Raw genomic sequence first — 57,671 nt, 5'->3', positions numbered from 1 at the left:
ACAGTCACCGTAGCCCCGCTGAGCCGCACCTCCAGCGACGCGGTGGCGGCGAAATCCGGACCCGGCTCGGTGAGCCTGGCCAGGTTTGCCACCGACGCCTCCAGGGCGCTCAGGTCCGCGCCGTCCACACCGATCAGCTTGGCCGACACCTTCTGCTTGTCGCCGAGGCCCTGATCGCTGCGGAACCTCCTGATCTCGGTGATCAACCGTTGTGTGTCCGAAATGCGTTGGGCGGCAGTCTGATCAGCGGGAACGCCGGAGGTCTTCGGCCACGGCGCGACCACCACGGACTCGCCGCCGGTCAGCGCCTGCCAGAGCGCCTCGGTGACGAACGGGATGACCGGGTGCAGCAGACGAAGAATCGCGTCGAGCACGGCGCCGAGCACCAGCTGGGTGGCCTCGGCGCGCGCGCCGTCGGCGGCGAACTGCACCTTGGCCAACTCCAGGTACCAGTCGCACAGTTCGTCCCACGCGAAGTGGTACAGCGCCTCGCACGCCTTGCCGAACTCGTAGCCATCGAACGCCGAATCCACTTCGGCGCGAACCTCTTCCAGCCGATCGAGGATCCAGCGATCGGCGTCGGTGAGCTGCGCGCGGTCCGGTAGGTCGCCGACCCGCGCACCGTTCATCAGCGCGAACTTGGTGGCGTTGAACAGCTTGGTCACGAAGCTGCGCGCGGCGAGCGCGTGCGGCTCGCCGACCGACAGGTCGCCGCCCGGCTGCGCGCCCCGCGCGAGAGTGAAGCGCAGGGCGTCGGCGCCGTAGGCGTTGATCCAGTCCAGCGGGTCGATGCCGTTGCCGCGCGACTTGGACATCTTCTTGCCGAACTGGTCGCGGATCAGACCGTGTAGGAACACGTCCTTGAACGGCACTTGGCGTGCGCCGGCCTTGCCCGCCGTCAGCACGGCGTCGTCGGCGACGTAGGTGCCGAACATCATCATCCGCGCCACCCAGAAGAACAGGATGTCGTAGCCGGTGACGAGAACGCTGGTGGGATAGAACTTCTCGAGTTCGTCGGTGGCGTCCGGCCAACCCATCGTGGAGAACGGCCACAAACCGGAGGAGAACCAGGTGTCGAGCACGTCCGGGTCCTGAACCCAGCCCTCGGGTGCCCGCTCGTCGGGGCCGACGCACACCACTTCGCCCTCGGGGCCGTACCAGATCGGGATACGGTGACCCCACCACAGCTGGCGCGAGATGCACCAATCATGCATGTCGTCGACCCACGCGAACCAGCGCGGCTCCTGACTTTTCGGGTGGATCACGGTGTCGCCGCCACGCACCGCGTCGCCGGCGGCCTTGGCCAGCGATTCCACCTTCACCCACCACTGCATGGACAGGCGGGGCTCGATCGGCTCGCCACTGCGTTCGGAATGCCCGACGCTGTGCACGTACGGACGCTTCTCGGCGACGACCCTGCCTTCTTTCGCGAGCCGCTCGCGTACCTTGTCGCGCGCCTCGAACCGGTCCATACCGTCGAACTCGGTTCCGGTGCCGGTGATCCGGCCGCGCTCGTCCATGATGGTCGGCATCGGCAGACCGTGGCGCAGGCCGATTTCGAAGTCGTTGGGGTCGTGCGCCGGTGTGATCTTCACCGCGCCCGAGCCGAATTCGGGATCGACATAGTCGTCGGCGACGATCGGGATCCGCCGCCCGGTGATCGGGTGTTCCAGGGTGGTGCCGATCAACGCCCGATAGCGTGGATCCTCCGGATGCACGGCCACCGCGGTGTCGCCGAGCATGGTCTCCACCCGGGTGGTGGCCACGATCACGTGCGGCTCGTCGTCGCCGAGCGAGCCGTAGCGCAGCGAGACCAGCTCGCCTTCGACGTCCTCGTACCTGACCTCGATATCGGAGATGGCGGTGCGCAGTTCCGGCGACCAGTTCACCAGCCGCTCCGCGCGGTAGATCAGGCCCGCGTCGTAGAGCCGCTTGAAGATGGTCTGCACGGCGCGCGAAAGGCCCTCATCCATGGTGAAGCGGTCGCGACTCCAGTCGACGCCGTCACCGAGCGCGCGCATCTGCCACTGGATGGCGCCGCCGGACTCGCGCTTCCAGTCCCACACCTTGTCGATGAACAGTTCGCGGCCGAAGTCTTCCTTCGTCTTGCCGTCCACCGCGAGCTGCTTCTCCACCACGGACTGGGTGGCGATGCCCGCGTGGTCCATGCCGGGCAGCCAGAGCACCTCGTAGCCCTGCATGCGCTTGCGGCGCGAGAGGGTGTCCATCAGGGTGTGGTCGAGCGCGTGACCCATATGCAGCGTGCCGGTGACGTTGGGCGGTGGCAGCACGATCGAGTACGCGGGTTTGCCGCTGGAGGTGTCGGCGGTGAAATAGCCAGCGGCTACCCAGCGCTCGTACAGCTCGGCCTCCACCTCGCTGGGGGTCCAGCTCTTGGGGAGGGCATCGGCACGATTACGCGTATTGTCAGGGGCTGCGCTGGTCACCCCGCGATTCTAAAGCGCGTCGATCCGCGCACTTCAGGTCGGTCGATCCCGCTCTGCTCGGGCGTCGTCCGTTCGGGCTGTGCGTGCGCGAGGGGACGTTGGTCGCGGCGTCGTTCGAAGCGGGCGCCGACGCCTTCCGCATTGGTCGAAGCGTTTTATCGGTGAGCGTCGGCGAGGGTTCCTTTTGCCGATCGACGTGCGACTTCCCGAGCTGGAGACAAAGAAAGGCGGAGCCTTCGGTGGATGAGGGACACCGAATACTCCGCCTATGACTGACACCTTACCGGCGTTCCGGAGGCGGCCCCGTAATCCATAACCAATTCTCAGTTTCCGGTACTTCTATCCCCCGGGGTTCCCTCATCGAACTGCCGAGAGCGCGGCGGTGTCCGCCAGCACCAGGTCACCGTTGATCGCGATCGCGGCGGTCGAACCGGCGCCCGCCGCGGAAATCACCTGAGCCGCCGGGTTGCTCACATTGCCCGCGGCCCACACGCCGGGGACGCTGGTGCGCCCGGACGGATCGGTGACCACCCACCCTGTGTCGTCGAGTGCGCAGCCCATGGCGACCAGCACGTCGTCGTTGGCGTGGAAGGTCGGCGCCACGAACATCACCGTCCGCGGCACCGCCCGCCCATCGGTCAGTTCCACGCCGCGCAGCCCGCCGTCGACGACGAACCGCGCGACCTCGCCCTCGAGCACGCGCACCCCGCGCGCGTCCAGGTGGGCACGATCGGTGTCGGACAGGGCCATCGTGTGCGGGAAGAAGACCACGTCGTGCGACCACTGCGGGAGCAGCAGCGCCAGGTGTACCGCGCGGGCGAGCGCGCCGGGCTCCCTCCCGCCCAGTACTCCGATCGGCTGGTCACGGACCTCGTAGCCGTGACAGTACGGGCAGTGCAGCACGTCGACGCCCCATCGTTCGCGCACACCAGGAAGGTCCGGCAGTTCATCGCGCAGTCCCGTCGCGACGAGCACGTGGCGGGCCTGCAGCGCCCCGCCACCGCCCAGCCGGATTGTGTATCCGTCGTGCGCCGACCCTTGCCCCGCACCGGTGACGACGTCATCGATCAGCTCGGCGCCGTAGCCCGCCACCTCGGCCGCACCCGCGGACAGCAGGTCCGCGGGTGGCATCCCGTCGCGGGACAGGAACCCGTGCGTGTGCTCGGCGGGCGCGTTGCGCGGCGCGCCGCCACGGACCACCGCGACCCGTCGTCGCGCCCTGGCAAGCACCAGCGCCGCGGACAGTCCCGCCGCGCCGCCACCCACGATTACCACGTCATATCTCTCGCTCATCGGCGATCACCTCCGCCGACAGCCTCCCCGCCGCCTCGCCGAAGCGGCAACAAATGTTGCCGATTCCGGGAATTCGAGGTGCACTGGAGACATGTCCACCCAACCCACCGTCGCCCAGGCACTCGCCGACATCGGCCCACGACTCAAAGCGCTGCGCACCCGCCGCGATGTCACGCTCACGGCGCTTGCGGAGACCACCGGAATCTCCAAGAGCACGCTGTCCCGACTGGAATCCGGCCAACGCAAGGCCAGCCTGGAGTTGCTGCTACCGATCGCCATGGCACACCAGGTGCCGCTGGACGAACTGGTTGCCGCGCCGAAGATCGCCGACCCGAGGGTGCACACCACGGCGCGCAAGATGAACGGGCTCACCGTCGTTCCGCTCACCAGACAACCAGGGCCACTGCAGGCGTTCAAGATGATCATCCCGGCCGACCGCACCGAACCCGACCCGAAGGTGCACGAGGGCTTCGAGTGGCTCTACGTCCTATCCGGGCGGCTTCGGATGGTCCTCGGCGCGCATGACCTGATCCTCGGCCCCGGCGAGGCCGCGGAATTCGATACCCGTCAACCACATTGGTTCGGCAGCGCCGGGCGGGGCACCGTGGAAATCCTGAGCCTTTTCGGCAGCCAGGGTGAACGTATGCATCTTCGCGCACGCTCGGCAGGCCGAAAACGCCCGTGAGCCAAAATATGTCCGAAAGGCCCGATATTGCCGGATAGCGCAAAACTGGGGACCCTGGAAAGGTGGATACTCCAGGCGCTCCCGCTCCGCTGAATCTCAGTGAAATTTCAGGGTTTTCCCTGTTGCCCAAGGAATCTCGACTCGGGACGCTGGACGGGGTGAAGCCCTCGCTCGAAGCCCCGCCGATACACGCCCCTGAACCGCTGGTATCCACCCTTGCTCCGGACTCCGTCCACGATCTGCGCGGCGGCCTGATCGAGGAGCTGCGGTACCCGAACTCGGCGGCGCTGGTCGTCGCCGGCGTCCCGGGCGCGGGCAAAAGCACCACACTGCGCAGGTTCTTCGGCGCCACCTCGAACATCGAGACGCCGCGGCACGGCCCGGACGGTGCGATCGTGCTCGACTCGCACCAGGCGCGCATCAGCTTGCGACGCAGGCTGTGGTGGTTGCCTTATCCGCTGTGGCGCCCGGTGGTCCACACCGTGCACTTCCTAGCGATACATGCCGCATTGCGTGACACCACAGGCCCGGTCGTGATCCACGACTGCGCCACCTTCCGCTGGACGCGCGTGCTGATCGCACACTGGGCGGCGCTCTATGGCCGGGACCTACACCTGATCATGCTCGACGTGCCCCCGACCGTGGCGCGGGCCGGTCAGTACGCCCGCGGGCGTCGGGTCAACGGAGTGGCCTTCACGCTGCATGTCCGACGCTGGCGGCGGCTGATGCGGACGATCACGATCGAGCGACGCCGGCCGACAGACGGGTCACGCTCGGTCGTCATCGTCGACCGCGCGACCGTCAACCGGATGCGCCGCGTGAAATTCGTGGCCTGACCGTGCTTAGAATCGGACCATGATCAATCGTGGAAAGGGCGGTTTCCGCCCGGGCAGATGAGCCGCTCGCAGGCCGAAGTGCCTGCGTCACGAAATTCCGGGTGGCAGCGATGACCGTATTCGCCTGTGCCCACTGCGGTCGCCGTCTGACTCCGAATCTCCGCCAGGTTTCAGTTCCCTGCCGGGCCATCCGGGATCCTTCCTCGACATACGGCTACTGTCCGCTCATGCGGCCCGGCACGTTCGCCGTCGACCCCGAACCTTTCGGGCCGTCGGATATCCGTGCTGCCGCGACCCGCGGCACTATCATCGTGAACCCGAGCGACATCCGCGGTGTCGAACCGCACGCCGACTATGTCCGGCGGTCCGGGTGCTGCCGACCAGCAGGCACGCACGGCCCGAATCTGGTGTGCACGTTCTGCGGTCTCGAAGTGGCGACGGAACAAACCGATTGCTGGACCGTTCCAGCCGTCCACTTCGAGCCAGGATCGGTGGTGGTGCGCGGCGGCCGCGCGGTCTCGGCTTCACCGGACTCCGGCCGCACCGGCCTACGGCGGCAACGCCGGTTCGATCCGTGACACGATCGCGGACGTGCAGGCCCGCCCCGTGATCAAGGCACCAACACGGTCAGCGCCCCGGGCACCGCCCGGATGGTGATGGGCAAGGTGCCGGCGGGCTCGCCGTCCGCGGTCGCGGGCGCGCCCGGCGCGGTGAGCGTGACCGCCGCGGCCCGGAACTGCTTGACCTCCGGATGATTCCGGCGCTTGCCCGCGGACAGAGCGGGAAGCAGGCGCAGCATTTCCACCCTGGACAGCGCGCCGACCACGGTCAGGTCGAGCAGTCCGTCGTCCAGCACCGCATCCGGGCAGATCAGCATGCCACCGCCGTAGGTGCGGGTGTTGCCGACCGCGACCATGACCGCCTCGGTCTCCAGCAGGGAACCCACACCCGGGTTGGTCAGCCCCTCGGTGACCGCACCGATCAGCTCGACGCGGTAGGGCACGGTGAAGCGGCCGGAGACCTCGGCCAGCGCCGCGACCGTGTAGCGCAGCCGCCCCCTCGGCCAGTACATGTGGTTGGCGCGCAGGGTGACCCGTGCGTCGAAGCCGGTGCCGGTCACCGTCGCGAACCACATCGGCGTCGCGCCGGGCCCGGGAAACTCGATGCGGCCGAGGTCGATAGTCCTGGTCCGTCCGTCGAGCACGAGATCGGCCGCGGCGATCGGGTCGTCCGTCGGCACACCGAGTTCCCTGGCCAGATCGTTGCCGGTGCCCGCGGGAACCATACCGAGCGGGACGCCGGTCTCGGCGACCGCCGCGAGGATCACGTTGATCAGACCGTCCCCACCGATACAGACCACCGCGTCGGGCTTCTGCCCCGGACCCGCGATCGAATCTCGCACCTGCCGAACCGATTCGGCGGGCGTCGGGGCACACACCTCGGTGACCTCGGCGCCACGCGCACGGAGCCGGGCGATCGCGGCGCTCGCCATTTCGCTGCCCTTGCCGAGCCCGGACTGCGGATTGGTCACCATGGTGACTGCCCGCACGAGTGAACTCCTCCCGGTCACGGGAACAACTTCCCGGGATTCAAGATGCCCGCGGGGTCGACTTCGGCCTTCACCGCGCGCAAGACGCGCACACCCAGGTCGCCGACCTCGTCCGGTAGCCACGGCCGGTGGTCGGTACCGACCGCGTGGTGGTGGGTGATGGTGCCGCCCGCCGCCACGATGGCGTCACCGACTGCCCGCTTGGCGACTTGCCACTGGGCGATCGGATCGTCCAACTGCTTGGCGATGACGGTGAAGTACAGCGACGCGCCGGTCGGGTAGGTGTGCGAGATGTGGCACATAACCAGCGGCGGCGTACCTTGCCCACCGAGCGCGTCGGTCAGCGCGCCGGTCACTTTCGCCTTCAGCGCCATCACGTTCGACCAGGTGGTCGCGGTCTCGAGTGTTTCGCACAGCACGCCCACGTCCAGCAGCGCGTCGCGCAGGTACGGCGCGGCGAAACGTCCATGCTCCCACTCCTCGGCGGGCGTCTGCCCGAGCGCGGTGCCGCCCGCCGCGGTGAGCAAGGCGTTCGCCTCGGCGCTGCGTGCCGCGACGTGCGCCGCGCTCCCTTCAACGGTGGTGATGGCCAGACAGCCCGCTATCGGGTTGCCGCCGATGTCGCCGGAGCGGGCCAGGTTGATTCCGGTCTCCACCTCGTCGGACAGTCGAAGGACGGTGGGTGCCGCGCCGGCCTGCACGACCGAGCGCAGTGCCGCGGCGCCGGTTTCGAAGTCCGGAAACGACCATGCTTGGTAAGCAACGGCTTCCGGCACGGGATGCACCCGAAGCGTGACCTCGGTGATCACGCCGAGCGTCCCCTCGGAGCCGACGAACAGCTCGCGCAGATCCGGTCCCGCGGCCGAGGCAGGGGCGCGGCCGAGTTCGAGGGTGCCGCTGGGCGTGGCGATCTTCAGCCGCTGCACCATGTCGTCGAAGCGGCCGTAACCCGCTGACGCCTGGCCGGAGGACCGCGTCGCAGCGAAACCGCCGATACTGGCGAATTCGAAGCTCTGCGGGAAGTGGCCGAGCGAAAAGCCGTGCGCGCCGAGTAATTCCTCCGTGCGCGGACCGGTGAGTCCCGCGCCGAGGGTCGCGGTGCCGCTGACCGGATCGATCCGGGTGATGGTGTCGAGCCTGCGCAGATCCAGCGCGATCACGGCGTCGAAGCGGCCGCGCACGGGATCGAGGCCGCCGACGACGCTGGTGCCGCCGCCGAACGGAACAACGGCGACGGCGTTCTCGGCACAGTAGGCGAGGACGGCGAGCACCTGGTCGTGATCGGCGGGAAAGACGACCGCGTCGGGCGCGTCCTGCGGACCCTCGACGCGGCGGCGCAACAGATCCGGCGTGCTCTTGCCACCCGCGTGCAGCAACCGGTCGCGGTGCTCGGCCGACAGGTTGTCAGCGCCGACCACCTCCACCAACCCGGCTCGCTGCGCAGGAGTGAGCGCCGATTCGCGCAGTGGCACGTCGCCCTCATCGCGCCGCGCCACCGGGTCGCCCGACACCCCGAACACCTGCGTCAGAAGGCCCCGGATCCGCGCCGAGAGTGGTTTGTGTCCAGCAGGAATACCCCAGGCATCCCAGACCATACTCGCCGCGGACTCGCTGACAGCGGTGTCGGCCGGGCGGGCCGAGCCGACTACGGTGTGCTGCTGTGTCTCCACCATGCGTTACAGTCTGACATGTATTGTCAAGAAGTAACGAATGTCAGTCCCCTTCTCCCTTGTCGGCGGCCGAGCCTCCGGCGGACCGATTGACCAGTGGTGACACCTTGACCGCTCCCGATGAGACCACCGACGACGCCGAGAACACGCTCTCCGCCACCGACCTCGCGATCCTCGACGCGGCCCGCGCCTGCGTGCAGGAGTTCGGCGTGCGCCGCACCACGCTCACGGAGGTGGCGCGCCGGGCGGGCGTCAGCAGGCCCACCGTCTACCGCCGCTGGCCGGACACCGGCTCACTGGTGGCCGAACTGCTGGTGCGCGAGCTACGCGGCATCGTCGCGTCGACCATGCCGTCCGCGGGCACGGCGCGCGCCAGACTGGTCGAAGGCGTGGTCGCGGGCGCGGCGAAGATCCGGTCGAATCCGTTGTTCGGCAAGATCTTCCGCACCGACACCGATCTGATGCTCACCTATGTGTTCGGCAGGCTCGGCCGCAACCAGCGGGCGCTGATCGAGCTGTTCGCCGCGGGCATCCGCGAGGGCAGGCACGACGGCTCCATCCGCGAGGGCGATCCGGACAGGATGGCGACCATGGTGCTGCTGATCGCTCAGTCCGCGGTGCAGTCGGCGGGCACCGTCGCGCCGATCCTCGCGGGCGAGGACCTCGACACCGAGCTCCGTCTCGCGATCGACGGCTATCTGGGCGACGGCCGGAACCAGCCGCGATGAGCACCGCGGCACCCTACTCGATCGGAAAGGCATTGCTATGACCACGAATTGGGTGCGCACCGGAGACTCCGCGCTGAACGCCGACCGCCGCGCCGCGGATATGCGGCGGCTCGGCGACGGCGCCGAGATCGACATCCTGGTGATCGGCGGCGGCGCCACCGGCGCGGGCACCGCGCTCGACGCCGCGGCCCGCGGACTGCGGACCGTCCTGGTGGAACGCCACGATCTGGCCTTCGGCACCAGCCGCTGGAGTTCCAAGCTCATCCACGGCGGGCTGCGTTACCTGGCCGGCGGCCGGGTCGGCCTCGCCCACGAGAGCGCGGTGGAACGCGGCATCCTGATCGCCACCACGGCACCGCATCTGGTGCGTCCGTTACCGCAGCTGGTGCCGCTGATCCCCAGCTTCGGCCCCGCGCAGAGCGCGTTCGTGCGCGCGGGTTTCCTGGCCGGTGACGTGCTGCGGCGCGGCGCAGGAACGCCCGCCGCGATCCTGCCCCGATCACGCCGCGTCTCCGCCGCCGAGGTGTTGCGGCTCGCGCCGACCGTGCGCCGCGACGGGTTGCGCGGCGGGTTGCAGTCGTGGGACGGGCAGCTCGTCGATGACGCGCGCCTGGTGGTCGCCCTGGCGCGCACCGCCGCGGCGCAAGGCGCGACGGTGCTGACCCGCGCGGAAGCCCTCGACGTGACCGGAAAGTCGGCGACTCTGCGCGACACTCTGACCGGCGAGACCGTCGAGTTGCGGCCGCGCACCGTGGTGAACGCCACCGGCGTATGGGCCGACCAGGTCGATCCGAGCATCGAGTTGCGCCCGAGCCGCGGCACTCACCTGGTCTTCACCGCCGCGTCCTTCGGTGGCCTCAACGCCTCGCTGACCGTGCCGGTGCCCGGCAGCACCAGCCGGTTCGTCTTCGCCTTCCCCGCCGCGCACGACCGGGTCTACCTGGGCCTGACCGACGAGGACGCGCCGGGGCCCGTTCCCGACGAGCCCGAGCCTACCGACGCCGAAATCGACTTCCTGCTCGATACCATCAACCAGGTGCTGCGAGAACCGTTGACTCGCAGCGATATTCGCGGATCGTACGCGGGCCTGCGCCCGTTACTCCAGACCGCCGACGACAGCACGGCCGACATCTCCCGCAAGCACGCGGTGCTGCGCTCGCCCACCGGTGTCGTCACGATTGTCGGCGGCAAGCTCACCACCTATCGGCGGATGGCGCAGGACGCGGTCGACGCGGCGGTCGCGTACGGCGGACTCACTGCGAGGCCGTGCCACACTCGGCGAATTCCGCTGGTCGGCGCGGTCTCCGGAGCGGCGCGCGATCGTATCGGCGCCCCGCCGGTGCTGATCGAACGCTACGGCAGCGAGGCGGCCACTGTCCTGGCCGCGGCGCGCCGCGATCCCGCGCTTGCCGAACCGGTGGCACCCGGCATGGATGTGATCGGCGCCGAATTCGCGTTCGCGGTATCGCATGAGGGCGCGCTGGACGCCGATGATCTGTTGGATCGGCGCACCCGCATCGGTCTGGTCGCCGAGGACCGGGCAGCCGCCGCCCCGGCCGCGGCGGCGGCGCTCGCGCCGATCTCCTAGAGCCTGTTTTCGACGCACCCGCGCTCGGGTCGGTCCATCGACCATGTGGCGAGTTCCGCGCGCATGCACGCGCGCGGCCATCGGTCGAGGCCGTGGGCGCGTTCGGCCGCGCGCAGCGCCCGCAGGCCGGGCGTCTCCTCGTGCACCGGCAGGTAGCGGAAGCCGAGTCGCTCGTAATACGGCCCGTTCCAGGCGACCTCGGTGAACGTGGTCAGTGTGATCGCCACCATTCCCTCGGTTTCGGCCCACCGCACGGCCTGGTCGATGAGGCGCTTGCCGATCCGCTGCCCTGCGTAATCGGGGCGCACCGAGACCTGGTCGATGTGGGCGACGCCGTCGACCACGCCCACAATCAGGTAGCCGATCGGGTGGTCGGCGTCGTCGGCCCAGACCCAGGCGCGCCCGGCCCGCTGGAACTCACGCAGCATGTCCAGTGCGGGCGGCTCGTCGTCGGCCACGGCTGCCATTCCGACCTCCGCAAACGGCGCGCCGGCGGCGCGCTCGATGTCCTGGAGCGCTGGAAGGTCATGGGTCGTCGCTGGGCGGATCATCGGGCAATTGTGCGCCGGCGGTCGCGACCGGGCCAGCGAGTTTCCGCCCACTGCCCCGAGCCGACGAGGAACCGGGGCGCGCCCACTCCGGCCCGACGCGACACCTCCTTCGAGGGTTAGCCCCTCGCGACCCTTATCGATCGAGGCTACTTACTCACCAGGCGTCGATTCGCGATCCGGACGAGACAGTGCGCCGAGCGTGTCTGCTATCGCCCGGTAGCCCTTGTCCGCCGACTCCAGCACCAGTTGCTGCAGGGGTTCGTCGACAACGGCTTCATCCATCCGCGTGGCGAAGGCTGTCCAGCGTTGTCGGTCACCGCTGCTGTAGTAGGTGAGCCCACGACCGTCAACCAGTCCGAATGTCGCCCGGACATGTGGTGTGAGCTCCAGTCCGCCCATCGTGGAACCTTCCATGACGTACAGGAACCCCAGCAACGAGACGGGGGCCTTCGTCATGCGGTCGGAGATCACCCCCGCGAACCGGTCCGCCACGGTGATTGCCGTGGCCGCGATGTCATCGGCGGGCACGGTGTCGAAGAATGCCAGATCCTGGTCCAGCAGAGGCACTTTCGCGAGGTCGGCACGCCACACCGCGGTCACGATCGGGTCGTCCGAGCCGGCCAGCCGGGTCTCCAGGGCGTCGAGGATGATGCGGTAAGCCCTGAGCTGGCCCACATATCGGCCGAGTAACAATGTTCGGCTCAGAAGTTCCAGACTGAAGGGCGTTGCTTCCAGTGCGTCATGCCATGCCCGGGTTTCGGCGCGAAGCCGCTGCATGATCATGCGCGAACCGCGGCATACAGCCGGTCGATCACGTGACCCTTGCGATCGATCGTCATGTCGAAATACGTTGCGCTGTCCGTCGATCGGCACAGTTCGTGAATCCGGCTCTTGGCATCTTCCTTGAGGTCGACCGCCTGTGCGGCGAGTTCGATGATCGTCTCGCGGAGCGAAGAATGACCGAGCGTGAACGTCTTCAACCGGTCTCCGACCATGTCGGTGCCGAGTTCGGGCAACGCGGGTTCGGCCCCGAGCAGTTCGAGGCATACCCGATTGGTGAGACCGTCGAAATCCTCGTAGGTGTTGGCCCCGCCGAACTCGGGCACGAAGTCGGTGAGGTCGTTGAAGATCTGGCTCGCCAAGCCCAGCTGCCGCATCGCGTCGTCGAGAACCGTCAGTTCGTCCTCCGGCACCCGCAGCGCGGTCGCGGCCGCGTTCAGTGGCATCCGGAACAGCGTCGAAGTCTTCAGCGTCGCGACCGACTCCCAGAACTTCACCCGATCGTTCACCTCAGCCGCGACGATGTCGCGCCGGACCTCGGCCAGCCGGGTGGACATATCTATCGCCTGGCCGATGAAGCCGTTCTCGACGGTCCGCACGAGGTAGTTCACGACGGCGGGTGTTTCCACGTGGCGCAGCGCGGCGAGCACCATCCAGGCTCCGGTGTTGAGGGCAAGCGGAACCCCGTGGGTGGCATGCAGTGCGGGCTCGCCGTATCGCACGGCACTACCGTCCTCGATATCGTCGAGAACGACCGCGGCCTTCAACAGAATTCGGACCGCGACCGCCACCCGGCGGATGACCGCCAAGTCGGCAGCCGCCTCGCCGGTGCTCGCGAAACCCCGGTAGTTGCGGAAGACCCAGTACACGATCGATGGCCGGTAGCCGGGACCGCCTGCTGGTCGCAGGGCCTCCTGTCCCACCTTCGAGCCGAGAGCATCGGTGATCGGATCGTGAAACGAGTGCCGCAGTGCGGTGTCCAGCTCTCGCGGCCCGTAGGCCGCGCCAGCCACTTGCGAGGCCGAGACCGTCAGTTCGGAGAGAAATACCCGAAGATCCGTTTCCAGCCGTTCCGAGTCGCCGCGCACGAACTCGCTCACCTGTGTGTCATTCTCTACGGCAGTCATCTGTGCCTCTCCTATCGGGCCGACCCGAGAACTCCGGGGGCGGCCCACCTCCGGCCCCAGTCCTTCGGTGGAGGCCATGCATTGTGGAGGAGTGTATGGACGATGCGGACCGGATGGTTTCCCAATATGGGGAGGATCCGGCTCGGACGAACACCGGTGCGGTCCGCGGTCAGCGCAGGCCGGTTGACGAGTCCGCAACGGCGGCGGAAGCCGTGGCGGGCAGAGATGCCACCCCAGGTCAACGTCGCTTTTCCACGGTCGACAACAGGCTGCGGGGGATCAGGGTCGCTGCGACAACCGTCTCCAAGACCGTCGTCGCAGCCGGATCGGGGCGCAGCCGCCAGCGGGCGGCGATCGTCGATACCGCCAGGGTAGCCTCCACTATCGCGAACACGTCACCGATGCAACGCCGGGAACCGGCACCGAAGTGCAACATGGCTTTCTGCGGAATCTCTCCGGCCCGCTGCGGAGACCACCGGTCCGGATCGAACGTATCGGGGTCGGAGAAAATTCTCGGATCACGTTGCACCGCATACGTACAGAGCATGACCGACGATCCATTCGGGATCGTATGACCGCCGAGTTCGAGATCTTCGTTGGCCCGCCGGGTGAGTATCCACGCGGGCGGGTAGCACCGCAATGCCTCACTGATCACCTGCGCGGTATAGACAAGGTTCGGGACATCCGCATAGTCCGCGGGCCTGTCACCGAGCACCCGATCGACCTCCTCGTGCAGCCGCCGCTCCACTTCCGGATGCTTGCTCAACAGGTAGAACACCCAGGTCAGGGTGGCCGAGTTGGTCTCAGACCCGGCTACCATGATGGTGATGATCTGGTCGTGGATCTCCTGGTCGGACAGCCCGCCCGCGGTTTCGGAATCCCGCGCCTCGAGCAACAACGCCAGCAGGTCGTTACGGCTGTTACCGTCGGCTCGGTATTCGACGATCAGCTTGTCGATTATCGGATGCAGCCGGGCCAGGTACGACGCGTATTCCCGGTTGCGTGCCAACGGCAGCTTGTTCAACACAGGTAGCGGCGCGATCATCCGCTGATACAGCAGTTCGAAAATGCGCGGCATGTTCAGCCGCATCTCCTGCTCCAGCTCCTTGCCGTGATCGGAGCGCACCAATGTCTTGGCGGCCACCGCGAAACTCAACGCGGCCATCTCCTGCCGAACATCGAGAACCTGCCCCTCGCTCCACGTTCCGGTCTGTTCGACGATCTGCTCCCGCATGATCTGCGCGTACTCGACGATTCGTTCCCGGCGGAACACCGGCTGCAGCAGTCGCCGGTGGCGGCGATGTCTCGCGCCCTCGGAGCTGGCCAGACCGTAACCCACCAGGTCACGGGTGATCTCGATGGACGCACCCTTGTCGAACTTGCGCGGCTTGTCGACCAGCATCTCGTGGGCCAGCGTCGCGGAGTTGATCACGTACACCCGCCGCGGCCCCAGCTTGACCTGGACGATATCCCCGTGCTTACGCAGGGAGCCGAAGAATCCCAGCGGATCTTTCCGAAACTGCAACGCGTGCCCCAACAGTGGTAGACCACCCGGGACACCGGCTATGGCAGGAGCGGACACGACTTCCTCCTCATCTCAGGACGTCAGTGTGCACGTGTTCCGGATGGATCGCATCCGATCCACCGCCACTCGACGGGCACGGGTGCCACCTGTTCGAGGAGGACGAATACCGACTCCGACAGCTAAAGTGCGCTGATGATTTTGTCCGATCCCCTTGTCGCTTCCCTGTGGCCGGGTACTGCCCAACCGGGTGATGAAATCCGCGCTGAGCGAGGTTCTCGGCGACCTGGGACAAAGTCCGGACCAACGGATCCTGCGGCTCTACCGTCGTTGGAGCGAAGGCGGATTCGGCCTGCTGCTCACCGGCAATGTCATGATCGATCGAGCACAACTCGGCGAGCCGGGCAATATCGTAATCGACGACGAACGGGACCTGGCCACACTGACGCGATGGGCCGAGACAGCGCATGCCGGCGGGTCGCCGATCTGGATGCAGCTCTGCCACCCCGGTCGCCAAGCCAATCCGGTTGTCAATCGACAAGCGCCGGTGGCCCCGTCGGCGATAGCTGCCGACATACCCGGATTCCGGGTTCCCACCGCACTCACCGAGCGCGATATCCACGACATCATCGACCGGTTCGCGACAACGGCGCGGATCGCCGAGAAGGCCGGTTTCGACGGGGTCCAGATCCACGCCGCACACGGGTACCTGGTATCGCAGTTCCTGTCGCCTCTGGCGAATCACCGCGACGACGACTGGGGCGGTGACCCCGCCCGGCGGGCACGCTTCCTGCTCGAGATCGTGCGGCGCGTCCGTGCCACCGTGGGCCCACAGTTCGCGGTCTCGGTGAAACTCAACTCCGCCGACTTTCAACGCGGAGGCTTCACCGAGGACGAATCCAGCGATGTCGTGGCCCGGCTGGCGATCGAGCGGATCGACCTGCTCGAGATCAGCGGCGGAAGCTTCGAGTCGCTGGCGATGATGGGCCGTCCCACCGACCGACTCGGAAGCGCCCAGCAACGTGAGGCCTACTTCCTGGAGTATGCCCACACCGTCCGCGCCAACGCCGGTGCCACCCCCCTCGCGGTCACCGGCGGATTTCGGTCGCGTGCGGCCATGGTGGCGGCTTTGGAAACGGGCGACAGCGACATCATCGGCCTCGGGCGACCGGTGTGCCTGCTCCCGGACGCCGGCCGGGCATTACTCGCCGGGGACGAGCAGCTGCCCAGCGCCCGGGTGTCACGGGTACGCACGGGCCCGATCTCGCGCTCGCGCACCGTTCGGTCGCTCGCCGGAGCGGTGGATCTACAGTGGCATACCGATCAGTTGCACCGCATGGCGGCGGGCGCCGAGCCTGCGCCCCAGCGCTCTCGGTGGCGAACGGCATACTCGATGATGCAGCGCAACGGTGTCGACGCCTTCCGCCGCAAACGTGGGTGACCACTCCGTTCCGGACCGACGCGGGGCCGACCTCACGTCAGCGGACGATCATCACTGTGGTTCGGCCGGCGTCGCGAGAATGCCGTTGAGCAGTACCCGCATTCCCCACGCTGCGCGCGCGTCTCCGTTGCCTGCCAGCATCGTGTCGCGCATGGCCACAATCGTCGGATACCGGTCGGCGGGCAGTTGGGCGAAATGCTGCTCGACGGCGGCAACGTAGTCCTGCTCGGTGCCGTCCTTGGTGTTGTGGGCGCTCTGCTCGGCGGCCGCCGCGGTGATGTGCAGGTAGATCAGGTCCACCGCCCAGGAACATGTGCGGTCGTCCAGTCCCGCCTCGGCGAGGAGCACCAGCATCCTTTCCACCAGGCGCAGCGCGTTCGGGCTGGTCGGAATCGCACCGAGCGCGACGAGAGCCAACCCCTCGTGGCGGCTCATCGCCTCGACCGTGGACTCGACCAATCCGGTGAGCCGATCGCGCCAGGTCGCCCCGATCGATTCGGGAACGGTGCCCAGCACGTGGTCGAGCATTGCGCCCATCAGGTCGTCGCGGTTGGCGACGTAGACGTACAGCGAGGCCGCACCGGTATCCAAGTCCTGCGCGACGCGGCGCATCGTGAGCGCCGCCGCGCCGTCCCGGTCCAAGATGCGCAGACCGGTCTCGATGATCACTTCGCGGCTCAGCGGAGCTTTGGCCGGACGGGCTCGACGGCTGACAGGTGCTGCGCTCATCGGGGTTCCACCTCGCTGGCCGTCATCACCGCAATAGCGACTGTGCCCGGCGTACGCTCGCTCCGCTCACTCATGAGCCGAGCATAGCCCGCGACGAACATCGTTTGACACGAACACCGTTCGTGTCAAAACGACAGCTGCCAGGCCCTTCGGTCGCGCTGCGCTTGTGCTACGGCACCGGATTCGAGGCGATCCGGCGCGCCATCTCTACCGAATGCCTCCATCGCCTCCTTGCCCGGCACACGCCGGTTATCAGTCGGGTCCCTCGGATGGTTCGTCACGGTGGCGGGCTTCAGGCGCACTGGGCTCATGCACGATGCCCGACCGAACACCGAGATCCATTGCCGAGACCGATGCCACAGTCGCGAATGACCACGCATGGACTGCGTTCAGATGGGTCGAAGACCACAAAGCCCAGCTCACCGCGGTCGAGTCCGATGGCGAGAAGACGCACGACAGCGAGGAATTCGACCACCGGACCGCAACGTGTGCGAAATACGGACCCACCGCGGCGTGCGCCGAGGCCAGGGTTCGGACGGCGTGGACGCTCTATGCTGGCTTCGGTATGCCGGTAGTTGCGCCGGGAAGGAGGGCGCGGGTGCGTAGAAATCCGTCCACCGTGGGTATCGCACCAGGCGACGGACTGGTCGCCCGCTTCGGTGCGATTGTCGCCTACCTGGGTGGCGAGACCGCCTCGACAGATCGAATACTCGGCATCATCGAGGCTGTGGCCGACGAGGAACACCCTGGTGCGGCGCTAGCCAAGCGCCTGGCGGCGGTGATCTTCGGCAGCACCTCGCAGCCGCCGCCCTTCGGTATCGTCGCGCCGACGACGGACGGAATGCTGATCCTGTTGCGCGGAACGGTGACCGCCGAGATCCAGGGCGCGGAGGGCACCCGCCACCTGGCCGGCGCACGGGCTTTTACCTGGGTGGACGAGATTGTGCGCGAGCCGGTCCGGCGCATCACGATCGGCGCGGATACCGGCACACCGCTGACGCCGCGGCCGCGCACCGATCTGCGCGCGGGTGCGGTTCCCGGCGGCGGCTTCGTTCTGCACGCCGCGGTGCGGCGGGCCGGGAAGGCCACCGAGTCCGCCGCGAGGACGTCGCCCCCCGAGCGCGCCACCGGTTCGCAGCCGGAGCCCGAACCGACGGCAGCATCGGGGTTCGATGCGATGCCCGAGCCGACCGGCGCTTCCGACGCCGTCGCGCCGGTTCCCGCCACCCCGCCGACCGAATCGGCGCGCCCACCGGCCAAGCCGCGCCCACCCCGGCCCGCCGCGGACAGTCCGCTCGCCTGGTCTCGAGTACAACCTGCGGCGCAGGCGCGCCCCGAGCCGGTAGCGCTGCACAAGAACAACGGTGGAACCCACGTCATTCGTCGGTCGGTCATGGCCGGGGACGCAGCGGCCGGCTCGCTGGTCGCGGAGAACGGCGCCGCGTATCCGCTGGACCGTCCCTATGTCATCGGGCGCGGTCCGCAGGTTGACGAGTCGGTCCGCGCGGCGACCGCGGCTCCGATCGTCATCCAGCGGGACCGCCGCGTCTCCCGGGTCCACGCCTATGTGTCGGTCGACGGCGGCAAGGTCTACGTGCGTGATGCCGCCGCCACCTCGGGCACCTTCATCGCTGCTCCCGGCATCGACCAGTGGACCCGAATCGGCACCGCCCCCACCGAACTCCTACCTGGTTGGCGCGTCCGCATCAGCGAGCGCGTCCTCACCTATCGCGGCGACGACCCTCGCACCGGTGTCGCCGACATCGCGGACGCGCGGCGGCGAGGCTGAGCAGTCGTCTCGGGCGCGACGGTGGCGACGTAGGTAGCGGAGGCGCTCGTACCATGCGAGTAGCCGGTCCCGGTACCCGACACGGGCTGTGCGGAGAGGACAATGACGTCATGCACCGAAACGCGCCGATCCGGGATATCGACGAGTCCGAGCTGACGGTGACTCCTCCCAAGGAGCAGGCCGCGGGCGTCACCGCCGTGACGGTGGCGCTGAAGCGCTCGGTCGAGGAGATGGGCGTGATTCGCACTGCCCGCACCCTCGCCCGCGTCAACCAGGTCCACGGCTTCGACTGCCCCGGCTGCGCTTGGCCGGAGCCGACCGGCCATCGCAGGCCCGCCGAGTTCTGCGAAAACGGCGCGAAAGCGGTCGCCGAGGAGGCGACACTGCGCACGGTCGATCCGGAGTTCTTCGCCACGCACTCGATCGAGGATCTGAGCGACAAATCCGGGTACTGGCTCGGCCAGCAGGGCCGACTGACGCACCCGATGGCGCTGCGCCCCGGCGACACCCATTACTCCCCCATCGCCTGGGACGACGCCTACCGCATGATCGCGGATCAATTGCACGCCGTGGCCGCTCCGGACGAAGCCGTGTTCTACACCTCCGGCCGCACCAGCAACGAAACCGCGTTCCTCTATCAGCTGCTGGTGCGCTGCTTCGGCACCAATAACCTGCCGGACTGTTCGAACATGTGCCACGAGTCCTCCGGCGCCGCACTGTCGAGCTCGATCGGGATCGGCAAGGGCTCGGTCTCGATCGACGACTTCGACGCCGCGGACCTGATCGTCGTCGCAGGCCAGAACCCGGGCACCAACCATCCGCGCATGCTGAGCGCACTGGTAGGCGCGAAGACGAAGGGCGCGCGGATCATAGCCGTGAACCCGCTGCCGGAGACCGGGCTGCTCGGCTTCCGCGACCCGCAGACGGTCAAGGGTGTCACCAGCGGCGTCGCGATCGCCGACGACTTTCTGCAGATTCGCCTCGGTGGCGACCTGGCCCTGTTCCAAGCGCTCGGGCGCCTGCTGTTCGAAGCGGAGGATCGCGCGCCGGGAACGGTGGTCGACCGGGAGTTCGTCGACGCCCATTGCGCTGGATTCACCGAATACGAAAAGAACGTGCGGGCTGTCGATTTCGCCACCGTGCTGGCAGCGACCGGCCTGAGCAGAGATGAACTCGACCGCACCGCCCAGCTGTTCGCGCGATCACACAACATCATCATTTGCTGGGCCATGGGCTTGACCCAGCAGGCGCATGCCGTCGCCACCATCGAAGAGGCCACCAACCTGCTGTTACTGCGCGGAATGATCGGCAAACCGGGCGCCGGCGTCTGCCCCGTCCGCGGCCATTCGAACGTCCAGGGCGACCGCACCATGGGTATCTGGGAGAAGATGCCCGAGGAGTTCCTCGACGCACTGGACCGCGAGTTCGGCATTACGAGTCCGCGTGCGCACGGCTTCGACACTGTCGAGGCCATCCGCGCCATGCGGGAGGGCCGCGCGAAGGTGTTCTTCGGCATGGGCGGCAACTTCGTCTCCGCCACCCCGGACACCGCGGTGACCGAGGCCGCGCTGCGCGGCTGCGCGCTCACGGTGCAGGTCTCCACCAAGCTCAACCGCAGCCATGTGGTGCACGGACGGACCGCCCTGATCCTGCCCACCCTCGGCCGCACCGACGAGGACCTGCGCGACGGCGTGAAACAGCAGGTGTCGGTGGAGGATTCGATGTCGATGGTGCACCTGTCCACGGGACGATTGAAGCCGGTCGGCGACGAACTGCGCAGCGAGATCGCGATCGTCTGCGAGCTCGCGCGCGCTCTGTTCGGCACGGACCATCCGGTGCCATGGGCGCGGTTCGCCCGCGATTACGACGCCATTCGCGACGCGATCTCCCGGGTCGTGCCCGGCTGCGCGGATTACAACGCGAAGGTCAGGCAACGCAACGGTTTCCGACTACCGCATCCACCGCGCGACCACCGCGAGTTCCGGACCGCCACCGGCAAAGCCAACTTCGCGATCAACGAACTGACCTGGCTACCGGTGCCCGAGGGCAGGCTCATCCTCCAAACACTGCGCAGCCACGACCAGTACAACACCACCATCTACGGCCTCGACGACCGCTACCGCGGCGTGCACGGCGGCCGCAAGGTGGTATTGGTGCACCCGGATGACATCACCGAATTCGGTTTCGCCGACGGTGATCTGGTGGACGTGGTCTCCGAATGGACCGACGGCACCGAGCGCCGCGTCGAAGGATTCCGCCTCGTCGCCTACCCGACCCCGCGTGGCAACGCCGCCGCCTACTACCCCGAGACCAACCCGCTCGTACCGCTGGATCATGTCGCGGCACGCTCGAATACGCCGGTGTCCAAAGCGATCACCGTCCGATTCGAACCGAGCGCAGCATGAACGAGCTGATCTTCGACACGGCGCTTCGGTGGGAGACGGGGCCGAACGGCAGCGAGGGGCGGCCATGAGCCGCGTCACCGCCCGCCGCCGCATGCGCCGGATCTCCCCCTCCGGCGAAATCCAGCGGCCCGACACCCTCGCCGTCGAGGAACCACTCGAAATCCGCATCGACGGCCAGTCGTTGATGGTCACCATGCGCACCCCGGGCAACGACGTCGACCTGGTGCACGGATTCCTGCTGAGTGAGGGTGTGATCGCCGCCGCCGGAGAGATCATGGCGGCGCGGTATTGCGCGGGCACCGACGACAAGGGCAGCAATACCTACAACGTTCTCGACATCACGCTGCGCATCCCGGCCCCCGTCCCGACCCGTGCATTCCTGACCACCGGCGCATGCGGCCTGTGCGGCAAGACCGCTCTGGACGAGGTGCGTACCCGCACCCGGTTCCCGCTGCCCGCGGACGGTCCGGCGGTGGACAGCCGCGTGCTGACCGCCATGCCGGATACGCTGCGCGGCCGACAGTCGGTGTTCGACGCTACCGGCGGTCTACACGCCGCGGGCCTGTTCACCGTCGACGGCGCGGCACTCGCGGTACGCGAGGACATCGGCAGGCACAACGCGGTGGACAAGGTGATCGGCTGGGCATTGCGCGAGAACCGTATTCCAGCACATGATCTGGTGCTCATCGTCAGCGGGCGCGCATCGTTCGAGCTGGTGCAGAAGGCCGTCATGGCGGGTATCCCGATGCTCGGCGCGGTGTCGGCGCCGAGTTCGCTCGCGGTCGACCTGGCCGCCGAGGCCGGGCTGACGCTGGTCGGCTTCCTGCGCGGGGACACCATGAACGTCTACAGCCGCCCCGAGCGGGTCTATGCCGAACCGGGAGCCGACGCCCTGTTGGCGTGACTCACTATTGCCTGTACTGGATCGTCCCCCTTACCGTGGCTGCACGGAGTCGGAACTGCGGCCGGCGAGAACGGAGCGACCGATGCGGATCTCGGTACAGGGGACCGGCGAGGGCCTGCGCGTACGCATGCGATTCGAGCGGTATCGTCGCCGCTTGCTGATCACACGGACTGTCCTGATCGTCCTGGCTGTCCAAGGCGCGATCATCGGGCTCTGGGCCACGCTGGCGCCGCACTCCTGGTACACCAGCTTTCCCGGGTTCGGCGCGCAGTGGGTGGCGGTCGACGGTCCCTACAACCATCATCTGGCGGCCGATGTCGGGGCGTTCTTCTCAGCGCTCACCGCGGTCACGATCGCCGCTCTCGTCGTCGACGGCACCGCGGCCGCCCGGATCGCGGGCGTCGGTTGGCTGACCTTCGGCCTCCCGCACCTCGTTTACCACACCTTCCACCGGCCCGACGGGCTGAGCGTCGCCGGTTACACGATCAGCCTGATCGCTGCACTTCTGCTCATTGTCGGCGGACTGGTCTGCGTCTTCGCTCCGCCGCGCGGCGATATTCCACTGTCGGACCCGCGTCCGATCGATGTCCGTTTCCCGCGCCGCGGTCCGCGCACGTCCCGCTGACCGACACCGCGGACGGTCCTGCCGGTGCGGGAGACCCCCGTCCGGGACGCCCGTGGGCCGTGGTCGTCACCACGGGCGTTATCCGGTGCGGCTGCGCTACGACGCCGCGTTCTTCCTGAACTCCTGAAACGAGCGCCCCCGCCGCGTGCCGCCGACGTGAGCGTTCGTTCCCTGGTCCGGTGCGCTGCCTTGCCGCGCCCGTCAGTCCTGCAGCGCCTCGAGCAGTGCCGCCCGCTGGCGCGCGCCCAGGCCGCCGATGCGGCGGTCCTCGGGGATCTCCGCCTGGTCCATCAGCTTCGCCGCCTTCACCGGGCCCACGCCGGGCAGGGCCTTGATCACGGCGGCGACCTTGGTCTTCTTGACCAGTTCGTCGGAGTCGGCCTTCTTCAGCAGGTCGGCAACCGAAACCTTGCCCTCCTTCACCTTGCCGATCAGTTCGGAGCGTGCCTTGCGGACCGCAGCCGCCTTGGCCAACGCCTCGGTGCGCTGCTCTGCGGTCATGGTAGGCAGTGCCATGTCTCCTCCGCTTCCACTCACTCGAACATCCGATTGACCGGACCGAGTAAACATCACGCCACCAAGCGCGCAAGGTCGACACACCGGGGCCGCAGCAGCGGAAATAGCGATGACTTCTCCAGGTCTACATCGTCCGAACAGGTAACCGGCCCACATTCGGCGGCCGACCAGACGAAAGGAACACCACGCCATGGAGCTGTCTCTCACCCAGTTCGTCACCCTCGACGGTGTCTACCAAGCACCCGGTGGGCCGCAAGAAGATCCCAGTGACGGATTCACCCACGGCGGGTGGTCCGTGCCGTTCGGCGACGCGGATTTCGGCGCGTTCATGGACGAGGTGTTCGGCCGGGTCGACGCGTTCCTGCTCGGACGGCGCACCTATGAGATCTTCGCTGGCTACTGGCCGAACATCACCGATCCAGCCAACCCGGTCGCCGCGAAGCTCAACGCGCTGCCCAAGTACGTCGCGACCAGGACGCTGGCCCGCGCCCACTGGGCAGGCACCGAACTGCTGCGCGGCGACTTGGTCACCGAGGTGGCCACGCTGAAAGCGCGTCCCGGCCGCGAACTCCAGGTGCACGGCAGCGGTAATCTGGCGCACAGTCTGCTGGCGAACGGCCTGGTCGACACCCTGTACCTGCTGACCTTCCCGGTGCTGCTCGGCACCGGCAAACGGCTGTTCACCGCCGACGTCCAACCCACCGGCCTCTTACTCACGGATTCCCGCGTGACCAGTAGCGGCGTCGTCATCGGCACATATCGCAACGCGGGTGCGCCCCGGTACGGCGACTACACCGAAGAGGCCGCCGCGGTGCGGTAACACCGGCGGCGTTTTTCACGACAGGATCAACAGCGGCTCCAGCGCGGGATCAAGGTTCAACGGCGAACCAGGAGGATCAACGGCGATCCCCGACATCGGGCGCGATCGGCTGACCGATCGTCACCGTGTCCCACGTGCGGGCGCGACAACAGAACAACGACTTGCCGCGCCTCGTCCGTGCCAGCATGGCGAGCATGAACATTCCGCAGGAGGCGCACCGGCCCGCAGCCTTGTGGTTGTGGGCCGGACAGGCCATCTATCGCGGACCGTCGCTGCGCCTCGATGCCCATTCGACAGCGGTGGACTGCCTGGCGATCGGGGTGGATACTGCGTTCAGGCTCGAGGCGGACGGAAGCGCGCGAACGGTGCGCAGCGCGCTGATCCCACCGCGAAAGGTGCATCGGGTCGTCGCGGACGGCGGCCGTATGATGTTCTGCTATCTCGATCCCGGATCACGTCGCGCGCGTGCATGCCGCGAACAAATGACGCTGTGGGACAACGATTTCGGATTTTCGCACCGGAGTGAGACCAGGCTCGCGGATGCCGCCGGCCGGGACCGGCCCGACCCTCGGGAGCTGGCGGATCTCGTCGGCGCGGCACCCCGTCCGCCGATGGACGACCGCGTCCGGGAGGCGATGGCCACTCTCCTCGGACATCCCGCCCGGGAAATCACCGCCGAGCGGTTGGCCACTGCGGCGCACCTGTCGGAATCCCGGTTCCTGCATCTGTTCTCATCGCAGGCCGGGACCTCGTTCCGGCGGTATCGACTCTGGGCCAGAATGCTCGGCGCCGGCCGGTCGATCGCCAAGGGAGCAAGCCTCACCAGCGCGTCCGTCGACGCCGGGTTCGCCAGTCCCTCCCATTTCAGTGACGCCTTCCGCACCCTGTTCGGACTGTCGCCGACCGCACTGCTCGCGACCGGGGTCCGCGTCGTGGTGCTGGACGAGGCGGGCGAGATCAAGCCTCGACCACGGGCGTGATAGCCCGCTAGGAGGGGCTGTGGTCAAGCAGATCCGCGACGTGGTCGAACAGTACGTCGAGCTGGTCGGCTCGGGTCCGACCGAGGAGATCGTCAAGCTGTACGCGCCCGACGCGGTGGTGGAGGACCCGGTCGGCACCCCGGTCAAGCGCGGACACGACGCCATCCGCGAGTTCTACGAGGTGATCGCCGCGCTGGACCGGGAGACCGAGCTGCGGCCCGAGGATGTGCGCATCGTGGGCAACCAGGCGGCGTTCCCGTTTACCATCGTCACCAAGGTCGGTGAACAGCGCTTCGTCCTGTCGCCGATCGACGTGATGGAGTTCGACGAGGAAGGCCGAATCACCGGGATGCGCGCCCACTGGAGCCAGGAGGACATGCGGGTCGAGCCCGAGTAGCCCGCCGTGGAGACGCTGGTGCGCCAGGTCACACCGCGGTCCCATCACATTCCGTCGCGGTCTCTCGTCCGAGAAGTAGGAACCACATCCGCTGATCGAAGGAGATCGACATGGGTGCTACCCGCATCGCCGCAGTCACCCCGCAGCAGGCCGGACGAGCGACCAAGCTGCTGTATCGGCTCGTCAAACGCCGGTTCCGCGAAGTGCCCGAACCCTTCGCGGTCACCGCCAATCATCCGAAACTGCTCGTCGCCAGCGCCGTCCACGAGGTCGCGGCGGAGAAGGCCAGCACTGTGCTGCCCGCTGTCATCCGCGAGATCGCCGTCTACCGCACCGCGTGGACGGTCGGCTGCTCCTGGTGCGTCGACTTCGGCGCCATGGTCATGCGCCTCGGCGAGCTGGATGTCGAGCGGCTCGAACACATCGCCGACTATGCGACGTCGCCGCTGTACTCCGACGACGAGCGCGCCGCCATCGCCTACGCCGACGCGATGACCGCGACCCCGACCGCCGTCACCGACGAGCAGGTCGCCGATCTCGAGCGACGTTTCGGCCGGGCGGGCGTGGTGGAGCTCAGTTACCAGATCGCGCTGGAGAATTCGCGCGCCCGGTTCAACTCCGCGCTCGGAATCACCGCGCAAGGCTTCAGCACGGATTCGTGCCGTGTGCCCTGGAAGTGAGTGGCCGCGGCGGACGAGGGCGCCTGAAACATGGTGGCCGACCTGGCACTTCAGCTCCAGGTCTCGCTCCGGGCTGTCGCTCCGGCCGGGAATGGACTAAGAATAGGAGGTGTTGACGCCGCCGGTCCGCGTCCGGTCAGCGAGTTATCGTTGCGCGTTCGATGAACGAGGTCCGTGTCGGCGTCTACGGTCTCTCGAGTTCCCCTCTGCCCAACCGTTTGGAGCCGCATGCTCGATGAACATCCCCTCGACGACGACGTCGCGCGGCTGGCGACGCGGGTCGAGAAGGCCCGCGGCCGCCTCGCATACCAGTTCGATCCGGCGCTGACCGGCGCGCTGTCGGAGGAAGAACTGAACGCCGAACGCGAGCTCGCCGAACGGATCCGGACCCAGAACCGGGAACAGCGCTGGAAGCAGGCCGAAGCCGCCGCCGAGGCATCCGACCGCGCGCGGAACACCTCGGAGGCCATCGAGAAGGCGGACATCAGGGATCTCCTGCTGGCACGCAAAGCCATTGCCGCACAGCGGCGCGAGTCCAGCCCGCACGCCAGGCTGGCCTCCCTCTACCGGCATCGATCGTGGTCGCTCGGCGCACTGGCCGGCGTGGTCGCCGCGGGCATGCTGTGGTCGGCGGTCAATGTCCAGCACAACATCGCGCCGGGCGGGCCGGACGATCCGCTGTACTGGTTCAGCTATCTGCTCGAGGCGATGATCAGCGTGTCGCTGATCATCATCATGATCGGCACCAACAAGGTCACCGAATGGGGTGTGCTGGACAACAGCAGCCAGGTCGCGGCCGCCGAAGTCGCGCTGCTGGCTCTGACGGTCGCCCTGAACACCTACCCGTATATGAGTGCCGGACGGTGGTTCGACGCCGCGATGCACGGAGTGGCGCCGGTGATGATCGGCGTCGCGCTGCTCATCCACGATGCCGCCAGCGCCCGCTACGGCCGTGCCATCACCTTCGCCACCGAGCAGGTCCGAAGCCTGCCCGACCCGAATTCGCACGACCCGCTACCCGAGCCACAGTCGATCGTCGACGACTCCGACGACCGGCCGGTGTCCGTCGGCATCGCACCGCAGTGGACGACGTCGGACGCCGACATCCAGTTTGCCCACGGTTCGCACCGGTAGCATGCCGCTGACACTTCAGCCGGAACGAGTTACTTGACAGCTGTCCATAATCTATGGACAGCTGTTTAGAAAATCTGGCGGAAGGAGCCGGTCGATGGCGGTTGTCGCGGGTGTGCTGGTCGGGTTGATGGCGGTGTTGCAGGCTTACTTCATGGTGTTGGAAATGTTTTTGTGGGATCGGACGCCGGGGCTAAAGCTGTCGGGGTTCGATGCGGAGATGGCGGTGGCGACGAAGCCGCTGGCGGCGAATCAAGGGTTGTACAACGGGTTTCTGGCGGCCGGGCTGGTGTGGGGGCTGATAGCGGACGACCCGGTCGGATTTCAGGTGACGGTGTTCTTCCTGCTATGCGTGCTGATCGCGGGGATCTACGGGGCGATCACGGCGAATCGGCGGATTCTGATCGCGCAGGCGCTGCCCGCGGCCCTCGGGTTGGTCGCGGTCCTGATCGCCAGATGAGTGATGGTGATCCACGAGCGGCGCGGACTCGGGCGAAGTTGCGAGCCGTGCTGCTAGCCGAATGCAGGGAGCGTTCGCTCGAACAGGTCAGCGTCGCCGCCGTGGCGCGGCGCGCCGGTGTGAGCCGATCGGCGTTCTACCTGCATTACACCGATGCGCAAGCACTGGCGGTGGGATATGCCTGCGCGGACGTTGTCCGAGACGCGGTGGCGGCCCTACACGCCGGGCGCGGAACAGCGGAGCCGGCGCATCCACCGGCGGCGTTGACGGAGTTCTTCGACGCGATCGCACCGCACGCCGCGCTGGACCAGGCGCTGCTGCGCCCCGGGGGCAGCGGCCCGCTCGGCGAACTGCTGCGGCAGGAGTTACGCGAACGCAGTCGGAGAGAACGCACGTTGGCAGGCGCGCCTTCGGCGGACCTGGTCGCATCGGCGGTGGCGGCGACGTTCGCGGGCATACTCGCCGACTGGCTGCACGGCGAAATCGAGGGCACCTTCGCACAGGTGGCGGCGCAGACCTGGCGACTGCCCGTGTCCCTGCACCGAACCGTTCTGGAGCGCTAACGGCTCACATAATCTCTCGAAACCCGCTGTGCCGAGGCACAGTTCATGATTTCACACCCACGGCGAGCAGCTTCGCCCGCGAATAGCAGTGGCTCAGTAGGGGTACCGCCGCTCAACCGCCTCCTTGGCTTCTTTCAACCCAGACCCGGTCAGTTCGCGGTACCGCTTGATGGCCTGAATCTTCTTGCCCTCCGCCAGAAGGGCGTCGATCTGGCCCATGCCATCACCGCTGGGCACGGCTGCCGCGGTCTGAACGGGCTCGACCGAAGGCAGTTCCCGGATACCGAGGTGCTGCATGATCAGATCGAGCTTGAAGTTCAGCGCGTCGATCTTGCGCTCCAGACGCCGGTTATCAAACATGGTCCGATCGTAGTGATCGACGTGACCTCACGCCGCGTTCAGCACCGCGTCGGCAAGGCTGGTGACGCGCTCGAAGCAAGCGACCTCACCGGCGACCTCGAGCAGCCGATCCACGCAGCGTGGCCCAGTGACCAGGCGCAAACGGCGACCGGTGTGGCCGGCCCAGGACCGTGCATCGATCAACACGCGCAGCCCGGCAACACCGAAGAACGTCACTTTGGACAGGTCGACGACGATGAGTGGACCCGCTGAGTTCAGCGAGCCGATCAGTCGGCTTCGGAGCACGTCGGCGGTGTAATAGTCGGCCTCACCGGCGACGGCGCACAACGTGACCACGTCGCTGGGCGCGGTGACCGAGATCTGCAGCCGCTCGGCGGGATGGCCCGACCTGCGGGCGGCATCGATGAAGTGTGAGGGTCTGGCGAAACCTGTCGACATGAGGACCTCGGTCCAGTCGTCCGCGGCAATCGGATGACGTTGCCCGCGATACCAATTCGCTCCGAGCGACACGGTACGGAGCTAGGCTGTGTACTCAACCCTCGTAGGGTGTACCCGGTAGACCCGGCTTTACACCCCGCCCCGACAAATTACGCCGACTTCTCCCGGCGCTCCGCCCGCTGTGCCTTGCGTGGCACGATGGTCGGCAGCACGTTGTCGTTGACGGTGCCCGCGTTGACGACCACCTTGGCGACATCGTCGCGGCTTGGGATGTCGTACATCGCGGGCTGCAGGACTTCCTCCATGATCGCCCGCAGGCCACGCGCACCGGTTCCGCGCAGGATCGCCTGGTCGGCAACCGCCTCCAGTGCGTCGTCGGTGAACTCGAGATCGACCCCATCCATCTCGAACAGCCGGACGTACTGCTTGACCAGCGCGTTCTTCGGCTCGGAGAGGATCTTGACCAGGGATTCCTTGTCCAGGTTGGTCACCGAGGCGACGACGGGGAGGCGGCCGATGAATTCGGGGATCAGGCCGAACTTGATCAGGTCCTCCGGCATGACGTCGGCGAAGTGGTCGGTGGTGTCGATTTCGGCCTTGGACCTGACCTCCGCACCGAAGCCGATGCCGCGGTGACCGGTGCGGTCGGAGATGATCTTCTCCAGGCCCGCGAACGCGCCCGCCACGATGAACAGCACATTCGTGGTGTCGATTTGGATGAACTCCTGGTGCGGGTGCTTGCGCCCACCCTGCGGCGGCACGCTCGCCTGAGTGCCCTCCAGGATCTTCAGCAGCGCCTGCTGCACGCCCTCGCCGGAAACGTCCCTGGTGATCGACGGATTCTCGCTCTTGCGGGCGATCTTGTCGACCTCATCGATGTAGATGATGCCGGTCTCGGCGCGCTTGACATCGTAGTCCGCCGCCTGAATCAGCTTCAGCAGGATGTTCTCGACATCCTCGCCGACATAGCCCGCCTCGGTGAGCGCGGTGGCGTCCGCGATGGCGAATGGCACATTCAGCATCTTCGCCAGCGTCTGGGCCAGATAGGTCTTTCCACAGCCGGTGGGACCGAGCATCAGGATGTTCGACTTGGCCAGCTCGACGATCTCGCCGCGGCTGTCGCGGCTCTTGTCGCCGGCCTGAATGCGCTTGTAGTGGTTGTAGACGGCCACCGCGAGGGTGCGTTTGGCGGTGTCCTGCCCGATGACGTAGTTCTCCAGGAAGTCCCGGATCTCAGCGGGCTTGGGCAGCTCATCGAGCTTGACCTCGCTGGACTCGGCGAGCTCCTCCTCGATGATCTCGTTGCAGAGATCGATGCACTCGTCGCAGATGTACACCCCTGGTCCCGCAATGAGCTTCTTGACCTGCTTCTGGCTCTTTCCGCAGAACGAGCACTTCAGCAGATCGCCGCCATCTCCGATGCGCGCCATCTCGTGGGTCCCTACTTCCTTGTCCGCGTGCAACCGTCCGTCCAGGTTGCCAGCTGTCCGCCGCCTCCGCAGCAGCCGCAAACGCATCGACTGTTTTTCGGAGCATCATGCAGTGCTGTCAACCGGGAACAAAGGTCCCTAGGTTGACCGTACCCGGTGTGTGGGATGGAGGTCGACAACTCGAGCATGTTTCTCCGGCGGGTTGTGCGAGTTCTCACGGCACCGGAATGTGATCTGTCCCTCAGATCGCCGACGCGAGCTCCGACCGACTGCCCGCAGCGCCTGGTCCGAAGGATGTTTCGAACCACCGACACTGCGAAGAGCAGTCCGGCCGGACGACATGCCCAGTGGCACACCTCCCGGCCGGAATTCCCTGTTGTAGAACGATTTACGAGTGAACTGCCGCCGGGGTCGGCAACTCACACTCCCCGGGATTCCCCGGAAGCGACATCCCGATGTGTTACTTCTGGGCACTCAGCTTGCGGTAGTCGAACACCGTGTCGATGATCCCGTATTCCTTGGCATCCTCGGCTGTCAGGATCTTGTCCCGGTCGGTGTCCTTGCGGATGGTCTCGGCATCCTTGCCGGTGTGCCGCGCGAGGGTGCTCTCCATCAAACGACGCATCCGCTCGATCTCGGCCGCCTGGATCTCCAGATCCGACACCTGACCCTGGATGCCACCCTCCAGCGACGGCTGGTGGATCAGCACGCGGGCGTTGGGCAGGCAGGCACGCTTTCCTGGCGTGCCCGCGGCGAGCAGCACGGCCGCGGCGGAGGCCGCCTGGCCGAGGCACACGGTGGCGACGTCGGCGCGCACGTACTGCATGGTGTCGTAGATGGCCATCAGGGAGGTGAACGAGCCACCTGGCGAGTTGATGTACATGGTGATGTCGCGGTCGGGGTCCAGCGACTCGAGCACGAGCAGCTGCGCCATGATGTCGTTCGCCGAGGCGTCGTCCACCTGCACGCCGAGGAAGATGATGCGCTCCTCGAACAGCTTGTTGTACGGGTTCGACTCTTTGACGCCGAAGCTCGAGTGCTCGATGAACGACGGCAGAATGTAGCGCGCCTGCGGGCTCTGTGGTGCGATGCCGGACAGGCCGGCACGCGGGTCGATCGGATTGGCCATGTTCGTCTCCAAAGTCTGTGCGGCCGACGGACATTCGATCATCCGGGCGGCCTGTGGGTGATCCGGGAGTTACTTCTCGGCGCCGTTGGCCTGGTTCGCGTGGCTGATCACGTGGTCGATGAAGCCGTATTCGAGCGCTTCGGTCGCGGTGAACCAGCGGTCGCGGTCGGCGTCGGCGGTGACCTGCTCCACGGACTTGCCGGTGTGCTGGGCCTGCAGTTCGTTCAGCTCCCGCTTGGTGTGCGCGAACTGCTCGGCCATGATCGCGATGTCGGCGGCCGAACCACCGATGCCGGCCGAGGGCTGGTGCATCATGATCCGTGCGTGCGGCAGCGCGTAGCGCTTGCCCTTGGTGCCTGCGGTAAGCAGGAACTGTCCCATCGAAGCGGCCAGACCCATGCCGTATGTGGAGATGTCGCACTCGGCGAACTGCATCGTGTCGTAGATGGCCATACCGGCGGTCACCGAACCGCCCGGCGAATTGATGTAGAGCGAAATGTCCCTGGTGGGATCCTCGGCCGAGAGCAGAAGGATCTGCGCGCACAGCTTGTTCGCGATGTCGTCGTCGACCTGGGTGCCGAGGAAGATGATGCGCTCACGCAGCAGGCGCTCGTACACGGAATCACTGAGGTTGAGACCAGCAGTCGCGGTTGTCATGACCCCTGCCTGGTTGATTGTCACGGATACCTGCCTTCTCTCGCCGGCTCGTTGCTGATTGCCGAACAGCCATCTCTGGTTCGCTTTGTCACAAACATTAACGAAGCAGGGCGGCACCGAACTCCCGGTACCGCCCTTCTTCGCTCTCAGCGCAATCAGTGCACCCCTCGGGCGCCGATCGCGCCGGCATTCCATGGAATTATTCGGCGCTCGCGCCGGCGGTCTCGTCGGCCGTGCCCTCGTCCGCGGCATCCTCAGGGCCACCGAACATTTCGGCGGTGTCCACGGCGTTGCCCGCCGAGTCGGTGACGGTCACCTTGCCGACCACACCCGCGAGCGCCTTACCGCGGCGCACGTCGGCGAACACCGCGCCGAGCTGGCCCGCCTGCTGCACCTGCTGGATGAACTGCTCCGGCGAGAGGCCGTAGCGCTGCGCCTGGAACAAGATCCGCTCGGTGAGCTCCTCCTGACCGACCTGGGTGCCCTCCGCCTCGGCGATAGCGTCCAGCAGCAGCTGGGTCTTCACCGACTTCTCGGCGGCCTCCTTGGTGTCGGAGTCGAACTCCTCGCGGGTGCTGCCCTGGGCTTCCAGCGACTCGGCGAACTTCGCTTCATCGTGATCGAAGCCGTGCACCGCGTCGTGGGTGACGGCGTCGATCTCGGCCTGCACGACGGCGTCCGGCAGCGGCACCTCGACCTGCTCGAGCAGGGTCTGCAGCACCTTGTCTCGGATCTCGCCCGCCTGCTGCACTTTCTTGACCCGCTCGACGCGCTCGCGCAGGTCGGCCTTCAGCTCCTCCAGGGTGTCGAATTCGCTGGCCAGCTGGGCGAACTCGTCATCGGCCTCGGGCAGCTCGCGCTCCTTGACGGTCTGCACCGTCACCGTGATGACGGCGTCCTTGCCCGCGTGCTCGCCGGCGACCAACGTCGAGGTGAAGTCTTTGGACTCGCCCGCCGAAAGCCCGATCAGCGCCTCGTCCAAGCCCTCGATGAGCTGGCCGGACCCGACCTCGTGGGACAGGCCGGTGGTGGCGGCCTCGGGCACGTCTACGCCGTCAACGGTCGCCGACAGGTCGATGGACACGAAGTCACCCTCCTGCACCGGACGCTCGACACCGGTCAGGGTGCCGAAGCGCTGACGCAGCGACTGCAGCTGCTCCTCGATGTCCTCGTCGCCGACGGTGACGGAGTCGACGGTGACCGCGATGCTCTCGTAATCGGGCAGAGCGATCTCCGGGCGCACATCGACCTCGGCGGTGAAGGCGAGCTCCTGGCCGTCCTCGATCTTGGTGATCTCGATGTCGGGCTGACCGATGACCTTCACCTCGGAGGTGGTGACGGCCTCGCTGTAGCGGCCGGGCAGCGCGTCGTTGACGACCTGCTCCAGGATCGCGCCGCGGCCGAGGCGGGCCTCGAGCAGCTTCGCGGGCGCCTTGCCAGGACGGAAGCCGGGGATGCGGACCTGCTTGGCCAGCTCCTTGTACGCACGGTCGAAGTCCGGCTTCAGTTCCTCGAAGGGCACCTCGACATTGATCCGGACCCGGGTCGGGCTCAGCTGCTCGACGGTGCTCTTCACGGACATGCTCCTTGTTCGTTGTTCGTACTGGTTGACGTTCGGTTACGGGCTCCACCACGCACTCCGGACGTCGGAATGGCAGGCGAAGCGGCCCTGCGTGCAGGCCGCCACACTCCCCATCGGCGCTGACCCGAGCCGGGGGCCCCGGCCTCGGCCAGGACGAACGAGGGATGCGGCGTCGGCATCCCGACCAGGTTAGTTGACCGGCCGAGGGGGCCTGCACTCGGCGGTGTTTCCGGGGGCCCGAGGCCCCTGTCTACTTCCCCACCGAGACCGCGTCGGTGACGAAGACCAGCGTCTCGTTCGGCGCGATGCCACGTCCACCCGCGCCGTAGCCCAGGTCCGGCGGCACGATCAACAGCCTGCGGGAGCCCTCCCGCACACCGAGCAACCCCTGATCCCAGCCATCGATGACCTGGCCCGCGCCGAGGGTGAGCTGGAACGGCGTGCCGCGGTCGAACGAGCTGTCCAGCTTCTTCTTGTCGGACCACGTGATCAGCGCGTAGTTCATGGTCAGCTGCTGGCCGGTCTCGGCGCCGGGCCCGCTGCCCTCGCTCAGGTCGTGGACGATCAGTTGCTTGGGCGGGTCGCAGCTGTCCGGGATGGTGATCGTCGGGGCGGTGCCGAACTCACCGGTCACACCGATGTCCTCGGCGGTGCATTCGCGGCCCTTGCTCTGCGCGGCCGGGCTCTGCGCGGCGGACGCTCCCGCCGACACGGTGGTCGTCGCGGACAAGGCGGTCGTGGCGGACGTGTCGTCGTCCGAGCCGCAAGCTGCCAGAGCGATGGCAGTCGCCGCGATGGTGCCGATCCCGATGATCCTGCCGAGTGTGTGCATGCGGCGGACCCTAGACCACGTGGTGGCGGACCACGCAGGGGCGCGCCGTCCGTGCTCCGGCTCACCGCGTCGTGATTTCGCCGACCCGGTGCGGCGCATCCCGCTAGGCTGACGGGGCATTCTCCATACGGCGTTGTCGATTCCGTTCGGCAGCGGTGCAGGATCCGGGACAGCGGTCCTCGTGGCGCCGTTCCCCCGATGCCCCGAGCATGAGGAGAGTCGGCGCATGACCCACATGGCAAGTGCAGGTGGCGATACCTCGGCCGACAGCGTCGGCACCACCAGCGGTGACACCGTCGCGCCACGCCCCTACCGCCTGGCGGACGTGCCTGGCCCGCTGGAGCGCGACGAACTGACGTCGATCGATGCTTGGTGGCGCGCGGCCAACTATCTCGCTGTCGGTCAGATCTATCTGATGAGCAACCCGCTGCTGCGTGAACCGCTGCTTGCCGAGCACATCAAACCGCGTCTGCTCGGCCACTTCGGCACCGTGCCCGGCCTGAACCTGGTGTGGACACACGCCAATCGCGTGATCCGGCAGCGCGGTCTCGACGCGGTCTTCGTCGCCGGCCCCGGTCACGGCGGGCCGGGGCCGAACGCGTGCGCCTGGCTGGAAGGCACGTATTCCGAGCTGTACGGCCACATTCCGCAGGACGGCACCGGCATGGGCGCGCTGTTCGCGCAGTTCTCCTTCCCCGGCGGCGTGCCGAGCCACTGCGCTCCGGAAACGCCCGGCTCCTTCCACGAGGGCGGCGAGCTCGGCTACTCGCTGCTGCACGCCTTCGGCGCCGCGTTGGACAATCCGAACCTCACCGTGTTCTGCGTGATCGGCGACGGCGAGGCCGAGACGGGGCCGCTGGCTACGAGCTGGCACGCGAACAAATTCCTCAACCCGGCGCGCGACGGCGCGGTACTGCCGATTCTGGCGCTGAACGAGTACAAGATCGCCAATCCGACCATTCTCGCGCGCATCCCGAAGACGGAACTGGTCGCACTCCTGCACGGCTACGGCTACGAGCCGATCATTGTCGCGGGCAGCGATCCCGCGGCGGTGCACCAAGCCATGGCAGGCGCGGTGGACACCTGCATGGAGCGCATCGCCCAGATTCAGCGCGCCGCACGCGCCGGGACCGACGGGGTGCGGCCGATCTGGCCGATGATCGTGTTGCGCACGCCGAAGGGCTGGACCTGCCCGCCGGTGGTGGACGGCGATCAGGTCGAGGGCACCTTCCGCGCCCACCAGGTCCCGCTGCCCGCCGCGCGCGCCGACCCGAGCCACCGGGAGACCCTGGAGCAGTGGCTGCGGTCCTACCGCCCGGAAGAACTTTTCGACGAGGCGGGCAGACCGGTGTCGGAGCTGCTCGATCAGGTGCCCGAGGGCGATCGGCGAATGAGCGCCAACCCGGTCGCCAACGGCGGCACCCGGGTCCGCGACCTGCACCTGCCGGATTGGCGTGAGTCCGGCGTCGAGGTGACCGCGCCCGGCGCGACTCAGCACGAGGCGACCAGGGTGCTCGGCGGGTGGTTACGTGAGGTCACCAGACAGAATCCGGACAATTTCCTCACCTTCGCGCCCGACGAGCTGGCCAGCAATCGACTGCAGGACATTCTCGACCTCACCGGGCGCAACTGGCAGGCCGAGATCGGCGCGTACGACGAGAAACTCGACCCTGCGGGCCGGGTGATCGAGGTGCTGTCCGAGCACATGTGCCAGGGCCTGCTGGAGGGCTATCTGCTCACCGGCAGGCACGGGGTGTTCACCTGCTACGAGGCATTCATCCACATCGTGGACGCCATGTTCAACCAGCACGCCAAATGGCTCGACGCCAGCGCGGCGGTGCCATGGCGGCGTCCGGTCGCCAGCCTGAACTATCTACTCTCTTCGCACGTCTGGCGGCAGGATCACAACGGCTTCACCCACCAGGACCCCGGCTTCCTTGATGTGGTGCTGAACAAAAAACCGTCGATCGTGCGCGTGTATCTGCCGCCGGACGCCAACACGCTACTGTCCACCTACGACCACTGCCTGCGTTCGCGGCACTACGTCAATGTGGTGGTCGCGGGAAAACAGCCACAGGCCGACTGGCTTTCGGTGGACGAGGCCGCCGAGCACTGCGCACGCGGCATCGGCATCTGGGACTGGGCGGGCCACAACGATGCGCTCGGTACCACCCCGGACGTTGTACTGGCCTGCGCGGGCGACGTGCCGACGCTGGAAACCCTCGCTGCCGCGGCTATTCTCCGAGAACGCCTGCCCGAGTTGCGGATTCGGGTAATCAACGTGGTCGACCTGATGCGGCTGCAACCGCGCGAAGAGCATCCGCACGGTCTACCCGACAGCGAGTTCGACACGCTGTTCACCTACGACCGGCCGGTGATCTTCGCCTTCCACGGCTACCCTTGGCTGATCCACCGGCTCACCTACCGGCGAAACAACCACGGCGAGATGCACGTGCGCGGCTACAAAGAGCGGGGCACAACCACGACACCGTTCGACATGGTGATGCTCAACGACCTCGATCGCTATCACCTGGTCATGGACGTGATCGATCGCGTGCCGAGCCTGCGTGAGCAGGTTGCCGGACTGCGCCAGGAAATGGTCGACGCGCGATGGAGCGCACGAGCGTGGACGAGGGAGTACGGCGCGGACATCCCCGAGGTCGCGGACTGGACCTGGCCGTACCGGAGCGCCTGACGCAGCGCGAAATTCCTTGCGGGGTCCGGTTGGCTGGGCGACGATCGCAGGATGCTCCTCACGATCACCTGCACGCCGCCGGACGGTGCCGGGTGGCCTGCGACCGATCTCGGATTCCTGCTGCACAAGAACCCCGGCCGCGTGCAGGCGTTCGAACAGTCCTATGGCACAGCGCATGTCGTATATCCGGAGGCCACCGACGCCAAGTGTACGGCGGCGCTGCTACTCGAGGTAGACCCGATTCGATTGGTGCGCGGACGCGCGCGCAGCACCCCCGATTTCAGCCTCGGCCAGTACGTCAACGATCGGCCGTACGCGGCTTCTTCGTTGCTGTCCGTGGCGATCGGGGCGGTGTTCCGCACCGCGCTGCACGGTCGCTGCGATCTGCGGCCCGAGCTGGTGCGTACAACGCTGCCGCTGCGCATCGCGTTGCCGTCGGTGCCGTGTCGCGGCGGCGCGGCGGTGGCCGAGCGATTGTTCGAACCGCTCGGCTGGACGGTGACGGCGACCCCGCTCCCACTCGATCCTGCCTTTCCGGACTGGGGCGACTCGCATTTGCTCCGCGTCGAACTCGACGGCATCGTGCGACTCTCCGACGCCCTGTCCCACCTCTACGTGCTGCTTCCGGTGCTCGACGGAGCCAAGCACTACTGGGTGGCTGGTGCGGAGGTGGACAAGCTGATCCGGGCCGGCGGCGGATGGCTCGGCGCGCACCCGGAGCGCGGCTGGATCACGCGGCGGTATCTGGCGCGGCGGCAGTCGCTGGTGCGCACAGCGCTGGCGCGACTCGCCGAGGTAGACGACGTCGAACCCGAGCAGTTGGACGCGGTCGACGAGACCGATGACGCGGTGCCGTCGCACGACTCGGCCGACGCGGTGTGGCCGCACAACGCCGACGACACGGTGACGAGCACCGCCGTTGGCGGCGCACTCGACACCGCAGGCACGGCAGCCACCGCGGGGCCGGGGCTCGTGCCCGAGAGCGAATCTTCGCACGCGGTAATAGCTTCGGATAGTGAAGCCGAAAGAACCGCCGGTGCCGCATCCGGCTCGGATTCACACGATTCCGAAACCGATGTGCGAACACCGATGCTCGCGGTGGCGCGCCGCGAGGCAGTGCTCGTGGCGCTGCACGAGGCAGGCGCGCGGCGCGTGCTCGATCTCGGGTGTGGCGAGGGCGCACTGCTGCGAGAGTTGCTGGCGGATAAGCGGTTCAGCGAGATCGTCGGCGTCGACGTGTCGATGCGGGCATTGCGGATCGCCGAGCGCCGTTTGCGCGTCGACCGCCTGCCGGAGCAGGTGTCGCGGCGCCTCACGCTGCGGCAAGGCGCGCTGACCTACACCGACGCCCGGCTGCGCGGCTACGACGCCGCTGTGCTGATGGAGGTGATCGAGCATGTCGACCCGCCACGACTCGGCGCGCTCGAACACGCAGTGTTCGCCGAGGCGGCACCCACCACGGTCGTGGTCACGACTCCGAACGCCGAGATCAATGAACGGTTCGAGGGCCTGGCGGCCGGACAGTTCCGCCACGCCGATCACCGATTCGAATGGAACCGTGTGGAATTCGCCGAGTGGGGCGGCGGCGTGGCGGCACGGCACGGGTACACGGTGCGGTACCTGCCGATCGGCGTCGCGGACCCCGAACTAGGGCCGCCGACGCAGATGGCAGTGTTCACCAAGCGCGGAACAAGGGACGGGTCATGACAGAGCTTTCGGTACCCGAGCTGTCGCTCGTGGTGCTCGTGGGTAGCACCGGATCGGGCAAGTCGACATTCGCGCGCAAGCATTTCCGGCCGACCGCGATCGTGTCGTCGGATAGCTGCCGTGGGGTCGTCAGCGACGACGAGAACGATCAGGCGGCGACTCCGGAGGCATTCGCGCTGCTGCACCACATCGCGGGCATTCGGTTGCGGCGCGGCCTGCGCACGGTCGTCGACGCCACCAACGTGCAGGTGCGGTCGCGCCAGGAGTTGATCGCGCTGGCCCGTGCGCACGATGTGCTCCCGGTGGCGATCGTGCTGGACGTGCCGGACGCAGTGTGCCTGGAGCGCAATGCGCGCCGCGCCGACCGGGCCGACCTGGGCGCGCACGTTGTCGCCAGGCAGCAGCGGGAACTGCGCCGCAGCCTGCGTGGACTGGAGCGCGAGGGATTCCGCAAGGTGTACGTGCTGCGCGGCGTCGAGGAGATCGACGCCGTGACGTTGGTCGACGAGAAGGCGTGGAACGACAAGCGCGACCACACCGGACCCTTCGACGTGATCGGCGACGTGCACGGCTGCCGTGGCGAATTGGAGACGCTGCTCGGTGAACTCGGATACGTCCTGAAGCTGGACGATCGGAACCGACCTGTCGGCGCGCGGCACCCGGAGGGGCGCACTGTGGTGTTCGTCGGCGACCTGGTCGACCGCGGACCGGACACCCCAGGCGTGCTGCGCCTCGTGATGGGCATGGTGGCCGCGGGTACGGCTCTGTGCGTCACCGGAAATCACGAGAACAAGCTGGTCCGTGCGCTGGACGGCAAGAAGGTCCGTGTCGCGCACGGCCTCGCCGAGTCCCTTGCCCAACTGGAGGCCGAGGACTCGGATTTCCGTATGGCGGCGCACGAGTTCTGCCGGGGGCTGGTCAGCCACTACGTGCTGGACGAGGGCAAACTCGTCGTCGCGCACGCCGGGCTGAAGGAGGAGTATCACGGCCGCGCGTCCGGCCGGGTCAGGTCTTTCGCGATGTACGGCGAATCGACCGGGGAAACCGACGAATACGGTCTTCCGGTGCGCTACCCGTGGGCCAACGACTATCGCGGCCGCGCCACCGTGCTGTACGGCCACACGCCGGTGCTCGACCTGCAGTGGGTGAACAACACCCTCTGCCTGGACACCGGCGTGGTATTCGGCGGCCGGCTGTCGGCGCTGCGCTATCCGGAGCGCGAGCCGGTATCCGTTGCCGCGGAAAATGTCTGGTACGAGCCGGTGCGACCACTACAGGCCGTCACCAGTGTGACGCCGGACGGCGTGGTGCGCCGCGACCCCGGCGTGCTTGACCTCGACGACGTGCTCGGCCGTCGCGTCGTGGAGACCCGCTACCACGGCAGGGTCGGCGTGCGCGAGGAGAACGCGAGCGCCGCGCTCGAGCTGATGAGCCGATTCGCCCTCGACCCGCGGCGGCTGGTCTACCTGCCGCCGACCATGGCACCATGCGCGACCTCGCAGCTGGCGGGCTTCCTGGAATACCCCGCCGAGGCGTTCGCCTACTACCGCGCCGAAGGGGTGCGGCGACTCGTGTGCGAGGAGAAGCACATGGGCTCGCGGGCCATCGCCCTCGTCGCACGTTCGGCGGCCGCGGCCCGCGACCGTTTCGGCATCGACGACGGCGGCACCGGCGCGCTCTACACCCGCACCGGACGCCCATTCTTCGACGATCCCGCGCAGACCGAGTCGCTGCTGGCCGGCGTACGCGCGGCCGCCGACGCGGCGGGCCTGTTCGAGGAGCTGCGTAGCGAATGGCTTCTTCTGGACGCCGAGCTGATGCCATGGTCGGCCAAGGCCGTCGGCCTGCTCCGCAACCAGTACGCCGCGGTGGGCGCCGCGGCCAGGTCCGCGCTCGGCGCGGCCACCGAGGTGCTCGGCGCTGTCGCGGCGCGCGGGCTGGATGTCGCCGATCTCGCGGCGCGCACGTCCGCGCGTGCGGACGACGCGGCGGCGTTCACCGCGGCCTACGGTCGCTACTGCTGGCCGGTCGAGGGCATGGCCGGGCTCCGGTTGGCGCCGTTTCAAATCCTCGCCGCCGAGGGCGCGAATCTCGCGGTCCGCGACCACGAATGGCATCTCGACCGGATCGACCGGCTGGTCGCGGCCGATTCCGCGCTGTTGACGCCGACCCGACACGTGCATGTCGATCTCGACGATCCGGACAGCGAGGCCGCCGCGGTCTCGTGGTGGGCCGAGCTGACAGCGGCGGGCGGTGAGGGAATAGTGGTGAAACCGTTGGCTTCGCTGGTCCGCGCCGGCACCGGCGAGGCGGCTCGCGGCGGCCGCCTGGTTCAGCCCGGCGTGAAATGCCGTGGCGTGGAGTATCTGCGGATCATCTATGGCCCGGAGTACCTGCGTGCCGCCAACATGGATCGCCTGCGCACCCGCGGCCTGGGCCGCAAACGCTCGCTGGCGCTGCGCGAATACGCCCTGGGCCTGGAGGCGCTGGACCGGCTCGCAGCGGGCGAACCACTGTGGCGAATCCACGAGGCAGTGTTCGCGGTGCTCGCGCTGGAATCCGAGCCGGTCGACCCGCGGCTGTGATGGTCGCCTGCGCGGCGACGCTCGGTTCTCGGAGTGGTAGCGCCGCCGGGGCGGCTCGGCTCTCGTCTTCGAGTTCGATTCGGGATGTGCATGAGTACGATCGACCGTATGGAAGGTGGCCAGGGCTCCGAACTCCGCTCCCGGCAGCGCACCGCCGAGGTCACCGACAAGCGCCTGCTGCGTGGTGCTAAGACGCGAGCGGCGGTACTGCGGCAGGCGGTCGACATCGCCTCGCTGGACGGATTGGCCCGCCTGAGCTTCGGCAGGCTCCCCGCCTGCCCGTGAAGTTGGGCCGCGGCAGAGGAGCCCCGCCTTCGATGGAAGCGATCCCCGAAATCTGATCGCACGACCGATCCCCGTATTCGGGGCCACTCGACGTTGTCACGCAGTGTCGAAGCATGGGAAATCGGGACACCGGCACCGTCGCCATGGTCGCGAGAACGAACGTGGCGGCAGCCCCGCTGACTCGCCCAACTTCGCACCCGAGGTATCGCTGACATCTACTGCACTCGAGCAATACGGTCGATCGGCCGTATTTCCGATGAAACCCGGAGCAACTCTGCCCCGAACACGGCCGGCATCACCGCAGGTAGATACCCCGAGGGGCAAGCCGCCCGCCGCGTCCCTTCCCAGTCCTGAGAAAACCGCTCGACAACGAGCGACCCGTCAGTTAATGTGACGTTATCCAACGGCACGATAGATGGGGAACGATCAAGCGGACCACACCGGCCCGCTCGCCGATCCCGAGGTGACGAGAGAACGGACTTCAACAATGACCGGGATCACGCCACCACAGCGACGGACACAGACCTGGCTCGTCCGCCCGCTGATCGTGAGCGCGATAGCGGCCACGCCGGAAACCCCGGCGCCGGCCGAAGTGCTGGCCGAGCCCGACGCGACCGTCGCGGCATCGAGCCCCGAACGCCCGGGCCGCCATGGACACGACAGGCCGGGCTCCTCAAACCACGACGACCGGGACCGCGACGACCGGCACCGCACCGCGACCGCAACGACGACCGCGACGGCTGCCACCCGGACCCCTTCCCCACCCCATTCTTCGGCGGCCGCTCTGTCCACCGACGCTCGCTGGATCGACCGATCCGCGAAGGGCACCGCCGACCACAGCTCAAATCCGAACGGAGACTTACGATGACCACCAACACTGCCGCCCGGCGACTGCTCACCTGCGCTGCGATCATCGGCGCCATCACAGCGGGCGGTGCGGGCCTCGCCGCCGCCGAGTCGCACTCGGGTCCCTCGGACCCCCGCAACGGCTCGGGCAACACCACAGGCTGGCACCACATCGATCCCATGGGTTACCACCACCAGGAGCGCAACCCGCTTAGGCGACAGCAGCAACGCGACGCCATTCGCGACTACCACCAGCGTCAGAACCAGCCCGCGCCGAGCGACACCACGGGCGACAACGGCAGCTCGAGCTGGTCGCAGGTGCAGCGGCCGGACGGCAGCGGCTACACCGTGTGCCGCCCGCAGGCCAGCTGGTGCCAGTGACCTCGTAGTCGACGCACGCGCTCCCGGCGGGTGCGTCGACTCGAACCGTCCCCTCATAAAACCTTCCCCGTCAAGTGTGCCGCTACTTAGCGGCACACTACCCGAAGCATCAAGATTTCCAGGTCCATCGAACATCCACGGACCAAGCTCTAGCACGAAAGAGAAACACCAATGATCACAATCCGAGGGCTGCGCGCCACGTCTGCGTGTACCGAGAAGCGGTCCACCACGGCGCGCACGCTCATGCTGCTGGCGTCGGCCGCGGTGGCGGTGGGCGGCCTCAGCCTCGGCGCGGGCACCGCAGAGGCCGAAAGCGCTGCCTGCCTCTGGGCGGGCGGCGCTCATGGTCAGGGCGAGACGGTCGCCGCGGGCGGCTGGAGTTTCTCCTGCGGAACCGACCAGTCCGGCGCTCCGTACTGGCACCGCGGCCACGCGGTGGGGCAGCGGAGCACTGTTGCCAACCCTGGCGCACACACCAACCCCGCCGGCCAGTTCAGCGCGGGCGCACGCCAGTTCGGCACGGAGTACAACGATTACTGCGTCGGTAGCCAGCTCATCGAGGGTTCCGAGGACGTATATCAGGTGGTCGCGGACGGTCGGGGCGGGCTGTTCTGGAAGGCCGCCGGGTCGATCGATCAGTGGACCTTCGATCCGGGCTCCGCGCCCCAGAAGTCCTGGCGGTCAGCGAGCCTCTGCAACGACGGCTCCCTGACCTGATCGAAATCGAATGCGGCTGCGCCCGTAACCCTCGCGAGGGTTACGGGCGCAGCCGCATTCGCATCGCCCGCTGCTCGGATTCGAGCCGTACCCGCTCGTCGAGGTGATCCGGTACATGCCAGGTGATGTCGGCCCTGGTGGCCGCCATCAGCTTCCTGCGGACCGCCGCGACCTGGGCGTCCACCGTCCGAATCGAACTACCCCTGCGCGCGGCGATCGCGCTGTTGGCCCAGCCGGCGGCGGCGAGCACCGCGACCTCGCGTTCCGCGGGCGTCAACTCGTCCCAGCGCGAGGCGGTCGCCCTGACCTGCGGGCGCAGGCGCGGCACCTGGTCGATGGCGAGCCTGCCGAGCAGAAATCGTTGCAGCTCATCGTGTTCCGGCCGCAGGCGGGCGCCGCGACCAGCCGCGGCCGCATAGGGCTCCGCGCCGATGACCGAGGTCGCGACCTCGATGGCATGGGCGGTACCGCGCGCCACCAGCGTCACCCGGTCCGCGACGATGCCCATCGATCGGTGCAGCGTGGCGATTCCGCCCTGGAGATGAGCAATTCGGGTGGCGGCGGCGGTCAGTGTGGCCCGGCCTGAGTCGCCCGCGGCGATCCGGGCGGAAAGGATATAGGTCAGCGCCATCGTGATGAAGTGGGCGACCCAGCCCGCTGTCCAGGTGTCCCCGGTCGTCAGAACGCGCTCGAGAGTCGACTGTCCGAGCTTCACCGCCTCCTCGGGGTCACCGTGCCTGGACACAGCGATCATCCAGGCGAGTTCCGCCCAGGAGATCGCCCAGCCCGCGTCGGAGGCGACGGCCCGGTCCAGGTGGCCGCGCGCGACACCGAGCGCCAAGTCGGCGTCACCGAGGTTCGCGCAGGTGAGCGCCTCGAACAGCTCGCTGCGCTGCTCTCCCGCCCGGTCACCGGCGGCGGCGAACTTCCTTCGTGCCCTCGCCAAGACGTCGACCGCCCGCAGGTCGAGGTGGACGAGTAACAGGTCGAGGCCCCAGGTGAACTCGACCTGGGCGGGCAAGCCGATGTCGATGGCGGTGCTGTCGCGCCAGCGGCGCCGCAGATCGGGGTCGGACAGGCACTCCACGGCGCATTCGTCCAGCAGCTGCGCGGTGTAGACGTGTCTGCCCTGCCAGATGGCGATCCATCCGACCAGCGCGGTCGCGTTGATCCGCAGCCGGGTCGGCGGCGGGTCGACCCACCGGGTGGCTTCCAGGGCCTGTTCGGTGAGACCGGTGATGGCACGGTTGGATCCGGTAATGAATGGGACACGCAGCGCCATCAGCGTCGTGGCGGTCTCCAGTCCGACGACGGCCTCCTCCGGGTCGGCGAGGCTGGTCTCGATGGCAATGAGGATGTTGTCCCACGCCGCGCGCGCCCAGTCGAGCCAGTCCTGTTCTCGCGGGCCATACCAGGTGGCAGGGCCCGTGGCGACCCGGTCCCGGTAGTAGCGGCGATGCCGGGCCAGCAGCCGCGCCTCGTCCAAGCCGTCGCGGCGGACCGACAGCTGGTCTCGCACGAACACACGGACGCTCTCGAGCAGGTAATACCGAACCGTGACCGCCGTGATGTGCACGGAGAGCAGCGACCGTTCGACCAGGCGCTCCAACAGGCGATCGATTTCCTCCTCCGGCAGCGCCGCGTCCGCGCACACCGCCGCGATCGCATCGGATTCCGCTCCGGAAGGGGTTTCGTCGTTGTCGGTGTCGCATCCGGTGGCGAACACCGACATCCGGTCCAGCAGCAGCTGTTCGCGATCGGTACACAGACCGTAGGACCAGGCGATCACATCGCGGACGCTGCGGTGGCGTTCCCCGACCCCGCCCCTGGCACCGTGGGACCACTGCAGACGCCGGTCGTCGGTATCGCCGGACAGTTCGCGCAACACGATCGCGGGCGGCCGGTGCAGCAGGCGGGCTGCCGCCAGCCGGATGAACAGCGGGTTGTTGTCCACATTCCCGCAGATCCGCGCGGCGATGGCAAGTTGTCCCGGCTCCTCCGGAATAGGCCGTCCGGTGAGTTGGGCTCGCCGCCGGAACAGCTCGAGGGCGTGATCGCTGGACAGCGGCGGCACGGCCACCAAGTGCTCGTCGATCCAGCCGACCGGCTCCCTGCTGGTCGCGACAACGGTCAGGCCGGGCACCACTTCCAGCAGGCCGACGATCAGCGGTGCAACCCCGTCGAGCACGTGCTCACAGTTGTCCAGCACCAGGATCGTCCGGTCGGTTTCGCCCGCGCCGGAGCCGCTGAAGGTGTCCACCAAGGCGTCCCAGGCGGACCGGCCCGCGATGCCGCCCTTCGCGACGGACTGCACCACCTCCTCGGCGACCGGTCCGGTCTCCGCGCCGGGCGCCAGGCGGGCAAGCCGCGTCCAGTAGACCGTGTGCCGCGCCGCGTCCCGGTACCGGCGCACGGCCTCGGCCGCCAGCGTCGTCTTGCCGATGCCACCTGGTCCGACCAGGGTGATCAGCCGGGCATTCGGCGAGTCCAGCAGCGCGTCGACCTGCCGCAGTTCGGCGTGCCGGCCCACAAACTCACTGGGCGCGGCGGGGCTGTCGCCACCGCCACGGTTCAGTTCCGACATGCAGGTGCACCTATCGATCTAAAACCATCGGTCGGGGCAGCCTATCGACTGCGCGCTCCCTTGCGGGCACGGTGGGGTCGTCGCTCGGCTTCGATCCGGACGCGATCGACGAGTTCTTCGGGTATGTGGCTCACGATGTCGGCGCGGGAAGGGATCATCAGCTTCGCCCGGATGGCGGCGACCTGAGCGTCGACCGTCCGGATGGAGCTGTGCCGCCGGGAGGCGATCGCACTGTTGGGCCAGCCCGCGGCCGCGAAGACGGCGACGTCACGCTCGGCCTCGGACAGCTCGCTCCAGCGGGACGTGGGCCGCTGCGACACCGGGCGAATATCGGAGGGCCGGTCGGGTCGTCGGCGGGTAGACATCGAATCGGTCCACCACAACTCGTCCAGCTCCGGCCGCAGTCGGGTCTGTCGCTCAGCCGCCGCGTACGTCCGGTCGCCCAGCAGCGCGCGGGAAACCTCGGCGGCGCTGCGGATTTCGGCGGCGATCAGCGGTACCTGATCGATCGCGATGCCCATCGAACGCTGACGCGTCTTGAAACTCCCTACCAGATAGGCTATTTCAGTAGCCGCCGCACTCGTGGTGACGGGGTCGCCGCCGGCGGCCAAGTCGTCGAGGAGGACCTGGGCGAGGGCGACAATGTGCGCGCCGACCGCCCAGCTCGCCGTCCAGGTGTCCCGCTCACCCCGGTGGCGGGTGAGCACGCCGTTGGTCATCGCCAGCGCCTCGGCCGCGGAGCCGTGCTTGGCCAGCGCCACCGCGCGCGCGATCTCGGCCCACGCCGTCGACAACGTCGAGCCAGACGATACCGAGCGCTCCAGGAACCGCGCCGTATCGTCCAGCGCCTCCTGCCGGTCGCCCACGAGGGCCGAGCAGAACGCCACGAACACGTCGCTGCGTTCGGCGCCTATGCGGTCGCCCAGCTCGGTGAACTTGCGCCGAGCGCGGGTCAGCACGGTGATCGCGTGCGGATCGCCGCGCACCAGCATCAGCTCGAGTCCCCACATCCATTCAACCGGAGCGGGCAGTCCGAAATCGACGTCGGTGGAGCGCGGGCCGGTGCAGGCGTCCCGCGCACCCGGGAGGGCGACGCAGCCCGCGAGCAGCTGCGGGATGTGATCGGCGCGCCCCTGCCAGAGCGCGATCCACCCCAGCAGGGCAGTCGCCAGGTCACCCAGGCCGGCAAGATCGAGTCCGGACCTCTTGGTGGCCTCCAGCGCGCGTTCGGTCAACCGAGTGAGCGCGCCGGCACCGGATTTCACGAACGGGACTTTCATCGACAGCAGGATGGTGGCGGTCTCCAGCGCGACGACGGCCTCCGCAGGATCGGCGAGGCCGGATTCGATGCCGAGCACGAGGTCGTTCCAAGTCGACCGCGCCCACTCCATCCACGCCCCGTCCTGCGGGCCGAGCCACAGAGCCTGTGCGGCGACGACCTTGTCCCGGAAGTACCGACGATGCCGGGCGGCGAGTCGGTCGGACGCGTCGCGGTCGCGGTGGCGTAGCCGGTCGCGGGCGAAGACGCGGACGCTTTCCACCAGATACCAGCTGACGGATGTCGCGGTGAGATGCGTCGATACCAGCGATTGTTCGGTCAGCCGTTCCAGTAGGTGTTCGATCTCCTCCGCGGGCAGGGCATCGTCCGCGCACACCGCGATCGCGGCGTCGAGCTCGATGCCGCCGCGCAGGGACTCGTCGTCGGTCTCGTAGCCCGCCGCGAAGACCGAGAGCCGCTCGAGCAGCAACTGCTCCTTCGCGCTGCACAGCGCGAAGGACCACGCGAGGACGTCGTACACGCCACGATGACGCTCCACGGTGCCGGCGCGCGCCCCGTGCGTCCAGTGCAGACGCTTGTCGTCGGCGTCGCCGGTCAGCTCACGCAACACCATGACCGGCGGCTGATGCCGCAGGCGCGCCGCCGCCAACCGGATGAACAGCGGGTTGTGGTCGACCCGGCGGCAGATCCGCGCGGCGACGGCAACCTGCTCATGGGCGTCGGGGATCGCCCGCCCGATGAGTTGGGCCCGCTGGCGGAACAACTCGACGGATTGGGACGGGGACAGCGGAGGCACGGCCAGGATGTGCTCGTCGACCCAGCCGATCGGCTCCCGGCTGGTGGCAAGGATCGTCAGCCCCGGCACGGCCTCGAACAGATCGGCGATCATCGCGGCGACCGCGCCGAGCAGATGCTCGCAGTTGTCCAGCACCAGCACAGCGCGGTCAGCGGAGCGGTCGCCGCTGCTGAAGGTGCGTACAGGTCCGCCGCGCGTCGGTCGGGACTCGAGGTCGGTGCGCACCGCCGACTGCATCACATCCTGCGCGGTGGCCGTGCTGTCGGGCTCCAACTCGGCGAGCCGGGCCCAGTAAACCGGCCTGCGTCTGGCACGCGCGCCGCGGCGTAGCCCCTCCGCCGCTAATCGCGTCTTGCCGATCCCACCCGGACCGACCAAGGTGACCAGGCGCGCGTCACCGTCCAGCAACGCACCCAACCGGTCCAATTCCGTTTCCCGGCCGATGAATTCACTGGTGGGTGCAGGCAGCACCCCGCCACGTACCTGAACCAGGGACATATTACGAAAGTTAGCCCACGAAGCCGCTACGCGCTCGATAATGCCGGCTCCAGTTCACGCGACATCCGTCACCGTTCCGGTGGCGGGGCCGCTACCTGGATGTGTATGCACGCTAGGCCGAAGACACCGAGGCCATCTGCTGGTAATGCATCTGGACGACAGCGCTGTCGAACGTCATCACATCGACGAGCTGCAACCCGGACACCACCGCGGGTGTCGGGAACAACGGGATACCGCCGCCCAGGAGGATGGGGTGGACGAACAGCCGGTACTCATCGATCAGATCGTGCTTCATGAACGCCGACGCCGTCTCCACACCGCCGAACAGAACCATGTCGCAACCGGGCCGCCCGCGCAGCGCGGTGATCTCCTCGACCAGATCCTCCCGGATGATCTTCGTGTTCCAGCCGGCAGTAGGCAGGCTGCGCGAAAAGACGAGCTTGGGCGTTTCCTTCCAGCACCGCGCGAAGTCGACATAGAACTCCGATATCGCCGGATCCACGTCGGCGGTCGGCCAGAACGATGCCACGATCTCGTACGTCTTCCGGCCGTAGAGGAACAAATCGGCCGAGCGGAGTTCGTCCATCAACGACTCGCACAGTTCCTCGTCCACCACTGGCCAGTGGATTTCCTGATCCGGCCCCTCCGCGAAGCCGTCCAGCGACATCTGCATCCACAGGGTCACGCTTCCCATTGCCCACACCCATCTGCTGCCTTGTGCGATTGGGACATTTTCAGCGAAAGCGACACTCGCGCGCATCAGTAGATCGGGCATGGCATACCTAGGTACATGGTCATAGGTAGCTGCGCGTGCGGCGAGCACGCGGCCAGATGCCACCAATATACCGCTAATCAACGGCACGTTACTGCCACGTATCTCCAACGATGGGAAAGTGGAATAGAAACAGCTCCGGTCGGCCCGCCCAGGCCGAGCAGGTCATGCCTCCGGCAGCGCGTCCGCGAGTTCGGTGTCCTGGCCGAGATACCGTGTGATGAACAAGTTTACGAGCTCGGCGGTCGCCGCGCCGGGGACCGCGCGCATCGCCGCCAACTGTCCCTCGAGCTCGGCGACCTGCGCCGGGCCTTGGTCGGATTTCTGGAACGACGCCAAGGCGGTACGGCGGAAGAGGTCGACGAAACGGCGAGCGATGCGGTCGGCGTCGGCGCGCAGCTTCTCCAGTTCGCCGATCACTTCGTCGGCCGGAATACCGGCGTCCACGATGCGATCAAGGCTGCGCACCAGCCGACGATCCGCGATCCGATAGGTCGCCGCGTCCACCGGCTCGTACAGCCCCGCCGCGACAACGCGCGCAAGACCGTTGGGCACGTCGCGGTAGCGCTCGGCGAGTTCGGTCGCCGCGATTATGTCTCCGGCAGCGACGACGACCGGCTCGGCGATGTCGGGCTCGACGACGCCGAGAATATCGCCCAGGTCGTCACCGCGATCCCAGGCTTTGAGCAACTCCTTGATGCCGTTGATTTTGATCCCCCGATCGAGCAGCCTGCTGATGGTCCGCACCCGGTTCAGGTGGTCGGCGCCGTAGAAACCGGTCCGCCCCTTGACCTGAGGCGGCGGCAGTACGCCCCGTTCGTGGTAAACCCGCAGGCTGCGCACGGTCGTACCGGCCTCCCGCGCCAGCTCGTCGATCGTGTACTCCACGCCCGCAGTCATACCTCAAGGAAACCACATCGCAACACGAAAGGATGGCCGGTGCGCGGGCATTTTGGCGGCCACTGGGTCTCCGGCGACAAATCAGCAAACGCCGCGTGATCCGCGCCGATTCATTCGGACATGGCACGGCGGTGTCCGGCCCTGCCTGCGCGGCAGGCCGAGCTTCCCGCCCTTGGAAAACTCACGTGATGCATGGCTTTTGCCGCTACGCCTATCCTTCCGACATGGGTGAATCTGCGGGCCTCCCGGCCAGCATCGCGGACCGTGAGCGAGCACTGCGCGAGCTGACCCACCACCTCGGCGCGGGCAGACTGAGCCTGACCGAATTCGACGAACTCAGCGCGGTTGTCGCCGCGGCGACCAGCAAGAGTCAGCTGGCCGAACTGTTCGCCGACCTGCCAGGCAGCACACCGCAGGCACCTGAGGTGCCACCGACCAATCCACTGCCCCGCCTCGTGGTGCTGGCGGGGGCGGCCGTGGTCTTGGCGGTAGTCCTCGCCTTGTCCACCGGCAACTGGCTGTGGTTGCTCATTATCCTGGCCGCACCAGCGCTTTTCATGTTCACAGCACGGGCTGTCTGAGTCCGTTCACCACCTGGACTTCGGCCGCACGTGATTGGCCAGGTCGACGAGGCGATACCGGTGCAGGCGGTGCGGCGCGATCCGGGCCAGCGCACGCAGACTCGACTCGAGCCCACGCTGCAACCCCAGCGGGGTGACTGGGAAGCCGAGCAGGGTTGCCTCGGGTTTCGCCGACTGCCCGCCGGCGCGCACCCACTCCAGCGCCGCGCCTACCACGATGACCTGTAGTTGCAGCGCCCTCGGCTCGTCCGGCGCGGCGTCGAGTCGCGCCGCCGCCTCGATGAGGTCGGCCTCGGTGGTATCCGCGATCGGCTGCGAGACCAGCAGCAGACAGCCGGTCATCCGCGCCACGCTCTGATACCGCGATGCCTTCGGCACCTGATCCAGGACGGCGACGGCCTCGAGCAGTGCGCCATCGGCCGCGAGCCTGCGGGCCAGTCCGAAGGCTGCGCTCACTACGCCGTGGTTGGTCCGCCACACCGTCCGGTAATACTCCATGGCGAGCTGATGCCAGCGGTTGTCCCCGTCGGGCTCGCCGAGATGCTGCAGCGTGAGTTCCGCGGTGGCGGCCAGCGCAAGGGCGGGCGCGATCTCACCGGGCAGCATGCCGTGCACCAGATCGAAGTACTCGTAGGCGCGCTCGTACTGGCCGTCCAGCAGCGCGGCGACGGCCGAGTACCACTCGATGCGCCAGTCGGTGGCGTAGCCCGGCCGCAGGTCGGCGAGCCGGTCGCACGCGGGCACGACCTCCCCCAGGTCGAGGTGCGCGCGGACTGCGGTCAGCGTTCCCTCCAGCTCGAAGGTCTCCGGCTCCCGGATCGTGCCGGAGACGATCCGGTCGGCAGTGCGGCGCAGTGCGTCGAGAGCGTGCCTCGGGTCGCCGTGCAGCAGGGTGGACAGCAGGTCGGCGCTGGGGTCCTCACTATCGATCAACGGAACCGGCAGGGCCGCAACAACGCTCGGCGCATCCAGCGCGGGGAGCCGATGACGGCCGTCGGCCATGCCATCGGTCTGTCCGATCAGCGTCTCGATGCCGAAATCGCCACGCATGGCGCCGAATTCGAGTGAAGCCTGCGGATGCTCCATGCCGGTGTCGGCGGCGAGTACCATCCGCAGAACGCCCGCGAGCTGGCCGTACATCGAGTAGGCGGTCGGGAAGCGGTGCTGTGGATCCGGGTCGGTGGCCCGCCGCAACAGCCGGTCCAACGACGGATAACGCACCAGCAGCGGCTGCTCGTCCGCCGAGGGAATGCCGGGCAGCTGATGGCCGTCGGCGGTCTTGGGCATGTCCAGCACCAGCGCGGCCAGGGTGCGGCCGACTGAGTAGATGTCCGAGGCCACTGTCGGGCCGGTCTCGGTGATCTCCGGCGCCTGGTAGCCGGGCGTGCCGTAGATGCTTCCGTAGGACTCCATCGCGGCGACAGCACCGAGATCGATCAGCTTGACCTCGTCCTCGCTGACCATGATGTTGTCGGGCTTGAAGTCGTTGTAGGCCAGTCCGAAGGAGTGCAGATAATCCAGAGCGGGAAGGATCTCCATCATGAAGGCGATCGCCTCCGAGACCGGAATGCGTTCCGGTGCACGCAGATCGAGCATTTTCTTCAGTGAGCGACCGCCGACGTACTCCATGACGATATAGCCGTCGGGAACATCGCGGCGAGACTGGTGCTTGACGAAATTGTGGATCTTGACGATGCCGGGATAGGCCACCTCGGAGAGGAACTGGCGTTCGGCCAGGGCGACTACGTGGGCCTCGAAGTCGAGCGGATTCTGCAGCCCCTTCAGCACCACCCAGCGATCACTCACGTTGCGATCAACGGCGAGATAGATCCAGCCGAGCCCGCCGTGGGCCAAACAGCCCTGCACCTCGTACTGGTCGGCGACCATCTCCCCCGGCTGGAGCGAGGGCCGGAAGTTGAACGGCGATCCGCACCGGCCGCACTCGCCCTCCACCACCCCGGGTCCGGCGTCGGTGGTGCGGCCGACCGGCTGCTGACACTTCCAGCAAAACCGCTTGTTCTCCGGCATTTCCGGGCTCTGCATGACCGCGGAACGCGGATCGAGCGGGCTCACCTTGGGCATGGACACGAGGCCGTCACCCAACCTTCGCCCGCTCGGTCGTGACCGAGCGCTGCGGCCGGAACCGGGATCCGGTTCGAGGCCGTCGAGCAGCTCAGCGGTGCTGATGGTGGGTTCCGAGGAGGCGATGGCGGCGATGGAGGCGATGTCCGCTGCGGCCGTGCGTTCGACGATGCTCGGCATCGACTCGACGGCGATGGCACGCTGCTTCGGCTGCCCCTCGGCAAATTGAGGCGTCGACCACGGATTGGGCAGCCGTGGGGGCATCTCGGTCTTGAGTAGGTGCCGAGTCGTCCATGGGTGAGAACTTCGCCGAGGCACCTCGGTGCCGCGCATTCGCCGATTCGCCCACGGATTCGCGAGTGGACGATCGGATGCGCTGGGGTGCTCCGGCATACGAACCTCTCAGACCCACCGTTCGATCGGGGTTTCATTCTGGTCCGCTACCTGTCGATGCGCGCGAGTATTATTCCCTGCATTGGGGATAGGTTATCCGCCCCGGGCGGTTATCCCGGGGCGGAGGCTGGCTCACTCCTCGTCGGGCTTGTCGAGAATCACCACCGTGTCGCCAGCCGCCGCGTTCTTGCGCGGCGGCCGCTCGGCCAGAACCGGGAACTGGCCGGTGACGCCCTGGCGAACCGCTGCGATGCGCAGCACCCGCTTCCGCGCCAGGAACCAGCCACCGACCAGCGCAGGAACCACGACCACGCCCATGGCGATCACCGCGCCGCGCTGCACTTCGTCGTCACTGAAGGCCATCAGACCGACGACGGCAACGAGGAAGGCCAGTGTCGCGAAGCTCGTGTAGGGCGCGCCGATCAGCCGGAAGGACGGACGTTCCGCACGACCGGTGCGCGACCAGCGCCACAACTGCAGCTGGCAGACCACGATCGCGGCCCACGCGACGATCGTGCCGAGCGCCGACATGTTCAGCACGATCTCGAACGCCTTGTCCGGCACCACAGCGTTCAGGCCGACGCCGATGAGCGCGACCGCGCCGGTGGCGAGGATGCCGACGTAAGGCACACCGCCCTTCGACATTCGCGACGCGATGGTGGGCGCACTGCCGTTCATCGACATCGAGCGCAGGATCCGGCCGGTCGAGTAGAGCCCGGCGTTCAAACTGGAGAAGGCCGCGGTCAGCACCACGAGGTTCATCACCGAGCCGGCGCCATCCACGCCGATTCGCGAGAAGAAAGTGACGAAGGGGCTCTCACCCTCCTTGAAGGCGGTGTAGGGCAGCAGCAGACCGAGCAGCACCAGCGATCCGACGTAGAACAGCGCGATCCGGGCGATCACGGAGTTGATCGCGCGCGGCATGATCTTCTCCGGGTTCTCCGCCTCACCGGCCGCCGTGCCGACCAATTCCACTGCGGCATAAGCGAAGACGACACCAGTGGTGACCAGGACGAGCGGAATTATGCCGGTGGGGAAAAGGCCGCCGCTGTCGGTGATGACGCTGGGACCGGTGTGCTGGCCCTGGATGGTGAAACGGCCCGCCAGGAAGATCGAGCCGATGATCAGGAAGGCGACCAGCGCGACCACTTTGATCAGCGCGGCCCAGAACTCGAGCTCGCCGAACCACTTCACCGAGATGAGGTTGACGCTCACCACCAGCGCGAGGGCTACCAGGGCGATCAGCCACTGCGGTACCGCCTCGAAAGCTCCCCAGAAATGGACATAGGTGGCGATGGCGGTGATGTCTACGATCCCGGTCATACACCAGTGGAAGAAATACATCCACCCGACCGCGAATGCCAGCTTCTCGCCGTAGAACTCACGGGCGTAGGAGACGAACGATCCCGAGGAGGGGCGATGCAGCACCAGCTCACCGAGCGCCCGCAGGATGAAGAATACGAACACGCCACAGATGGCGTACACGATGAACAATCCTGGGCCCGCACTGGCCAAACGCCCACCCGCGCCCAGGAACAGCCCGGTGCCGATGGCGCCACCGATCGCGATCATCTGCAGCTGACGCGGGCGAAGGGACTTGTGGTACCCCGCGTCCTCCTCGTGGAGCGTGCCCGCCGGCGCGGGCAGCTCCGAGGGAGGTCGAACTGTGGTCATGGGGATGGCCTTTCAGGTGACGGCGATCATAACTTCGATCAATGTACCGTTATATAGCGGCACGTTCAATAGTGACTTGGCTCTTGTAACAACCTGGACATCGAAAATTGTGAGCAAAGCGCGCGGAGCAGGGGCGATCGCGAGTCATTCGTTGATCGGACCACTGGATATCGGTACGCTCAATGTGAAAATCGGCTGATGGAGCGCAGATGGCGTGGTTCGAGCGGGAGTTCATCGCGGTCCCGGAGGACCGTAAGAACCAAATGGTCTACAAGTGGCCGGATGTCAACATCCGCCGCTACACACGTGCGATCGTCAACGCCGACGAGATCGCTTTGTTCGTCAAGTCCGGGCAGGTGGTCGCCGCGCTGGGTCCGGGGCGGCATCGCATCGACGCCGACGAACTGCCGGTGCTCGGCGCGCTCGTCGACACCGTCACCGGCGGAAACTTCTATCGTGCCGAGCTGTATTTCGTCGCTACCCGGGAAGTCCCCGGCGTCCGGTTCGGTGGACGACTGGCCGACATCCTCGATCCGGTCAGCGAGCAAGTGGTTACTCTGCGCGTCTTCGGCGAGTTCGCGCTCGCCATCCGCGATCCGGCCGAACTGCTCACATCGCTGGCGGGCACCGCCGATCTCACCGACCAGGACCGGGTGCAGAGCTGGTGTGCCGACCTGCTGCTCAAGTCCATGAAAATCGCTGTTACCCAGGGTATTTCGCGCGGCGACTGGCAGGTGCTCGGGCTCTCGGCACAAATACAGCCGATCGAAGCCGCCGTCCTACGCCAGACGAACACCGCGCTCTACGAATACGGACTGCGCATCCCACGGATGGGCAACTTCGACATCACGCTGGCGCCGGAGGACGCGGACCGGCTGAAGCGACTCGCCAAGGACGTCAAATACATTCGCCTGACCGGTGACTTTCAACGCTATGCCGCGGGCGAGCTAGCGCTCGGTGCGAGCCAAGGGTTCGCGCACGGCAACCGCGGCGCCGAGGGCGGTTTTCTCGGTGCCGCACTGAGTTTGAATGCCATCGGACAGCACGTGGGCAACCAGTCCGGCACGCCGCAACTGCCACCCGCCGCTGCCGAAGCCGGGCAATCACCCTGCGCTGCTTGCCAAGCCGCAAATCCGGCAGGTGCACGGTTCTGCATGAACTGCGGCACGCCCCTCGCGCCGCAACCGCGGCACTGCCCCGGCTGCGGGGCGGAATCGACGGCTACGGCGAAGTTCTGCGGGAGCTGCGGAACGCCGATGCCCGGAGGCTGACGCCGAGCGCGTCCAACCTCCGGGCATCGTCCGGATGGCTCAGCCGACGACCGTCGGTGCAACCGTGGTCGACTCACCCCCGGTCACCATACTGCGGACCTGTCGCGCCGCGACCGAGAGTGACGCCAGATCCTGGGTCTCGACGGCGAAGATCTGCGCCAGCGACGCGCCGGCGCGAGCGAGCCGAGACCGGTTGGTCGACTCCCAGTACGTGATCTTCTCCGCCGTGCTCTCCTGCGGTTCGGTGGCGCTGAGCACATCGAGCGTCAGCGAACGCAGCGAATCGTAGAGATCCTCACGGACCGCGAGCCGCGCCAGCGCACTCCAACGTCCGCCTCGCTCGAGCTTGCCGACCGCGGTCAGCAAGCGCTCGATCTGGAAGTGCTCGTTGAGCGCGTAGTACAGTACCGCGACCTCCGCCGGATCACGCTCGGCGATCTCGGCCAAGTCGATCACGTCGAGCAGCGGGAAGCGGTGGATCAGCCCGAACGCCTCCTCAGCCAGCTCGTGTGGCGCTCCGCGGGATATCGACCGACGCGAACGCTCGGCCAAGTCGTCGGCGAGATAGCCGGTCAACAAGGCGGGCACCCGCCCAGCCAGGGCCCACACCCGGTCTCGGTACCTGGCGATGTCGGCACCGATCGCAATCGGCTGCGGCCGGTTGGACAGCAGCCACCTGGACGCGCGGTCGAGGGTCCGCTTGGTCTCCAATTCCAGTTCGTTGCGCGCCGCCGTGGACATAGGAGTCTGCCTGATCCGCTGCCAGAGTGCGTGCAGATCGAAGACCTCGACCGCCGCCGTGTAGGCGCGCACCGCGTCGTCGGTGGTGGCCCCGGCCTCCTCCGCGAGGCGGAAGGCATAGGTGATTCCGCCGTAGTCGACCATGTCGTTGACCACTACCGTTGCCACGATCTCGCGCCGCAGCGGGTGCCTGCCGATGGCGGACGCGAACCGCTCACGCAGCGGCGCGGGGAAGTAGGC

General features: G+C 67.5%; 51 protein-coding genes (2 of these 51 running past the window's edge). 27 read left to right on the top strand and 24 right to left on the bottom strand.

Annotated features, from left to right (window positions below; genetic code table 11):
- On the bottom strand, window positions 1-2,447 hold the 5' portion of the coding sequence (locus tag OH799_RS31920; protein WP_406271958.1) for a valine--tRNA ligase. 232 nt of this gene lie to the left of the window's left edge; the window shows 2,447 of its 2,679 coding nt (coding positions 1-2,447); the start codon lies at window positions 2,445-2,447; the stop codon falls past the left edge of the window.
- 357 nt (window positions 2,448-2,804) lie between these two features.
- Window positions 2,805-3,740: an NAD(P)/FAD-dependent oxidoreductase gene (locus tag OH799_RS31915; protein WP_406271955.1), complete on the bottom strand. Its 936-nt coding sequence runs from the start codon at window positions 3,738-3,740 to the stop codon at window positions 2,805-2,807.
- Window positions 3,741-3,831: 91 nt separating this feature from the next.
- Here OH799_RS31915 and OH799_RS31910 point away from each other — a divergent pair, with 91 nt between their 5' ends.
- The 3 genes from OH799_RS31910 to OH799_RS31900 all read left to right on the top strand — a co-directional run bounded on the left by OH799_RS31910 (window position 3,832) and on the right by OH799_RS31900 (window position 5,839).
- Complete coding sequence (locus OH799_RS31910) at window positions 3,832-4,425, top strand: helix-turn-helix domain-containing protein (RefSeq protein WP_406271952.1); 594 nt, start codon at window positions 3,832-3,834, stop codon at window positions 4,423-4,425.
- A 122-nt stretch (window positions 4,426-4,547) separates the two neighbouring features.
- Window positions 4,548-5,261: an AAA family ATPase gene (locus OH799_RS31905; protein ID WP_406271949.1), complete on the top strand. Its 714-nt coding sequence runs from the start codon at window positions 4,548-4,550 to the stop codon at window positions 5,259-5,261.
- A 227-nt stretch (window positions 5,262-5,488) separates the two neighbouring features.
- The gene (locus OH799_RS31900; RefSeq protein WP_406271946.1) at window positions 5,489-5,839 is read left to right on the top strand and encodes a hypothetical protein; all 351 of its coding nucleotides are present in this window, start codon (window positions 5,489-5,491) and stop codon (window positions 5,837-5,839) included.
- Between the two features lie 32 nt (window positions 5,840-5,871).
- Here the strand turns inward: OH799_RS31900 and OH799_RS31895 are convergent, their stop codons facing one another.
- A complete protein-coding gene (locus OH799_RS31895; RefSeq protein WP_406282776.1) occupies window positions 5,872-6,795 on the bottom strand; it encodes a YegS/Rv2252/BmrU family lipid kinase in 924 nt (307 codons plus the stop codon).
- Window positions 6,796-6,827: 32 nt separating this feature from the next.
- Complete coding sequence (locus OH799_RS31890; RefSeq protein WP_406282773.1) at window positions 6,828-8,405, bottom strand: FAD-binding oxidoreductase; 1,578 nt, start codon at window positions 8,403-8,405, stop codon at window positions 6,828-6,830.
- A 182-nt stretch (window positions 8,406-8,587) separates the two neighbouring features.
- On the opposite strand from OH799_RS31890, the gene OH799_RS31885 reads away from it, so the two are divergent.
- Window positions 8,588-9,208, top strand: a complete 621-nt coding sequence (locus OH799_RS31885) for a TetR/AcrR family transcriptional regulator (protein ID WP_406271943.1) — start codon at window positions 8,588-8,590, stop codon at window positions 9,206-9,208.
- 37 nt (window positions 9,209-9,245) lie between these two features.
- Window positions 9,246-10,796, top strand: coding sequence for a glycerol-3-phosphate dehydrogenase/oxidase (locus OH799_RS31880; RefSeq protein ID WP_406271940.1), 1,551 nt, complete (start codon window positions 9,246-9,248; stop codon window positions 10,794-10,796).
- On the opposite strand, the gene OH799_RS31875 is transcribed toward OH799_RS31880, so the two are convergent.
- The 4 genes from OH799_RS31875 to OH799_RS31860 form a co-directional block, all read right to left on the bottom strand.
- The gene (locus OH799_RS31875) at window positions 10,793-11,347 is read right to left on the bottom strand and encodes a GNAT family N-acetyltransferase (RefSeq protein ID WP_406271937.1); all 555 of its coding nucleotides are present in this window, start codon (window positions 11,345-11,347) and stop codon (window positions 10,793-10,795) included. The two genes, OH799_RS31880 and OH799_RS31875, sit on opposite strands and share 4 nt — an antisense overlap.
- A gap of 150 nt (window positions 11,348-11,497) precedes the next feature.
- A complete protein-coding gene (locus tag OH799_RS31870) occupies window positions 11,498-12,130 on the bottom strand; it encodes a biliverdin-producing heme oxygenase (RefSeq protein ID WP_406271934.1) in 633 nt (210 codons plus the stop codon).
- Window positions 12,127-13,254 (bottom strand): polyprenyl synthetase family protein, encoded by a 1,128-nt coding sequence (locus tag OH799_RS31865; protein WP_406271931.1) that lies wholly within the window; start codon window positions 13,252-13,254, stop codon window positions 12,127-12,129. Before OH799_RS31865 ends, OH799_RS31870 begins: the two co-directional genes overlap by 4 nt.
- Before the next feature lie 238 nt (window positions 13,255-13,492).
- Window positions 13,493-14,836: a cytochrome P450 gene (locus OH799_RS31860; RefSeq protein WP_406271927.1), complete on the bottom strand. Its 1,344-nt coding sequence runs from the start codon at window positions 14,834-14,836 to the stop codon at window positions 13,493-13,495.
- 193 nt (window positions 14,837-15,029) lie between these two features.
- On the opposite strand from OH799_RS31860, the gene OH799_RS31855 reads away from it, so the two are divergent.
- A complete protein-coding gene (locus OH799_RS31855; RefSeq protein WP_406271925.1) occupies window positions 15,030-16,217 on the top strand; it encodes an NADH:flavin oxidoreductase/NADH oxidase family protein in 1,188 nt (395 codons plus the stop codon).
- Between the two features lie 51 nt (window positions 16,218-16,268).
- Here the strand turns inward: OH799_RS31855 and OH799_RS31850 are convergent, their stop codons facing one another.
- A complete protein-coding gene (locus OH799_RS31850; RefSeq protein WP_406271922.1) occupies window positions 16,269-16,946 on the bottom strand; it encodes a TetR/AcrR family transcriptional regulator in 678 nt (225 codons plus the stop codon).
- A gap of 598 nt (window positions 16,947-17,544) precedes the next feature.
- Between OH799_RS31850 and OH799_RS31845 the strand changes: the two genes are divergently transcribed.
- The 4 genes from OH799_RS31845 to OH799_RS31830 all read left to right on the top strand — a co-directional run bounded on the left by OH799_RS31845 (window position 17,545) and on the right by OH799_RS31830 (window position 22,669).
- On the top strand, window positions 17,545-18,735 hold the full coding sequence (locus OH799_RS31845) for an FHA domain-containing protein (RefSeq protein ID WP_406271919.1): 1,191 nt from the start codon (window positions 17,545-17,547) through the stop codon (window positions 18,733-18,735).
- 110 nt (window positions 18,736-18,845) lie between these two features.
- Window positions 18,846-21,140, top strand: coding sequence for an FdhF/YdeP family oxidoreductase (locus OH799_RS31840; RefSeq protein WP_406271916.1), 2,295 nt, complete (start codon window positions 18,846-18,848; stop codon window positions 21,138-21,140).
- A gap of 64 nt (window positions 21,141-21,204) precedes the next feature.
- Window positions 21,205-22,044, top strand: coding sequence for a formate dehydrogenase accessory sulfurtransferase FdhD (gene fdhD / locus OH799_RS31835; protein ID WP_357266316.1), 840 nt, complete (start codon window positions 21,205-21,207; stop codon window positions 22,042-22,044).
- Window positions 22,045-22,126: 82 nt separating this feature from the next.
- Complete coding sequence (locus OH799_RS31830) at window positions 22,127-22,669, top strand: hypothetical protein (protein ID WP_406271912.1); 543 nt, start codon at window positions 22,127-22,129, stop codon at window positions 22,667-22,669.
- A gap of 201 nt (window positions 22,670-22,870) precedes the next feature.
- Here OH799_RS31830 and mihF read toward each other — a convergent pair whose 3' ends face one another.
- Window positions 22,871-23,185, bottom strand: coding sequence for an integration host factor, actinobacterial type (gene mihF / locus OH799_RS31825; RefSeq protein ID WP_357266312.1), 315 nt, complete (start codon window positions 23,183-23,185; stop codon window positions 22,871-22,873).
- Between the two features lie 190 nt (window positions 23,186-23,375).
- Between mihF and OH799_RS31820 the strand changes: the two genes are divergently transcribed.
- From OH799_RS31820 to OH799_RS31790, 7 genes are all read left to right on the top strand, one after another.
- Window positions 23,376-24,005, top strand: a complete 630-nt coding sequence (locus tag OH799_RS31820; RefSeq protein WP_406271909.1) for a dihydrofolate reductase family protein — start codon at window positions 23,376-23,378, stop codon at window positions 24,003-24,005.
- Between the two features lie 194 nt (window positions 24,006-24,199).
- A complete protein-coding gene (locus tag OH799_RS31815) occupies window positions 24,200-24,985 on the top strand; it encodes a helix-turn-helix transcriptional regulator (RefSeq protein WP_406271906.1) in 786 nt (261 codons plus the stop codon).
- A 19-nt stretch (window positions 24,986-25,004) separates the two neighbouring features.
- Window positions 25,005-25,382, top strand: coding sequence for a nuclear transport factor 2 family protein (locus tag OH799_RS31810; protein ID WP_406271903.1), 378 nt, complete (start codon window positions 25,005-25,007; stop codon window positions 25,380-25,382).
- A gap of 110 nt (window positions 25,383-25,492) precedes the next feature.
- Window positions 25,493-26,062: a carboxymuconolactone decarboxylase family protein gene (locus tag OH799_RS31805; RefSeq protein WP_406271900.1), complete on the top strand. Its 570-nt coding sequence runs from the start codon at window positions 25,493-25,495 to the stop codon at window positions 26,060-26,062.
- A 228-nt stretch (window positions 26,063-26,290) separates the two neighbouring features.
- The gene (locus tag OH799_RS31800; RefSeq protein ID WP_406271897.1) at window positions 26,291-27,196 is read left to right on the top strand and encodes a hypothetical protein; all 906 of its coding nucleotides are present in this window, start codon (window positions 26,291-26,293) and stop codon (window positions 27,194-27,196) included.
- A gap of 94 nt (window positions 27,197-27,290) precedes the next feature.
- Window positions 27,291-27,653: a DUF1304 domain-containing protein gene (locus OH799_RS31795; protein WP_406271894.1), complete on the top strand. Its 363-nt coding sequence runs from the start codon at window positions 27,291-27,293 to the stop codon at window positions 27,651-27,653.
- Entirely contained in the window at window positions 27,650-28,216 is a 567-nt protein-coding gene (locus tag OH799_RS31790; protein ID WP_406271892.1) for a TetR/AcrR family transcriptional regulator, read from the top strand. The genes OH799_RS31795 and OH799_RS31790 overlap by 4 nt, the downstream gene beginning before the upstream one ends.
- 93 nt (window positions 28,217-28,309) lie before the next feature.
- On the opposite strand, the gene OH799_RS31785 is transcribed toward OH799_RS31790, so the two are convergent.
- The 7 genes from OH799_RS31785 to OH799_RS31755 form a co-directional block, all read right to left on the bottom strand.
- Window positions 28,310-28,576, bottom strand: a complete 267-nt coding sequence (locus tag OH799_RS31785) for a ribosomal protein L7/L12 (protein ID WP_406271889.1) — start codon at window positions 28,574-28,576, stop codon at window positions 28,310-28,312.
- Window positions 28,577-28,603: 27 nt separating this feature from the next.
- Entirely contained in the window at window positions 28,604-29,086 is a 483-nt protein-coding gene (locus OH799_RS31780) for an STAS domain-containing protein (RefSeq protein WP_406271886.1), read from the bottom strand.
- 77 nt (window positions 29,087-29,163) lie between these two features.
- Window positions 29,164-30,444 (bottom strand): ATP-dependent Clp protease ATP-binding subunit ClpX, encoded by a 1,281-nt coding sequence (gene clpX, locus OH799_RS31775; RefSeq protein ID WP_327121663.1) that lies wholly within the window; start codon window positions 30,442-30,444, stop codon window positions 29,164-29,166.
- A gap of 460 nt (window positions 30,445-30,904) precedes the next feature.
- Window positions 30,905-31,573: an ATP-dependent Clp protease proteolytic subunit gene (locus OH799_RS31770; RefSeq protein ID WP_406271883.1), complete on the bottom strand. Its 669-nt coding sequence runs from the start codon at window positions 31,571-31,573 to the stop codon at window positions 30,905-30,907.
- A gap of 69 nt (window positions 31,574-31,642) precedes the next feature.
- On the bottom strand, window positions 31,643-32,230 hold the full coding sequence (locus OH799_RS31765) for an ATP-dependent Clp protease proteolytic subunit (RefSeq protein ID WP_357266297.1): 588 nt from the start codon (window positions 32,228-32,230) through the stop codon (window positions 31,643-31,645).
- Between the two features lie 199 nt (window positions 32,231-32,429).
- The gene (gene tig / locus OH799_RS31760) at window positions 32,430-33,806 is read right to left on the bottom strand and encodes a trigger factor (RefSeq protein ID WP_406271880.1); all 1,377 of its coding nucleotides are present in this window, start codon (window positions 33,804-33,806) and stop codon (window positions 32,430-32,432) included.
- 256 nt (window positions 33,807-34,062) lie between these two features.
- Entirely contained in the window at window positions 34,063-34,644 is a 582-nt protein-coding gene (locus OH799_RS31755) for an FKBP-type peptidyl-prolyl cis-trans isomerase (protein ID WP_406271877.1), read from the bottom strand.
- 226 nt (window positions 34,645-34,870) lie between these two features.
- Between OH799_RS31755 and OH799_RS31750 the strand changes: the two genes are divergently transcribed.
- From OH799_RS31750 to OH799_RS31720, 7 genes are all read left to right on the top strand, one after another.
- The gene (locus OH799_RS31750) at window positions 34,871-37,339 is read left to right on the top strand and encodes a phosphoketolase (protein ID WP_406271874.1); all 2,469 of its coding nucleotides are present in this window, start codon (window positions 34,871-34,873) and stop codon (window positions 37,337-37,339) included.
- A gap of 51 nt (window positions 37,340-37,390) precedes the next feature.
- Window positions 37,391-39,046 carry a 3' terminal RNA ribose 2'-O-methyltransferase Hen1 gene (locus tag OH799_RS31745; RefSeq protein WP_406271871.1) on the top strand — a complete coding sequence of 552 codons (1,656 nt, stop codon included), beginning with the start codon at window positions 37,391-37,393 and terminating at the stop codon, window positions 39,044-39,046.
- Window positions 39,043-41,631, top strand: coding sequence for a polynucleotide kinase-phosphatase (locus OH799_RS31740; protein WP_406271868.1), 2,589 nt, complete (start codon window positions 39,043-39,045; stop codon window positions 41,629-41,631). Before OH799_RS31745 ends, OH799_RS31740 begins: the two co-directional genes overlap by 4 nt.
- Window positions 41,632-41,721: 90 nt before the next feature.
- Window positions 41,722-41,916, top strand: coding sequence for a hypothetical protein (locus tag OH799_RS31735; RefSeq protein ID WP_406271866.1), 195 nt, complete (start codon window positions 41,722-41,724; stop codon window positions 41,914-41,916).
- Window positions 41,917-42,331: 415 nt separating this feature from the next.
- Window positions 42,332-42,784, top strand: a complete 453-nt coding sequence (locus OH799_RS31730) for a hypothetical protein (protein ID WP_406271863.1) — start codon at window positions 42,332-42,334, stop codon at window positions 42,782-42,784.
- Window positions 42,781-43,143 (top strand): hypothetical protein, encoded by a 363-nt coding sequence (locus tag OH799_RS31725; protein WP_406271860.1) that lies wholly within the window; start codon window positions 42,781-42,783, stop codon window positions 43,141-43,143. Before OH799_RS31730 ends, OH799_RS31725 begins: the two co-directional genes overlap by 4 nt.
- A 171-nt stretch (window positions 43,144-43,314) precedes the next feature.
- Window positions 43,315-43,860 carry a hypothetical protein gene (locus OH799_RS31720; RefSeq protein ID WP_406271857.1) on the top strand — a complete coding sequence of 182 codons (546 nt, stop codon included), beginning with the start codon at window positions 43,315-43,317 and terminating at the stop codon, window positions 43,858-43,860.
- Window positions 43,861-43,900: 40 nt separating this feature from the next.
- Here OH799_RS31720 and OH799_RS31715 read toward each other — a convergent pair whose 3' ends face one another.
- The 4 genes from OH799_RS31715 to OH799_RS31700 form a co-directional block, all read right to left on the bottom strand.
- Window positions 43,901-46,444 carry an ATP-binding protein gene (locus tag OH799_RS31715; protein ID WP_406271854.1) on the bottom strand — a complete coding sequence of 848 codons (2,544 nt, stop codon included), beginning with the start codon at window positions 46,442-46,444 and terminating at the stop codon, window positions 43,901-43,903.
- A gap of 41 nt (window positions 46,445-46,485) precedes the next feature.
- A complete protein-coding gene (locus OH799_RS31710; protein WP_406271851.1) occupies window positions 46,486-49,017 on the bottom strand; it encodes an ATP-binding protein in 2,532 nt (843 codons plus the stop codon).
- A gap of 112 nt (window positions 49,018-49,129) precedes the next feature.
- Window positions 49,130-49,711, bottom strand: a complete 582-nt coding sequence (locus OH799_RS31705; RefSeq protein WP_406271848.1) for a dihydrofolate reductase family protein — start codon at window positions 49,709-49,711, stop codon at window positions 49,130-49,132.
- Window positions 49,712-49,954: 243 nt separating this feature from the next.
- Window positions 49,955-50,689, bottom strand: coding sequence for a MerR family transcriptional regulator (locus OH799_RS31700; protein ID WP_406271845.1), 735 nt, complete (start codon window positions 50,687-50,689; stop codon window positions 49,955-49,957).
- A gap of 224 nt (window positions 50,690-50,913) precedes the next feature.
- On the opposite strand from OH799_RS31700, the gene OH799_RS31695 reads away from it, so the two are divergent.
- Window positions 50,914-51,270 (top strand): DUF1707 domain-containing protein, encoded by a 357-nt coding sequence (locus OH799_RS31695; protein ID WP_406271842.1) that lies wholly within the window; start codon window positions 50,914-50,916, stop codon window positions 51,268-51,270.
- 6 nt (window positions 51,271-51,276) lie between these two features.
- On the opposite strand, the gene OH799_RS31690 is transcribed toward OH799_RS31695, so the two are convergent.
- Together OH799_RS31690 and OH799_RS31685 are read right to left on the bottom strand one after the other, a co-directional pair.
- On the bottom strand, window positions 51,277-53,616 hold the full coding sequence (locus OH799_RS31690; protein ID WP_406271839.1) for a tetratricopeptide repeat protein: 2,340 nt from the start codon (window positions 53,614-53,616) through the stop codon (window positions 51,277-51,279).
- Window positions 53,617-53,877: 261 nt separating this feature from the next.
- Window positions 53,878-55,419 carry an amino acid permease gene (locus tag OH799_RS31685; protein ID WP_406271836.1) on the bottom strand — a complete coding sequence of 514 codons (1,542 nt, stop codon included), beginning with the start codon at window positions 55,417-55,419 and terminating at the stop codon, window positions 53,878-53,880.
- Between OH799_RS31685 and OH799_RS31680 the strand changes: the two genes are divergently transcribed.
- The gene (locus tag OH799_RS31680; protein WP_406271834.1) at window positions 55,412-55,618 is read left to right on the top strand and encodes a hypothetical protein; all 207 of its coding nucleotides are present in this window, start codon (window positions 55,412-55,414) and stop codon (window positions 55,616-55,618) included. The two genes, OH799_RS31685 and OH799_RS31680, sit on opposite strands and share 8 nt — an antisense overlap.
- 10 nt (window positions 55,619-55,628) lie before the next feature.
- The gene (locus OH799_RS31675; RefSeq protein WP_406271831.1) at window positions 55,629-56,690 is read left to right on the top strand and encodes an SPFH domain-containing protein; all 1,062 of its coding nucleotides are present in this window, start codon (window positions 55,629-55,631) and stop codon (window positions 56,688-56,690) included.
- A gap of 39 nt (window positions 56,691-56,729) precedes the next feature.
- Here the strand turns inward: OH799_RS31675 and OH799_RS31670 are convergent, their stop codons facing one another.
- Window positions 56,730-57,671, bottom strand: partial view of an NAD-glutamate dehydrogenase gene (locus OH799_RS31670; protein WP_406271828.1) — the end only. Its footprint extends 3,999 nt past the window's final position; 942 of the gene's 4,941 nt are visible here — the last part of the coding sequence; its start codon lies off the right edge, out of view; its stop codon occupies window positions 56,730-56,732.

This window comes from Nocardia sp. NBC_00881 (assembly GCF_045207455.1).
Lineage (GTDB): Bacteria > Actinomycetota > Actinomycetes > Mycobacteriales > Mycobacteriaceae > Nocardia.
This window is presented reverse-complemented; position numbering and strand designations above follow the sequence as displayed.

Coding starts and splice junctions, on each gene's coding strand:
- OH799_RS31915 (WP_406271955.1), bottom strand. CDS start 3,740: ATGAGCGAGAGATATGACGTGGTAATCGTGGGTGGCGGCGCGGCGGGA.
- OH799_RS31910 (WP_406271952.1), top strand. CDS start 3,832: ATGTCCACCCAACCCACCGTCGCCCAGGCACTCGCCGACATCGGCCCA.
- OH799_RS31900 (WP_406271946.1), top strand. CDS start 5,489: ATGCGGCCCGGCACGTTCGCCGTCGACCCCGAACCTTTCGGGCCGTCG.
- OH799_RS31895 (WP_406282776.1), bottom strand. CDS start 6,795: ATGGTGACCAATCCGCAGTCCGGGCTCGGCAAGGGCAGCGAAATGGCG.
- OH799_RS31890 (WP_406282773.1), bottom strand. CDS start 8,405: ATGGTCTGGGATGCCTGGGGTATTCCTGCTGGACACAAACCACTCTCG.
- OH799_RS31880 (WP_406271940.1), top strand. CDS start 9,246: ATGACCACGAATTGGGTGCGCACCGGAGACTCCGCGCTGAACGCCGAC.
- OH799_RS31875 (WP_406271937.1), bottom strand. CDS start 11,347: ATGATCCGCCCAGCGACGACCCATGACCTTCCAGCGCTCCAGGACATC.
- OH799_RS31870 (WP_406271934.1), bottom strand. CDS start 12,130: ATGATCATGCAGCGGCTTCGCGCCGAAACCCGGGCATGGCATGACGCA.
- OH799_RS31865 (WP_406271931.1), bottom strand. CDS start 13,254: ATGACTGCCGTAGAGAATGACACACAGGTGAGCGAGTTCGTGCGCGGC.
- OH799_RS31855 (WP_406271925.1), top strand. CDS start 15,030: ATGAAATCCGCGCTGAGCGAGGTTCTCGGCGACCTGGGACAAAGTCCG.
- OH799_RS31850 (WP_406271922.1), bottom strand. CDS start 16,946: ATGAGCGCAGCACCTGTCAGCCGTCGAGCCCGTCCGGCCAAAGCTCCG.
- OH799_RS31840 (WP_406271916.1), top strand. CDS start 18,846: ATGCACCGAAACGCGCCGATCCGGGATATCGACGAGTCCGAGCTGACG.
- fdhD (WP_357266316.1), top strand. CDS start 21,205: ATGAGCCGCGTCACCGCCCGCCGCCGCATGCGCCGGATCTCCCCCTCC.
- OH799_RS31830 (WP_406271912.1), top strand. CDS start 22,127: ATGCGGATCTCGGTACAGGGGACCGGCGAGGGCCTGCGCGTACGCATG.
- mihF (WP_357266312.1), bottom strand. CDS start 23,185: ATGGCACTGCCTACCATGACCGCAGAGCAGCGCACCGAGGCGTTGGCC.
- OH799_RS31820 (WP_406271909.1), top strand. CDS start 23,376: ATGGAGCTGTCTCTCACCCAGTTCGTCACCCTCGACGGTGTCTACCAA.
- OH799_RS31815 (WP_406271906.1), top strand. CDS start 24,200: ATGAACATTCCGCAGGAGGCGCACCGGCCCGCAGCCTTGTGGTTGTGG.
- OH799_RS31805 (WP_406271900.1), top strand. CDS start 25,493: ATGGGTGCTACCCGCATCGCCGCAGTCACCCCGCAGCAGGCCGGACGA.
- OH799_RS31800 (WP_406271897.1), top strand. CDS start 26,291: ATGCTCGATGAACATCCCCTCGACGACGACGTCGCGCGGCTGGCGACG.
- OH799_RS31795 (WP_406271894.1), top strand. CDS start 27,291: ATGGCGGTTGTCGCGGGTGTGCTGGTCGGGTTGATGGCGGTGTTGCAG.
- OH799_RS31790 (WP_406271892.1), top strand. CDS start 27,650: ATGAGTGATGGTGATCCACGAGCGGCGCGGACTCGGGCGAAGTTGCGA.
- OH799_RS31785 (WP_406271889.1), bottom strand. CDS start 28,576: ATGTTTGATAACCGGCGTCTGGAGCGCAAGATCGACGCGCTGAACTTC.
- clpX (WP_327121663.1), bottom strand. CDS start 30,444: ATGGCGCGCATCGGAGATGGCGGCGATCTGCTGAAGTGCTCGTTCTGC.
- OH799_RS31770 (WP_406271883.1), bottom strand. CDS start 31,573: ATGGCCAATCCGATCGACCCGCGTGCCGGCCTGTCCGGCATCGCACCA.
- OH799_RS31765 (WP_357266297.1), bottom strand. CDS start 32,230: ATGACAACCGCGACTGCTGGTCTCAACCTCAGTGATTCCGTGTACGAG.
- OH799_RS31755 (WP_406271877.1), bottom strand. CDS start 34,644: ATGCACACACTCGGCAGGATCATCGGGATCGGCACCATCGCGGCGACT.
- OH799_RS31750 (WP_406271874.1), top strand. CDS start 34,871: ATGACCCACATGGCAAGTGCAGGTGGCGATACCTCGGCCGACAGCGTC.
- OH799_RS31745 (WP_406271871.1), top strand. CDS start 37,391: ATGCTCCTCACGATCACCTGCACGCCGCCGGACGGTGCCGGGTGGCCT.
- OH799_RS31740 (WP_406271868.1), top strand. CDS start 39,043: ATGACAGAGCTTTCGGTACCCGAGCTGTCGCTCGTGGTGCTCGTGGGT.
- OH799_RS31735 (WP_406271866.1), top strand. CDS start 41,722: ATGAGTACGATCGACCGTATGGAAGGTGGCCAGGGCTCCGAACTCCGC.
- OH799_RS31730 (WP_406271863.1), top strand. CDS start 42,332: ATGGGGAACGATCAAGCGGACCACACCGGCCCGCTCGCCGATCCCGAG.
- OH799_RS31725 (WP_406271860.1), top strand. CDS start 42,781: ATGACCACCAACACTGCCGCCCGGCGACTGCTCACCTGCGCTGCGATC.
- OH799_RS31720 (WP_406271857.1), top strand. CDS start 43,315: ATGATCACAATCCGAGGGCTGCGCGCCACGTCTGCGTGTACCGAGAAG.
- OH799_RS31715 (WP_406271854.1), bottom strand. CDS start 46,444: ATGTCGGAACTGAACCGTGGCGGTGGCGACAGCCCCGCCGCGCCCAGT.
- OH799_RS31710 (WP_406271851.1), bottom strand. CDS start 49,017: ATGTCCCTGGTTCAGGTACGTGGCGGGGTGCTGCCTGCACCCACCAGT.
- OH799_RS31705 (WP_406271848.1), bottom strand. CDS start 49,711: ATGGGAAGCGTGACCCTGTGGATGCAGATGTCGCTGGACGGCTTCGCG.
- OH799_RS31700 (WP_406271845.1), bottom strand. CDS start 50,689: ATGACTGCGGGCGTGGAGTACACGATCGACGAGCTGGCGCGGGAGGCC.
- OH799_RS31695 (WP_406271842.1), top strand. CDS start 50,914: ATGGGTGAATCTGCGGGCCTCCCGGCCAGCATCGCGGACCGTGAGCGA.
- OH799_RS31690 (WP_406271839.1), bottom strand. CDS start 53,616: ATGCCCCCACGGCTGCCCAATCCGTGGTCGACGCCTCAATTTGCCGAG.
- OH799_RS31685 (WP_406271836.1), bottom strand. CDS start 55,419: ATGACCACAGTTCGACCTCCCTCGGAGCTGCCCGCGCCGGCGGGCACG.
- OH799_RS31675 (WP_406271831.1), top strand. CDS start 55,629: ATGGCGTGGTTCGAGCGGGAGTTCATCGCGGTCCCGGAGGACCGTAAG.